The organism is Roseococcus pinisoli, assembly GCF_018413645.1.
GTDB classification, from domain to species: Bacteria; Pseudomonadota; Alphaproteobacteria; order Acetobacterales; family Acetobacteraceae; genus Roseococcus; species Roseococcus pinisoli.
In genome coordinates this window covers 566,852-623,231 of record NZ_JAHCDA010000003.1, presented here as the reverse complement: position 1 = coordinate 623,231, position 56,380 = coordinate 566,852, and the positions used below count along the sequence as shown (strand labels likewise).

Here is a 56,380-nt window from a genome sequence, read left to right as displayed (position 1 = left end):
TGTTCAGCAAGTTGATGAGCGCCTGGTTGATCAGGCGCCGATCGCAGGCGCCGAAGACAGGGCGATCGGGCAGATCCGTGATCCAGGCGATCTCCGGGCGGGAGTTCTGCTGGAGGATCAGGGCGTCGCGCACGATCTTGGCGATCTCCTCCGTGCGGATCACCGGCTGGGGCATGCGGGCGAAGGCGCTGAACTCGTCCACCATCCGGCCGATATCGCCCACCTGCCGCACGATGGTGTCGGTGCAGGCGGTGAAGGTCTCGGGGTCGTCGTGGATCTGCTTCAGGTAGCGGCGCTTGAGGCGCTCGGCGCTGAGCTGGATCGGCGTCAGCGGATTCTTGATCTCATGGGCGATTCGCCGCGCGACATCGGCCCAGGCCGCCTGCCGCTGCGCGGTCAGCAGCGCCGAGATGTCGTCGAAGGTCAGCACATGGCCCTGCTGCTCCATCTCCGGCGAAAGGCGCGCCAGGAGGGTGCGGCGGGCATTATGGGGCCCGATGCGGATCTCGGCCGTGCGCGTGCTGCCGGGATTGGCGAGCAGCGTCGCGAATTCGGGCGCGATCTCGGCCATGGGGCGCCCGATCTCGCGCTCCAGGTCGATTCCGAGCAGCTGGCTGGCGCTGCGATTCGGCAGGTTCACCCGCAGCTCGGCATCCAGGCCCACGATGCCGGCCGAGACGCCGCCCAGCACGGCCTCGGTGAAGCCCTGGCGTTCGGCGATCTGGCGATAGGCCTCCATCAGCTCGCTGCGCTGCGCGGCAAGCTGGTTGGTCATGCGGTTGAAGGCGCGGCTGAGGCTGCCGACCTCGTCATCCGCGTCGCCCTCCTCTACCCGGACGGAGAGGTCGCCGCCGCGCACCCGCTCGGCCGCCGTGATCAGGCGCGAGATGGGGCCGGCCAGCTGGTTCGCGAGCACGAGACCGATGAGGACCGCCGCCAGCAGCACCAGCAGCGAGCCGATGGCGAAGATCATCACGAAGGTGATCTGCAGCCCCTCGCGATTTCGATCGATCGCCTGATAGGCGGTCACCGCCGCCTCGGTGCGCTGCATGTGCTCGAGCACGGAGGAATCGACGGGCCGACCGATCATCAGCTGCAGGCCCGAGGTCGGGGTCAGCGCGATCACCGCGCGGACGCGATTCTCCTCCTCCACGGCGATGACCGCCACCTCGCCATTCGTCGCCTGCTCCATGGCCCAGTCGGGCGGCGGCGAGAGCTGGAAGGCCGAGCTGACGCCGGCATGCGCCACGATCCGGCCCAGCAGCGGCTCGAAGACCACGGCCTCGGTCAGGCCGCGCGAGCTGGCCTGGCTCGCGAGCACGCGGGCGAAGGCCAAGCTCTGCTCAGGCAGCAGGACGACGGCGCGGTTGAGGTCGTTGGCCATGGCCAGCGCATCGGCGCGGATATTGTTCTGGTGCTCCTCGAAATAGGCACGGCTCGCAGCCAGGGAGGCCTCCAGCGCGGTCCGCACCCGGTCGCTGAACCAGGCCTGGATGCCGAGGTTGAAGAAGCCGACCGAAAAGCTGGCGACCGTGATCGCGGGCACCATCGCCACGACGGAGAAAAGCAGCACCAGCCGCGTGTGCAGCCGCGAGCCCGCGGAGCCGCGCCGGCGCTCCGCCCAGACACGCACCAGCTGCCCGAGCAGCGAGGCGATCAGCAGCAGGATGATCGCCGTGTTCACGAGGAAGATGACGACGACCTGCCCCGGGCGCGTCGGCCCGAAGGGGCTGCCGTCAGACAGCAGGACGAAGGTGGCGATGCCCATCAGCAGCGCGCCGATGCCAAGGCCCAGGGTCACACCCCGGCCCAGCAGCATGTCGGCCATCCGCCGCAGCAGGGGCACCCGGACGCGCGGTGCGGCCGTGCGCTCGCTCATCACGTCATGAAAGCCCGCGCACGACCGGGAGCTCCAGGTCGCGCAACTTCTTGCGGAGCGTGTTGCGGTTGAGGCCCAGCAGCGCCGCCGCCTTGATCTGGTTACCCCGCGTGGCGCTGAGGGCCAGTCGCAGCAGCGGCCGCTCGACCTCGGAGATCACACGGTCGTGCAGGTCGCGGATGGGCATGCCGTCCTGATGGGCGGCCATGAACAGCTTCAGGTGGCGCTCGACCGCCTGCTCCAGCGTCTCGCTGCTGCGCGGCGCGCCCTCGCCCGGGACTTCCGCCTCGGCCAGCTCGGCGGCGACGGCCTCCTCTCCGATGATCTCCTGCGGATAGAGCGCCGCGAGGCGACGCATCAGGTTCTCGAGCTCGCGCGCGTTTCCGGGCCAGGCATGGAGCTTGAGCCGCGACAGCGCCTCCGGGCTCAGCGACTTGTGCGGCAGGCCGGCTGCGCGGGCGCGGTCCAGGAAGTGCCGGGCCAGGAGGGGGATGTCCTCCGTCCGCTCGCGCAGCGGCGGCAGGCGGATGGGCACCACATTGAGCCTGTAGAAGAGGTCCTCACGGAAGAGCCCGGCGCGGATGGAGGCGCGGAGGTCGCGATGGGTCGCGGCCACGATGCGGACATTGGCCTTCACGGGCGCCCGCCCGCCGACGGTGGTGAACTCGCCCTCCTGAAGCACGCGCAGCAGGCGGGTCTGCGCCTCGGCCGGCATGTCGCCGATCTCGTCGAGGAAGAGCGTGCCGCCGGCCGCCTGCTCGAAGCGGCCGACGCCGCGGGTCAGCGCGCCGGTGAAGGCGCCGCGCTCATGGCCGAAGAGCTCGCTCTCGATCAGCTCGCGCGGGATGGCCGCCATGTTGATGGCGACGAAGGGGCCAGTGCGGCGCTTGCCGTAGTCGTGCAGCGCGCGGGCGATCAGCTCCTTGCCCGTGCCGCTCTCGCCCGTGACCATGACGGTGAGGTCGGCCGTCGTGAGGCGCGCGACAGTGCGGTAGATCTCCTGCATGGCGGCACTGCGGCCGATCAGCGGCAGGCGCTCTCCCTCGCTCTCCTCCTCGGCCACCAGCCCGTTGGCCGGCTGCGCGAGGGCGCGCTCCACGACGCTCAGCAGTTCCTTGAGGTCGAAGGGCTTGGGCAGATACTCGAAGGCGCCCCGCTGAGCGGCCTTCACCGCCGTGGTGAAGGTGGACTGCGCGCTCATCACCACGACCTGGAGGTCCGGCCGCACCCGCCGCATGCGCGGCAGCAGGTCCAGCCCGTTCTCGTCGGGCATGACGACGTCCGTCACCACCAGATCGCCCTCCCCGTCCTCGACCCAGCGCCAAAGCGTGGAGGCCGAGGAGGTGGCGCGCACATGGTAGCCCGCGCGGCTCAGCGCCTGGGAAAGGACCGTGCGGATCGCCCGGTCGTCATCGGCGATCAGGATGGTGCGGGCTTCTGTCATTCATCGCTCTCTAGGCCCGGCTCGCCAGGAGGCGGGGCCGGCAGGGACAGGCGGAAGGTGGTGCGGCCCGGGCGGCTGTCGCATTCGATCAGCCCGCCATGGTTGGCGACGAGCTTGGCGACCAGCGCAAGGCCCAGCCCCTGGCCGCCCCGCTTGGTGGTCACGAAGGGCTCGAAGAGGGTGCTGCGCAACGGCTCGGGAATGCCGGGGCCGTTGTCGCGCACCATCACCTGCAGCGGCAGATGGACGCGCTCGTTGCTGCCGGGTACCGCGATGCGCACGCCGTGGTGATAGGCCGTGACGAGCTGGATCTCTCCCGGGCTGCCATTGGTCGCGCCCTGGGCCAGGGCCTCGGCCGCGTTCTTCACGAGGTTCAGCAGGATCTGCACGAGCTGGTCGCGCTCGCCCCAGACAGCGGGGAGCGAGGGGTCGTATTCCTGGACGATCCGCAGGTGGGAGGCGAAGCCGCTCTGCGCCACCCGGCGGACATGGTCGAGGACGGAATGGATATTGACCGCCCGCGGCTCGATCGGCCGGTCGGAGAACATCTCCATCCGGTCCACCAGCTTGCGGATCCGGTCGCTCTCCTCCTGGATCAGCGTGCAGAGCTCGCGGTCGCCCTCGGAAGCGCCCTGCTCCAGCAGCTGCGCCGCGCCCCGGATGCCGGAGAGCGGGTTCTTCACCTCATGCGCCAGCATCGCGGCCATGGCGGTCGCGCCCCGCGCCGCGCCCAGGAAGTGCAGCTGGCGGTCGAGCATGGCGGCGGTCGAGCCATCCTGCAGCGTCAGGACGACATGGCCCGGCAGGTCGGGCATGGGCGCGCCATAGACCGAGACCCCATGGCGGTGCAGGCGCGGGCTTTCCAGCGTGAGATCGTGATCGGCCACCGGGCTGTCCTGCATGCGCACCTGGTGCAGCAGCCCGAAGAGCCGGTTGTCGGGCGGCAGCAGCTCGCCCAGCGGCATGTCGAGCAGCGTCTGGGTGGAATGCTGGAAGAAGAGCTCCGCGGCCGGATTGGCAAAGCGGAAGCGCTCCTCGGCGTCGAGCACGACGGCCGGCATGGGCAGGGCCGAGAGGATGGCCGCCGCCTCCGGCAGCGCCGCACCACCCGGCCGCGGCGCAGGCGCCGCCTTGGTTGTCACGTCCCTGGTCATCCCTTCGTCCCCGGTATCAACGGGACGCGCCGCGTCCGCAGAGTGGAGACGCCGGAGCTTCATGCGGCTTCCCGGAAGGCGTCCTGCGTGGCCTCCACGCCGCGCTCGATCAGCGGCTCGTAGAAGCCGCGCATCAGCGCCTCCGCCTCCTCGGGCGTCTCCACGCGATTGACCTGCGAGCGGAACTCGGCGCTGCCGGGCAGGCCGCGCGAGTACCAGGCGATGTGCTTGCGGGCCATGCGCACGGCGTTCTTCGTCCCGTGATGGCTCAGCATCATATGGTAGTGGCGCAGGAGGATAGCGAGCTGCTCCTCCAGCGTCGGGTCCGGCAGGCGGACGCCCTCGTTCAGGAAGGCCGCGACCTGGCGCGGAAACCAGGGGCGGCCGTAGCAGCCGCGGCCGATCATCACCCCGTCGGCGCCCGAGCGCGTGAGGGCGGCGGCCGCGTCGTCCACGGTCAGGATGTCGCCATTGGCGATGACGGGGAGGTCCACCGCCGCCTTCACCGAGGCGATGAAGTCCCAATCGGCCACGCCCGTGTAGAGCTGCTGGCGCGTACGCCCGTGGATGGTGACCAGCCTGATCCCGCATTCCTGCGCGATGCGGGCCAGCTTCGGCGCGTTCAGGCTGTTATGGTCCCAGCCCATGCGCATCTTGAGCGTGACCGGCACGTTCACGGCCTTCACCGTGGCCTCGAGGATCGCGGCCGCCCGGACCTCGTCGCGCATCAGGGCGGAGCCCGCGCTCTGGCCGAGGGCCACCTTCTTCACCGGGCAGCCGAAGTTGATGTCCACGATGGCGGCGCCGCGATCCACCACCAGCTTGGCGGCCTCAGCCATGACCGAGGGCTCGCAGCCGGCCAGCTGCACCGAGGAGGGCGCACCGAAGCCGTCCGTCTCCGCCATCTTCAGGCTCTGCCAGTTCTCGCGGATCATGGCGGCCGAGGCGATCATCTCGCTGACCACGAGGCCGGTGCCCTCCGCGCGGGCGAGCCGCCGGAAAGGAAGGTCGGTGACGCCGGACATGGGGGCGAGGATCACCGGCGTTTCGATCGTCACGTCGCGCGACAGTTCGATCGGACGAAGACGGGTGCTCATCATTTGTGCAGCCATACGCAAAATGTCGTCCTGCGTCCACGCTGGGCATGCGTATGGCGTGTATTTCACCGCCTGGCTTCCGCAACCGGGGCGATCTGGCCTATGCGGGGCCTGACATGATCGCCGCTCTCCTCATGGCGGCCGGGCGCGGCGAGCGCTTCGGTGCGCCCGAACCCAAGCAATATGCCTCCCTCCTCGGCCGCCCGGTGCTGCGCGTGGCCGCCGAAGCGCTGCTCGCGGGGGGCCAGGTCCGCCTGCTCCAGCCCGTCTGCGCCGCCGGCGAGGAGGCGCGCGTCGCCGGCATGCTGGAGGGCCTGCCCCACCTGCCGCCCGTGACCGGCGGGGCCACCCGCCAGGAAAGCGTGAAGGCCGGCCTCGCGGCCCTGGCCGCGCACGCGCCGGAGGTGGTCCTGGTCCATGACGCCGCCCGCCCCATCGTCCCCGCCGGCACCATCGAGGCGCTGCTGGCCGCGCTGGAGACCAGCCCCGGCGCCATTCCGGCCCAGCCGGTCTCGGACACGCTGAAGCGTGGCGACGCGGCCCGGATCGGCGAGACCGTCGCCCGCGCCGGCCTCTACCGGGCCCAGACGCCCCAGGCCTTCCGCTTCGCCCCGCTGCGCGCCGCCCATGAGGCCGCGACCGCCGAGGCGACCGACGACGCCCAGCTCCTCGAATGGCAGGGAGCGGCCGTGGCGCTGGTCCCGGGCCATGAGAGCAACGTGAAAATCACCTTCCCAGAGGATCTCGCCCGCGTGGAAGCCACCCTCCTCCCCCGACTGCTGCCGCGCGTCGGCACCGGCTACGACGTCCATCGCCTGGTGCCGGGCCGCCCGCTGATCCTCTGCGGCATCACGGTTCCGCACGAGTTAGGCCTCGACGGGCATTCGGACGCCGATGTCGGCATCCATGCGCTGTGCGACGCCATCTATGGCGCGCTGGCGGAGGGCGATATCGGCCGGCACTTCCCGCCCTCCCAGATGAAGTGGAAGGACGCCGACAGCGCCCAGTTCCTCGTCCATGCCGCCGGCCGGATCGCCGCGCGAGGGGGCATGCTGGTCAATGCCGACGTCACGCTCATCTGCGAGCAGCCCAAGATCGGACCCCATGCGCCGGCGATGATCACGCGCCTCGCCCAGCTCATGGGCGTCGAGGAGAAGCGCGTCGGCGTGAAGGCCACCACCTCCGAGCGCCTGGGCTTTACCGGCCGCGGCGAGGGCATCGCGGCCCAGGTCGCGGTCAGCCTGCTGGTCCCGGACTGATCTCTCCGCCCGGGACCCGATGGGCTCAGGGCCGGGCGTTGAGCGCCACGGTCCCGAGCTCCGTGGAACCGGAGACGCTGGCCGACTGCGCCGCGGGCGGCCATTGCATCGGCACCCGGACGAGCTCGCGGCCGCCGGCCTCGCGCGTGACCTCGACCACGACGCTGTAGGTACCCGGCTGCAGGCCCGCCAGGCTTGGATTTGCAGGATCGACGAGCAGCTGGTGATGCCCCGGCGCGCGGGTCGCGCCGCTGACGCCATCGGCCGGCAGGGCCAGGTCGCGACCGCCGCGCCGCCACCACTGCCGCAGATCCCTCAGCCAGCGCTGGCCATGCTCGTTGCGCAGCTTGGTGTCGTACCAGACGGCGAGGTTGGCGACGGCCTCCTGCCGGTCATTCTCGATCCAGGCCGCCAGATAGGGCCGGTGGTACTCCGCGACGTTCAGCTGCGGGAGCTCGATGCTGACGCGGAGCTCCGCGCCATGGGCCGGCGCGGCGGCCAGCCCGACGGCCGCCACCGCGGTGAGAAGAGAACGCATGGGGTGATCCTCGTCAGGAAAGGGGGGCGCGATCGCGGGGGCCGGACGGCCCGGGCCTGATGGCCCCTCCCCGCGATGGCGGGTCCGTGGCCCTTCCGGATCACGGACCCTGGGGCTGCCGGCCTCGGCCGGCAGCCTGTCTGGTCAGGGGTGCGTGTTGGGCGGCTGGATCGCCCAGTCGGCCTCGGTGACCACGCCGTCGCGATTGGCGTCCGCCCGGTTGAAGGTGCGGCTGGCGACGGCGTCGTACTCGGCGCGGCTGATGGAGAGATCGCGGTCGCGGTCGATCGATTCGAAGCGCCGGCTCGCCTGCGTGATCTGGCGGCGGAAGGTCTCGTCGATCTCGCGCGTGCCGTACTCGGCTCGCAGCCGGCCCTCGTACTCGCCCACATACTCGGCTTCCGAGAGGCTGCCGTCGCCATTCGTGTCGGTCCGGCGGAACACGGCGTCACGCACGGCGTCGTATTCGGCGCGCGTCACCGTCCCGTCGCGGTTGGTGTCGTACTGCGCGAGGAAGGTCTCGCGGAAGCGCTGGCGGGCGGCAGCCTGCTGCTCGGGCGTCAGCTGCGGACGCTCGGCATCGGCCGGGCGGGCGGCAGGCGCGGGCGTGGCTGCGGGCGCCTGAGCGTCGGCGGCGCCGGGGAAACCGAGGCCCATGGCGCCGGAGACAGCGATCGCCGCGGCCAGCATGAGTCGTTTTGTCATCAAAATTACCTCTCCGAGAAAGTTCGCGGACCATAGCCCGTGCATGCCGGAGGTGCAATTGCGACTCAGTCGCATTGCAATTAAGAATCATTCTTATTAAAGACCGTCCCGCGGTCAGGCCGTCGGATGGCCTCGTCGCAGGAAAGCAAAGGATTATCGGCCGTGCGGCGAAGCCATATCAGAGCCCTGAGGTACATTTTTGCGACGACGGCGCTCTATTCCATCGGAAGCCTCGCCGCCATGGCGCAACCCGCGCCGGCCGTCGATCCCAGCAACCTACAGTTGCCGACCGTCCATGTTCAGACGACCCCGGATGACGCGGCCTTCGAGACCCCGGCGGGCGTCAGCACCGTCACTCCCGATTCCCTCCGCATGGGCGGCGACACGAATCGCCTCCTCGACACCGTCCCCGGCGTGGCCCTGGGCGGCTATGCCTCCCAGCCCGGCGTCGCGGTGAACATGCGCGGCATGGAGGGCTTCGGCCGCGTCAACATGATGGTCGAGGGTGTCCGTCAGAACTTCCGCCCCGCGGGCCATGAAGGCGGCTCCTTCGCCTATGTCGATCCCAACTTCATCTCCGGCATCGATGTCGAGCGCGGAGCGGTCACAGGCCGCGGCGGCATGGGTGCGCTCGTCGGCGCCGTGAACTTCCGCCTCCTCGACGTCGAGGACATCCTGCGCCCCGGCCAGAACATCGGCGGCCGCCTGCAGGGCATGACCGGCTCCAACGGCTATCAGTGGAACACCAGCGTCGTCACCGCCGCGCGCCTGGGCAACGGCATCAGCGTGCTGGGCGGCTTCAGCGGCCGCGAGAACTCCCAGTTCAAGAACGGCGACGGCCAGATCGTCCCGAACACCGAGCAGTCGCAGCGCTCCGGCCTGTTCCGCATGAACTGGCAGCCGAACGAGGAGCATCGCATCTCGCTGACCGGCAATGTCTACGAGAACCGCTTCACCTCGAACTTCTACGACCAGAACATCCAGTCAAACCTGGTGCAGCTGAGCTACCGCTACCGGCCGGTCGCCAATCCGCTGGTGGACCTCGACACCGCGGTGTCCTGGAACCAGATCCGGATGAACAACTACCTGACGGAGGCGGGCAAGTTCTCGGCCACCGCCACCGGGCGGCGCATCGTCAACAACGCCATCCAGGGCCACATCTCCAACACCTCGCGCTTCGCGCTGGGTGGCAGCGTGAACGTGAACTGGGAATATGGCCTCCAATACGCCACGGACGACACGAAGACCCGTCGGGGCGGCGTGAACGGCGATGGCACGCTGAACCTGTTCGGCGCCTATTCGCGAGCGACCTTCACGCGCGGCATCCTCAGCTTCACCCAGGGCCTGCGCTACGACCACTACTCGCTCGATGGCCAGGGCTTCGCCAACCCGGCGCTGGGCCCCGTTCCCGTCACGGGCGCCTACAACGCCAATAACAGCCAGGGCCGCGTGAGCCCGCGCTTCACCCTGGCCGTGCAGGCGCTCGACTGGCTGCAGCCCTATGTCAGCTACGGCTGGGCCTTCCGCCCGCCCACCATCGCGGAAACGATGTATTCCGGCCCGCACTCGGCCGGCGGTGCCTCCACCTTCTACCCGAACCCCTATCTGCGCCCCGAAACGTCGCAGGGCTGGGAAATCGGCGCGAACGTGCTGCGCCGCAACGTCATCCAGGAAGGCGACCGGGTCCGCCTCAAGCTCGCCTACTTCGACAACGACGTGAACGACCTCATCAACATGGTGTCGATCCGCGGCACGGCGAACAATCGCGCCTATTCCTACTCGTTCTACAACAACGTGCCCGGCAAGAGCCGGCTGCGCGGCGTGGAGCTTGAGGGCGGCTACGACATGGGCGTCGCCTACATCAACCTGACCTACACCAACACCAGCATCCGCTACGCCGACGGGGCCGATCACAGCTTCCTGCCGCGCAACAATCTGATGGTGGATGCCGGCGTCCGACTGCTCGACCGCCGTCTGACGCTGGGTGGCCGGGTCCGGGCCATCGGCAATACCCAGAGCCTGACCTCGACGGGCGTCACCTCGGCCATCCCGAGCTACACGACCGTGGACCTCTACGCCTCCTACCGGCCGATCGACCGGCTCACGCTCTTCGTCAACGCCACCAACATCGGCAACACGGTCTATACCGTGCCGGCGGCGGAGACGATCGGCGGTGGCCGTGGCGCCACGGTCATCGGCGGCGCGACGCTCACCTTCTGAGCGGAAGAACCGAGGTGCGCCAACCACCCCATGCCCCGCTCTTCGGGGTGATCGAGCGGCTCCAGGGCGACATGCCCTGGGGTTCGTTCCTCGACGCGGGAACCGGGGTGAAATCGGCCCTCTGGGCCAGCGACCTCGCCACGGCGCGATGGACCGGCGTCAGCGCCGACCCGAGCCATCTCGCCGAGACCCGCGCCAGCCTCTGCGGCGCCCTGCGCCCGCAGGACCGGCTGGTCGCGGGAAACTGGACCGACCCGGCGCTGCTCGCCGGCGAGGTCCATGACGTGGTGCTGGCCGAATACCTGGTCGGCGCCGTGGAGGGCTTCTCGCCCTATTTCCAGGAAAGCCTCTTCCGGCGGCTGCGGGCGCTGGTCGGGCGCCGGCTCTACGTCGTCGGCCTCGATCCCTATGTCGTCGGCGGGGTGGAAGGCGAGGCCGGCCGGCTGGTCCAGGCGATCGGGCGCTTCCGGGATGCCTGCACCCTGCTCGCGGGCGAGACGCCCTACCGGGAATTCCCGGCCGAATGGGTCCTGGCGCGGCTGGAACAGGCCGGCTTCCGGGTCCTCTTCGCGCAGCGCTTCCCCAACCGCTATCCCATGGCCTGGGTGGAGATGCAGCTGGCGACCGGCCAGGCCCTCCTCGAGCGGATCCCCGACCGGCGCCTCACGCGCGAGCTCGCTGCGCAGGCGGGACGCCTGCGGAAGAGCGCCGCCGCCCTGATCGCCAGCCTGGGGGCCCTCCCGCATGGCTTCGACTATGTCGTGGCCGCAGAGCCCGACGACGGCATGGGCGCCCGGCGGGGCTGACCCGCCCCATCAGCACGATGGTTACGACCCCGGTTCTCGCGTAACCTCCGCCCCCAGCAGAGGGAGCGCGAGGCAAATGTCCGCACAGCATGACGCCGCCATCATCGGCTGGGCCCATAGCCGCTTCGGCAAGCTGGACGACGTTCCCGACGCCGAGGCGCTGATCGGCCTCGTCGCGCGCCAAGCCATCGTCGATGCCGGGCTGGAGCCGCATGAGGTGGACGCCGTCTTCCTCGGCACCTTCAATGCCGGCTTCCAGCGGCAGGACTTCCCCTCCTCCCTCGTCTTCCAGGCCGTGCCGGAGCTGCGCTTCAAGCCGGCCACCCGCTTCGAGAATGCCTGCGCTACCGGCAGCGCCGCCATCCACGGCGCCCTCGATTTCCTCGGCGCGAAGCGCGGCAAGGTCACGCTGGTGGTGGGCGTGGAGAAGATGACCTCCACACCGGGGCCGCGCGTGGGCGAGATCCTGCTCTCCGCCTCCCACCTCAAGACCGAGGCCGGGATCGAGGCGGGCTTCGCCGGCGTCTTCGGCCGCATCGCCGAGGCCTATTTCCAGCGCCATGGCGATGCCTCCGACGCGCTGGCCGCCATCGCGGCCAAGAACCACCGCAACGGCGTCGACAATCCTTACGCCCAGATGCGCAAGGACCTGGGCTACGAGTTCTGCCGCCAGGAGAGCGAGAAGAACCCCTATGTGGCCCGCCCCCTGAAGCGCACCGATTGCAGCCTGGTCTCGGACGGCGCGGCCGCGCTGGTCATCGCCGAGGGCGACGTGGCCGCGAATGCCCGCCGCGCCGTGCGCTTCCGCGCGACCGCCCAGGTGAACGACTTCCTCCCCATCGCCGGGCGCGACATCGTCCGCTTCGAGGGCGCGCGGGAGGCCTGGGCGCGGGCGCTGGACACGGCGGGGCTCAGCCTCTCTGACCTCTCCTTCGCCGAGGTGCATGACTGCTTCACCATCGCCGAGCTCATCGAATACGAGGCGATGGGCCTCACCCCCGAGGGCCAGGGCAGCCGCGCCGTGCTCGAGGGATGGACGACCCGCGACGGACGCCTGCCGGTCAACCGTTCCGGCGGTTTGAAGTCCAAGGGGCATCCAATCGGGGCAACCGGCGTTTCCATGCACGCTCTCGCCGCCATGCAGCTCACCGGCGAGGCGGGCGACATGCAGCTTCCCAAGGCCGACCGGGCCGGCGTGTTCAACATGGGGGGAGCGGCCGTCGCCAATTATGTGAGCATTCTCGAACGCGCGTAACGCGCGGAGGACCTGCACCGTGCGGATGGACAATGAGCGCGAAAGCGCGAACGTCGAGGATCGTCGCGGAGGCGGCGGCCTTGGTGGCGGCCGGGGCGGCGGCATCTCCATCGGCGGGGCCGGCGGGATCGGCGGCCTCGGCCTGGTGGCCGTCATCGTCATCTCCCTGCTCATGGGCGTCGATCCCGGCGTGATCCTGGGCCAGCTGGAAGGCGGCGGCATGCCGGGCTCCAGCTACCAGGAAGAACCGCAGCAGCAGGCGCGCGCGCCGGGCGACCCGGCCACCGATCCCTCGGTCCGCTTCGTCAGCCGCGTGCTCGCCAGCACCGAGGACGTCTGGACCGCCGAATTCCGGCGCGCCGGGCGGCAATATGTCGCCCCCCGGCTCGTCCTCTTCTCGGGCGGTGTGCAGTCGGGCTGCGGCGTGGCGCAATCGGCGATGGGGCCCTTCTACTGCCCGAACGACCAGCGCGTTTACCTCGATCTCAGCTTCTTCCGGGAAATGTCGCAGCGGCTGGGCGCGCCGGGCGACTTCGCGCAGGCCTATGTCGTGGCCCATGAGATCGGGCACCACGTGCAGAACCAGCTCGGCATCCTGTCGCGGAACCAGCAGGCGCAGCGGCAGTCGAGCCAGCGGGACGCCAATGTCATCTCGGTCCGGACGGAGCTGATGGCCGATTGCCTGGCGGGCTTCTGGGCCCGGCGCGCGAACGAGATGCGCAATATCCTGGAAGACGGCGACATCGAAGAGGGAATGGCCGCGGCGGCGGCGGTGGGCGACGACCGGCTCCAATCCCGCGGCGGTCGCGGCCAGGTGGTGCCCGAGAGCTTCACCCATGGCAGCAGCGCCCAGCGCGTGCAGGCCTTCAAGACCGGGATGGCCGCGCAGGACGCGGGCGCCTGCATCAACCGGCGGTAAGCTGACGCCGCAAAAGCAACGGGGCCGTGGCGAACCCATCGCCACGGCCCCGTTTTCGTCTCTGGCATCGGGCCTCGCCGGAAAGCGAAGCCCCAAACCTCTTTACTCCGCGGTGGCGCCCGTGACGCGGACGAGCTCTTCCATCAGCGCGTAGTCGACCCGCTGACGCTCAGCGAGGGCCTCCGCCGTGCCGCCGACGGGGATGTAGCCCAGCTGCTCCAGCCGCGCCTGGGTCTGGGGCTTGCGCACCGCCTCGGCGATCGCCGCGGAAACGCGCTGCACGATCGGCTGCGGCAGGCCAGCCGGGCCGAAGATGCCGATCCAGCCGCTGAAGTCGTAGCCGGGAACGGTCTCCGCGATCGCGGGTAGGTTCGGCACCGCCGGCATGCGCTCGGGCCGCGTGACGCCCAGCGGACGCACCTGGCCGGACTGCACGAAGGGCAGCACCTCCGGCAGCGGCGCGAAGATCACGTCGAGCCGGCCCGCGATGAGGTCGGACATCGCCGGGGCGCCGCCGCGATAGGGGACATGCGTGAACTGGACGCCCGCCTTCTGCTCGAAGAGCGCGCCGGCGAAGTGCTGCGTGCTGCCCGGGCCGCTGGTGCCCATGTTCAGCTTGCCCGGATTGGCCTTCGCGTAGGCGATGAACTCCGCGAGGTTCTGCGCGGGCACCGAGGGGTGGATCGCCATCAGCGCGCCGCTGATCACCACGAGCGAGACCGGCGTGAAGTCCCGGATGACATGGAAGCCCATGTTGCGGAACAGGAACTGGTTCGTCGCATGCGTGCCGACCGAGGCCACGATGAAGGTCTGGCCGTCCGGCGCGCTGCGGGCGACGAATTCAGAGCCGATGTTACCCGAGGCGCCGACCCGGTTCTCCACCACGACGGGCTGACCCAGCGCGCCGGAGATCGCTTCCGCGACCACGCGGCCCGAGGTGTCGGTGCTGCCGCCGGCGGCGAAGCCGACGACAAAGCGGACGGGGCGGTCTGGGTTCCAGGTGGTCTGGGCGGTCGCCATGGTGGACAGGAGGGGCGCGGCAACGAGGCCACGCGCCAGATCGCGGCGTTTCATCAAGTTCTTCCCTTCATGGGGAGCAACGGCTCCCTTGAGCGGCGAGGGATAAACCGCCGTATAATGTTATGTCGACCCGCCGCGGGCTTTTAGGCGGGACGCTGCCACTTTCCGATGGGCTGTCAGTCCCGCTCTTCCTCGACGGCATGGCATGCCACCATCCCGTCCAGGGCCGCTTTCATCACGGGCACCTCCACGCGGCAGCGGTCGTTGGCGAGCGGGCAGCGCGGATGGAAGGTGCATCCGGGCGGGGGCGAGATCGGGCTCGGAACCTCGCCGCCCACGGGGATGCGCTGACGGCCCGTCATCTCCAGATCGGGAATCGCCTCCATCAGGGCCCGCGTATACGGATGGCGCGGCCGTTCGAAGAGCGATTCCGCCGGCGCGAGCTCCACCAGCTTGCCCAGGTACATGACCCCGATGCGGTCGCTGACCTGCCGCACAACGGCGAGGTTATGGCTGATGAAGAGGTAGGTGAGGCCCAGCCGCTGCTGCAGCTCTTTCATCAGGTTCAGGATCTGCGCCTGCACCGAGACATCGAGCGCGGAGGTTGGCTCGTCGCAGACCAGGAATTCCGGGTTGGAGCTCAGCGCGCGGGCGATGGAGATGCGCTGGCGCTGGCCGCCCGAGAATTCGTGCGGATATTTCTGACCGTCCAGCGGCGAGAGGCCCACCTGGGTGAGCAATTCGCCGACGCGGGCGAGAATGGCCTTCTTGCCCTTCAGCAGCCGGAAGGCGCGGATCGGCTCGGCCACGATGTCGACCACCCGCCAGCGCGGGTTCAGCGAGGCATAGGGATCCTGGAAGATCATCTGCATGCGGCTGCGCTGCGCGGAATCCGCCCGCGCCTTTGCGAGGTCCTGCCCGTCGAAGAGCACCTTGCCGAAGCTTGGGCCGTAGAGGCCGACGACGAGGCGGGCGACGGTGGATTTTCCGCAGCCGGATTCTCCCACAAGGCTCAGCGTCGTGCCGGTCGGGATATCGAAGGAAATGCCGTCCACCGCGCGCAGGGTGCGGCGGCCCTCCCGGGCGATCAGCCGCTGGAGCACCGGCTTCGAGACATCGAAATGCCGCGCGACGTTCTGCACCTCGAGCATCGGTCCGGCGCTCATGCCGGCGCGCCCTCGGCGTAGAGCCAGCAGGAGGCGCGGGTGGTTCCGGCATCCATGAGCTCCGGCCGCTCGACGAGGCAGCGGTCGAAGACTCGGGGGCAGCGCGGGTTGAAGGCGCAGCCCCTTGGGATGGCGGAAAGCCGCGGCATGGCGCCGTCGATCTGCTGGAGCCTCTCCACGCGCCGGTCGAGTGGCGGGATGGAGCCCATCAACCCCTGCGAATAGGGATGCCGCGCATGGCGCACCAGCTGGCGCACGGGCCCGATCTCGCTGATGCGGCCGGCATACATCACGGCCACGCGGTCGGCCGTCTCGGCGATGACGCCCATGTCGTGCGTCACCAGCATCATGGCCGTCCCCTTCTCCCGCGCGAGGGTCTTCAGCATGGCGATGACCTGCGCCTGGATGGAGACGTCCAGCGCCGTGGTGGGCTCGTCGGCCACGATGAGCTTGGGCTCGGCGCAAAGGGCCAACGCGATGACGACGCGCTGGCGCATGCCGCCCGAGAATTCGTGGGGATAGCTGTCGATGCGCTCGCGCGCGGCGGGGATGCCGACCAGCTCCAGCCAGCCGATCGCTTTTTCCCGCGCCTCGCCCGGGCCCACCGGCAGGTGCGTGGTGATGGTCTCCACCAGCTGCCTGCCGATGGTGTAGAGCGGGTTCAGCGTGGTCAACGGGTCCTGGAAGATGGTGCCGATCTCGCGCCCGCGGATGCGGCGCATCTTCTCGTAGGGCAGGTTGTCGATGCGGCGCCCCTCGAGAAGAATTTCGCCTGAGGCGATGCGGCCCGGCGGCTCCAGCAGCCCGATGATGGCCGCGCCCGTCATCGACTTCCCGGCACCGCTCTCGCCGACAACGCCCAGCACCTCGCCCGGCGCGATCTCGAAGGAGACGTCGTCCAGCGCCACCAATGTCCCGCGCCGCGTGGGGAATTCGACGCGCAGATTCTTCACTTGCAGCAGCGACATGTCAGCGGAGCTTCGGGTTGAGGGCGTCGCGCAGCCAATCGCCCAGCAGGTTGACGGAGAGCACCATCACGATCAGCGCGATGCCCGGGAAGATCGCGATCCACCACTCGCCGCTGAACAGGAAGTCGTTGCCGATGCGGATAAGCGTGCCGAGTGAGGGCTGCGTCGGCGGCACGCCGACGCCGAGGAAGGAGAGCGTGGCCTCGGCCAGGATCGCGAAGCTCAGGTTCAGCGTCGCGATCACCAGCACCGGCGACATGACGTTGGGCAGCACGTGGCTGCGCATGATCCGCAGCGGCGAAAGCCCGATCACCCGGGCCGCCTGCACATATTCCTTGTTGCGTTCCACCAGCGTGGAGCCGCGCACCGTCCGGGCGAATTGCGGCCAGTTGGAGATGCCGATCGCGAAGATCACGACGAAGAGCGCGATCTGGTCGTGCACCTCGCGCGGCACGGCGGCGCGGACCACGCCGTCCACCAGCAGCGCCACGAGGATCGAGGGAAAGGTCAGCTGGATATCGGCGATGCGCATCAGCAGCGCGTCCACCTTGCCTCCCATATAGCCCGCGACCAGCCCCACCGTGACGCCGACCACGGTCGAGAAGATCACCGCGCAGAAGCCCACCATCAGCGAGACGCGCGCGCCGAACATGATGGCGGAGAGCATGTCCCGCCCCTGGTCGTCGGTGCCGAGCAGGTAGAGGGGATCGCCCTCGGCCTCCCAGGAGGGCGGCTTGAAGGCGTCCATCAGCTGGAGGGAGGCGAGATCGAAGGGATTATGCGGCGCGATCAGCGGCGAGAAGACAGCGCCGATGATGCAGACGAGCGCGACGATCGCCGAGAGCACCACGACGGGCGATCGGGTGAAGCTCCACCAGATGTCGGAATCGAAGAAGGCCTTCACCGGGCGCCTCCCCTGCGGAAGCGCACCGCCATGTCCTGGGATGCCATCAGTGCCCGGCCCCCCGGCCCGTGCGCAGCCGCGGGTCCACCGCGTAGTAAAGCAGGTCCACGATCAGGTTGATGGTCACGAAGACGACCGCGATCAGCATGAGATAGGCCGCCATGACGGGAATATCGGCCGCGCCCACGCTCTGGATGAAGAGCAGCCCCATGCCCGGCCACTGGAACACCGTCTCGGTGACGATGGCGAAGGCGATGATGGAGCCGAGCTGCAGGCCCGCGATGGTGATCACCGGCACCAGCGTGTTCTTCAGCGCATGGCCGAAATAGATCGCCCGATTGGGCAGGCCGCGGGCGCGGGCGAATTTGATGTAGTCCGTCCGCAGCACTTCCATCATCTCGCTGCGCACCAGGCGCATGATCAGGGTCAACTGCAGCAGACCGAGCGTGATGGCCGGCAGGATCATCGCCTTGAGGCCCGAAACAGTGAAGAAGCCTGAGCTCCACCAGCCGATCCGCACCACGTCACCACGGCCGAAGCTGGGCAGCCAGCCCAGCCAGACACTGAAGACCAGGATGAGCAGGATGCCGATGAGGAAGGTCGGCAGGGAGACGCCGACCAGGCTGAAGGTCAGCAGGAAGCGGCTGAGCCAGGAATGGCGGAAGAGGCCGGTGTAGATGCCCATCGGCACGCCCACGGCCAGCGAGATGAGGGCGGCGCTGAAGGCCAGTTCCAGCGTGGCGGGCGCGCGCTCGGCGATCAGCTCGGCGACCGGCCGCGAGAGCCGATAGGAAAGCCCGAACTCGCCCTGCATCGCATTGCCGACGAATTTCGCGAACTGCACGAAGAAGGGCTCGTCCAACCCGAGGTCACGCACCAGCGCGACCCGCTGCGCCTCCGTGAAGTCCTGCCCCAGCATGATCGCCACCGGGTCGCCCACATAGGCGAACATGGCGAAGGAGATCAGGGAGACCACGAACATCACCGGCAAGGCCTGGAGGATACGCGAGACGATGAAGGAGAACATCAGGCGGCGGCCTCGCGGTGACGGAGCATCAGTTCATCACCGCCCATCGGAAATAGGGCTGGTTGTTGGCCATGTGCGGGATCTGCAGGTTCGACCGCAGCGCCCAGGGGATCATCTGATGGTGCAGCGGGATGCTCGGCACGTCCTCGCGATACAGGTGCAGTGCCTCGCGGATGGTGGCCATCCGGGTGTCGCCGGTCTCCACCTTCATGCGCTGGATCAGCTCGTCCATGCGCGGATTGGAGTAGCGGCCATAATTCCAGATGCCGTCGCCCTGCGCCCCGTTCCGCGTGGCGATGAGCGACTGGAAGGAATAGAGGGCGTCCAGCGTCGGCACGCCCCAGCCCAGCAAATAGAGGCTGGTGTCGTCGCGCTGGATCTTAGCGAAGAAGGGCCCGAGCGGCAGCGAGTTCACCCGCGTCCGCACGCCGACCCGCGCCCACATGGCCGCGACCGCCTGGCAGATCTGCTCGTCGTTGATGTAGCGATTGTTCGGGCAGTCGAGCGTGACCTCGAAGCCGTTCGGATAGCCGGCCTCGGTAAGCAGGGCCCGCGCCCGCGCCGCGTCGAAGGGCAGGCGCACATCCTCCTCGCGCGCCCAGCCATTCACCTGCTCAGGGAAGAGGGTCCCGGTGGGCACGCTCTGCCCGCGCATGGTCGTCCGATGGATCGCGGCGATGTCGATCGCGTGATAGAGCGCCTGCCGCACGCGCAGGTCCCGGAAGGGGTTGCGGCCCTGGACATTGGAATAAAGGAGCTCGTCGCGCGCCGTGTCCATGGCGAGGAAGACGGTCCGCACCTCCGGGCCTTCGAGCACGCGCAGGGCGTTCTGGCTGCGCAGTCGCTGCAGGTCCTGGAGCGGCGGGTCCAGCACGAAATCGATCTCGTTCGACAGCAGCGCCGCGATCCGCGTGGCATCCGAGGCGATGGGCCGGAAGACGATCTCGTCGATGTTCCCGTTATTGGTAGGCACCTGCCAGCCCCACCAGCCCGTGTTGCGCGCCAGCACCGTCCGCACATCGGGCTCGCGCGACTGGAGGCGATAGGCACCCGTGCCGTTGGTGTTGCGGGTGGTGAACATCTCCTCCCGCTGGCGCGTGTTCTGCGGGCGCGCGGCGTTGTTCCGCTCGCTCCAGCTGCGCGACATCATCATCACGCTGGCCAGCTTGTTGGGCAGGATGGGGTCCGGCGCCTTGGTGATGATGTCGACGGTCAGCGCATCGACCGCCACGGCGCGATCGATGGTGTCGACGAAGATGCCGAAGTTGCTCGTGGGGGCCAGGGCACGGGTGATGCTGAAGACGACGTCGTCGCTGGTGAAGGTCTCGCCCTCATGGAAGCGCACGCCCTCCCGCAGCGTGAAGCGCCAGCGGTTCGGTTCCTCCTGCCGCCAGGCCGCGGCCAACCCCGGCTCGAGGCCGAGCTGCCGGTTGCGCTGGATCATGCTGTCGTAGATCTGCTGCAACACCATGGTGACGGTGCCCACGTTCTGACTGTGGGGATCCATGGTGTTCGGATCGCCGCTGGCAGCCCAGCGCACCGTGCGCGCCATGCCGGCCGAGGCAAGAATACCAGTCAGCGCGGCGGCCAGGGCCGCCATCCGCAACAGTCTCATTCCTTTTCGTCCCCCTGCCCGGGATCGTTGCCCGGCTTCTTCCGCTATACGGGCTGTGGAGGCTCCGTGGAAGGATTCTCGCGATGGCCGATCGCCCAATCCTTGATGAGCGTGTAGCCGAGCGCGAGCAGGACGGGCCCCAGGAACAGTCCCAGGAAACCGAAGGCGAAGACGCCGCCCAGCGCGCCCAGGATGGTCAGCAGCAGTGGAAGATCGGCGCCGCGGGCGATCAGCCAGGGGCGGATGAAGTTATCGACGGACGAGATGCCGGCCGCGCCGTAGACCAGCATGAAGATGCCCCAGCCGATGCTGCCCGAGGCCATCAGCCAGATGGCGGCCGGCAGCCAGACCAGCGGCGCGCCCACCGGCAGGATCGAGATGACGCCGGCGATCACGCCCAGCAGCACCGGCTGCGGCACGCCGGAGATCCAGAGGCCGATGAAGGTCATGAAGCCCTGCACAACCGCGGTACCCAGCAGCCCGTAGACCACGCCCCGCGTCACATTGCCCGTGAGGTCCCAGAGCGGCCGGGCCCGTTCGCCCGCCACCCGCTCCAGCAGGGCATAGGCGTGTTTCGCGATGGCCGCGCCGTCCCGATAGAAGAAGAAGGCGAGCAGGATGGCGATCAGCATCTCCGCGATGCCCGAGAGCACGGTGAGAAGCACGCCCAGCGCCGCCTGCGCGATCGTCCCCGCATAGGGCCGGAAGAGCCCGACGAACCTGGAAGTATCGCCGGCCAGGGCGGTCCACCAGTTGTTCAGGTACTCGCCCACGAAGGGGATGGCGTGGAAGACGCCCGACAGGTCCGGCAGCCCGTCGGTGAAGAGGCGCTCGATCCAGTTGCGGATACCGTCGATATCCTCGCGGCTCGTCGGCGTCGCGAAGACGAGGGGCAGGCCGATCACAAGGAATTCGGCGACCACCATGACCACGGCGGCCGTGTTGGGGCCGAGCTTCAGGCGGTCGGTCAGCAGGCGGTAGGCCGGCCAGGTGCAGAAGACCAGGATGATCGCCCAGAGGAGGGACGACAGGAAAGGCTTCAGCACGAAGAAGCAGCCGGCCGCGAGGGCCGCCGCAGCAACGAGGGCGACCAGCCGCGCCAGCTGTTCTTTGGATTCCATCACAGACTCTTTGCCCGGAACGAGCTTGCGCTACAATGCGCATGTGAACGTCCTCGCCCCACCCCGGCCGCGACTGCCCATCGAGGTCGTCTTCGACCTCGTCTGCCCCTGGTGCTACCTCGGCATCCGGCGGCTGATGCGCGTCCTGGCGGGGCGGCACGACATCCAGCCCGAACTGCAGTGGCGCCCCTTCCTGCTGAACCCGGAGATCGCCCCCGGCGGGATTCCCCGGCAGGACTGGCTGACCCGGAAGTTCGGCGGCGAGGATCGGGCGCGCCGCCTGCACGGCACCATCACCGATCTCGGCCGGGCAGAGGGGATCAACTTCCGCTTCGACCTGGTCCGCCGCATCCCGGCGAGCCTCGACGGCCACCGGCTGCTGCGCTGGGCTTCCCGCCAGGACAATGTCGACCTGCTCGTGGAGCGGATCTTCTCCGCCTATTTCTGCGACGGGCTGGATATCGGCCACCACCCCACCCTCGCCATGCTGGCCGGCGAGCAGGGCTTCGACGCCGATGCCGCGCTGCGCTTCCTGGCCGGGCCGGGCGAGATGGAGTGGGTGCACCTGGAGAACCTCCGCGCCCATCGGCTCGGGATCAACGGGGTGCCGTGCTTCCTGGTCAATGGCGAGCATGCCATCGCCGGGGCGCAGGAGCCCGAGGTGCTGGAGCGGCTCATCGAGGTCGCCCTCGCCTTCTGAAAGGCCCGCCTCACAAATAGTTACGGCGGCGCGGACGCGAAACATTGCAGGATAAGTCCCTGGCATCAAATGCATGCCTATCAACCTCCTCAATGCCTCGATTTGTCCGGGAGTTCAGCGTGGGTTTTCCCCTTCCTGCCTTCCCTCCCGCCGCCTGGCGCTGGGCCTCCCGTCTTTCCCTCGTCACCTTCCTGGCCCTGAGTCCGGCGATGGCCCGGTCGCAGGAGGTCCTGCCGCGAATGCATGCGGGCCTGACAGTGGAGACCTGGCTCAGCGAGCTGCGCGGAGGGCTGACCTGGCATGATCCGTCCTTCCTCAACGGCCGTGAATCCGGGCTCGACATCAACGGCGAGCTGCTTTTCGTGACCCCCGTGCCGCGCAGCTGGGGCGAGGGCCTCTCGCCCGGCTGGCGCTGGCTGGCCACGCCGCGCCCGCATCTGGGCTTCACGGCCAATACCTCGGGCAATACCAGCTCCGGCTATTTCGGCCTGACCTGGAGCGTGCCCATCGCCCGCGACGTCTTCCGTCGCGGCGACGCCATCCGCTTCGACTTCTTCGGCGGCGGCGCGGTGCATGACGGGCTGCGCTACAGCCATGTGGCCGACCGGAAATCCCTCGGCAGCAGCCTGCTGTTCCGCGTGGGCGGGGAGATCGGCTACCAGTTCACGCCGCGCTACTCGGTGTCGCTGTTCCTCGACCACATGTCGAATGCCGGCCTGGCCCGCGAGAACCAGGGGCTGAATACCCTCGGCCTGCGCTTCGGCGTCGGGTTCTGATCGATCGGGAGGGCTGGCCGCCCTCCCCCCTCAGGTTTCCCCTTCAGGCCGCCTGCGCCTGCAGCGCCACTTCCAGCAGCTTCGCCACGAGCCCTCGCGCCGCCTTCACGCGCGCCTCGAAGGGCAGTTCCCGCAGCAGGGCCAGCTTGTGGTCGGGGCGCAGGCTGACGAGGCCCTTCTGGCTCGACACCCAGGCCACCAGACCGGCCGGATTGGCGAAGCGGTTCTTGTGGAAGGCCACCACCACGCCCTTCGGCCCCGCATCCACCTTCTCGACCCCCGCCGCGCGGCATTGCAGCTTCAGCGCCACGACCTGGAGCAGATTCTCGACCTCCACCGGGATGGGGCCGAAGCGGTCCGCCAGTTCGGCGGCGATCGCCTCGACCTCGGCATCGGTCACCAGCGCGCCGATGCGCCGGTACAGGCCGAGCCGCACGGGTAGCTCCTGCACATAGGCCTCGGGGATCAGCACCGGCAGGCCGAGGTTGATCTGCGGGGTGAAGTTGCCCTCGCTCTCGCGATGCTTGCGGGAGCCGGCGCGCAGGTCGGCGACGGCCTCCTCCAGCATCTCCTGGTAGAGCTCGATGCCGACTTCGCGGATCTGGCCCGACTGCTCCTCGCCCAGCAGGTTGCCCGCGCCGCGGATGTCGAGGTCGTGGCTCGCCAGCGTGAAGCCGGCGCCGAGATTGTCCAGCGTCTGCATCACCTCCAGCCGCTTCTGCGCCGTGGGCGAGAGGCGATGGTGCGGCGGCCAGGTCAGATAGGCATAGCCGCGCTGCTTGCCGCGGCCCACGCGGCCGCGCAGCTGGTAGAGCTGGCCGAGGCCGAACATGTCGGCGCGGTGGATGAACAGCGTGTTCACCGCCGGCATGTCCAGCCCGCTCTCGACGATGTTGGTCGCCAGCAGGATGTCGTACTTGCCGTCGCCGAATTCGGTCATGACCTGCTCGAGCTCGGTCGGCGCCAGGCGGCCATGGGCCTGGACGACACGGGCCTCGGGCGCGATCTCCGCGAGGCGCTCGGACATGCGCTGCATGTCCTCGATGCGGGGCACGACGCAGAAGATCTGGCCGCCGCGGAAGCGCTCGCGCTGCACGGCCTCGCGCAGGACGAGGCTGTCCCAGGGCATGATGAAGGTGCGCACGGCCAGGCGGTCCACCGGCGGGGTCGCGATCACGCTCATCTCCCGCACGCCGGAGAGCGCCAGCTGCAGGGTGCGCGGAATGGGGGTTGCGGTCAGCGTCAGCACATGGACGCCGGCCTGGAGCTCCTTCAGGCGCTCCTTGTGCTTCACGCCGAAGTGCTGCTCCTCGTCGACGATGACGAGGCCGAGATCGGCGAACTGGATCGTCTTGCCCAACAGCGCATGGGTGCCGACCACGATGTCGATGGACCCGTCGGCGATGCCCGCCTTCACGGCGGCCGCCTCCTTGCCCGTCACCATGCGGCTGAGCTGCGCGACGCGCACCGGCATGCCGGCGAAGCGCGCGGTGAAGGTGCGGTGGTGCTGGCGGGCAAGCAACGTCGTGGGAACCACCACGGCCACCTGGACCCCGGCCATGGCCACGGTGAAGGCGGCGCGGAGCGCCACCTCCGTCTTGCCGAAGCCCACATCGCCGCAGATGAGGCGGTCCATCGGCTTGCCGGCCGCAAGGTCCTCCAGCACGTCGGCGATGGCGCGCGCCTGGTCCTCGGTCTCGGCATAGGGGAAGCGGGCGCAGAACTCGTCCCAGGTGCCTTCCTGCGGCGCCATGATGGGCGCCTCGCGGGTGTGCCGCTCGGCCGCGATGCGGATCAGCGCCGCCGCCATGTCGGCGATGCGTTGCTTGGCCTTGGACTTGCGCGCCTGCCAGGAGGCGCCGCCCAGCTTGTCGAGCGCGACCCCCGCCGTCTCGCTGCCAAACCGGGAAAGTATCTCGATATTCTCGACGGGGACGAAGAGCTTGTCGCCGCCGTCATAGATCATCCGCAGGCAGTCATGCGGCGCGCCGCTGACCTCGATGGTGGCGAGGCCGTCATAGCGCCCGATGCCGTGGTCCTGATGGACCAGCAGGTCGCCCACCTCGATCTGGGTGGCGTCGGCAATGAACTGGTCCGCGCGCTTCTTGCGGCGGGGCGGCCGGGCGATGCGCTCGCCCAGCAGGTCCTGTTCGGCGGTGATGGAGAGGTGCTCGGCGGAGAAGCCGCGCTCCAGCCCCAGGATGCCGACGCCGACCGTGCCGGGCTTCAGCTTCTGGAAGGCGTAGAAATCCTCGACGGGCTCGGCCGCGACGCGGTTCTCCCGCAGCAGCGTCACCAGCCGCTCGCGCGAGCCGCGCGTCCAGGCGGCCAGCATGGGCTGCCGGCCACGGCCGCGCTCGGTCTCGGCATGGGCACCATAGGCGGAGAAGAGGTTTTCGCCCGCCTGTCGGATCTCGGTGAAGAGCCGGCCGGCGCGGCCGCCGGCATCATAGCCGGGCGCGCCGTCGGGCTTGTGGAAGGGCGAGAAATTGAGCCGCTTGCCGCCGGCGAGCATGCGGTCCCAGCCGGCCTGATCCAGGTAGAGCACCTTCGGCGGCGCCGGCCGGTAGGGCACCTCGCCCTCGCTGATCCGCGCGGGGATGCGCCTGGCCTCGTAATGGTCCTCGATCATCTCGAGGCGGGCGGAAAGCGCGTCCTGCGCCTGGGCGTCGAGGCTGACCGAGGCGCCGGGCAGGTAGTCGAGCAGCGTCTCCATGTGATCATGGAAGAGACCGGCCCAGTGCTCCATGCCCGGATGCCGCCGCCCCGCGCTGATGGAGACGTAGAGCGGGTCCTCGGCGGCGGCATTGCCGAAGAGCTCGCGGTACTGCGCCCGGAAGCGCTCGATGGAGGGCGGATCGAGAAAAACCTCCCCCACCGGGCGCAGGGTCAGCCGGTCGAGCGCGGCGCCGCTGCGCTGGGTTCCCGTGTCGAGCCGGCGGATGCTCTCGATCTCGTCACCGAAGAGGTCCAGGCGCACCGGTTCGCTCTCGCCGGAGGGAAAGAGGTCCAGGATGCCGCCGCGCACGGCGTATTCGCCGGGCTCCATCACGGTGCCGGTGCGGTTGTAGCCGTTGGAATCCAGGAAGCGCGTAACCTCCTCGATCTCGGCCCGCCCGCCCTTGCGCAGCAGCAGCGCCGATCCCTGGAAGGCCTCGCGCGGCGGCACCTTCTGGACCAGCGCGTTCACCGTGGTCAGCACGATGCGCGGCTTGGTGGCTTTGGTGGTCAGCTCGGCGAGGGTCGCGACACGCTCGGCCACCAGCTCGGGATTGGGGGAAACGCGGTCATAGGGCAGGCAGTCCCAGGCCGGCAGGCGCAGGATCTCGGCCTCGGGCATGAAGAAGCCGAGCGCGTCGGCGAGCCGGGCCATGCGCGCATCGTCCCGGCAGACATGGATAACCGGCTCCTGGCTCTCGACCCGGCGCTGGCGCAGGAGGAGCGCGTCGTAGCCCTCGGGGGCGCCATAGACGTCGAGGCCGGCGGGAGCCCCTCCCCCACTCATCGCAGATGGTCCGGCAGGCCCGATCCGGGGCGGGCCACCGCGGCCATGAGGCGATCCATCAGCGGCCCCCTCGCCTCCTGCGGCAACGGCTGGCGGCCCGAGAGCCAGTCCGTGAGGTCCACGTCGGGCATCTCCAGGATCAGCTCCAGCTCTGCCAGTTCCGACTCGGACATTCCGGCAATGTGCTGGCTTACGAAGCCGCCCAGCATCAGATCGCACTCCTTGGTGCCGCGATGCAGGGCCCGGAACAGCATCCGGCGCTGGCGGGGCGGAAGCCCAGGGGACTCAAGGGGGGTTTCGTCAGGACTCGTCACGAGTGGCATATAGGCCCGCGTGAGCCAGACTGTCAGCCTCTCGGGCCTCCTCGGAGGGCTCTTCGAACCCCTGCATTCCCTTCCCGGCGTCGGCCCCAAGCGGGCGCTGCTGCTGGAAAAGGCCTGCGGCGGCCCGCGCGTGCTCGACCTTCTTTTCCACCTGCCCGACCGCGTGGCCGAGCGCCGGCGCATCGCCCACCCCTCCGAGGCGGCGGCGGATGTCGATTCGGTTCTGCAGGTGACGCCCCTTTCCTTCCGCTCGGCCATGAGCCGCGCCTCCCGCCGCTACATCGAGGTGCGGACGGGGGAAGAGGTCACGCTGCGCTTCATGCAGTCCAACCTCGGCTGGATCGAGCGGCTGCTGCCCCGGGGCGAAAGCCGCTTCATCTCCGGCCGCATCCGGCCCGAGGGCGAGGCCTGGTCCTGCATCAGCCCCGACGTGGCGGCGACCGAAGAGGCCCTGCCCTTGCTGGAGGCCGTCTGGACGCTGACCGAGGGCCTTCATCGCGGCCATATGGCACCGGCCATGAAGGCTGCCCTGGAGCGACTTCCCGACCTTCCGGAATGGCACGACGCGCCGCTGATGCGGCGGGAGCAATGGCCCCCCTTCGCCGAAGCCCTGCGCGCGCTGCACGCCCCCGTCACCCGGACGACGGCAAAGCCGTGGGAAAGGCTGGCCTATGACGAGATCCTGGCCGGGCAGATCGCGCTCGGCCTGCTGCGCCGACGCCGACGGGATGCGCCCGGCCGCGCACTGAGCGGCGACGGCAGCCTGCGGCACCAGGCCCTTGCCGCCTTCGGCTTTCCCCCCACCACCGACCAGGCCCGCGCCGTCGCCGAGATCGAGGCCGACCTTTCCGCGCCCCACCGCATGCTGCGGCTGCTCCAGGGTGATGTGGGCTCGGGCAAGACGCTGGTGGCGGTGCTGGCCATGCTCCAGGCCGTCGAGGCCGGCGCCCAGGCCGCGCTGATGGCGCCGACCGAAATCCTCGCCCGCCAGCATGCGCGGACGCTGCAGAAGCTCTGCCCGGTGCCGGTGGCGCTGCTGGCCGGCAGCGTAAAGGGCGCCGAGCGGCGGCGCGTGCTGGCGGCCCTGGCGGACGGCTCGCTGCCCATCGTGGTCGGCACCCATGCCCTGTTCCAGGAGGCGGTGGATTTCGAGGACCTCGGCCTCGCGGTGGTGGACGAGCAGCATCGCTTCGGCGTGGCCCAGCGGCTGGAGCTCGCGCGCAAGGGCGCCGACGTGGACATGCTGGTCATGACCGCGACGCCCATCCCCCGCACGCTCCAGCTGACCCAATGGGGCGAGATGCAGGTCAGCCGCATCTCGCAGAAGCCGGCGGGACGGCAGCCCATCGCCACCCGCCTCGCCAGCGGCGCAAGGCTGGAGGAGATCACAGCCCGCATGGCCGCGGCGCTGGAGCGCGGCGAGCGCGCCTATTGGGTCGTCCGCGCCATCACCGGCGGCGACCACGACGACAGCATCGCCGCCGAGACCCGCTTCGCCGAACTCTCCGAGCGCTTCCCCGGCAAGGTCGGCCTCGCCCATGGGGAGCTGGAGGTGGAAGTGCGCGAGGCCGCGCTCTCCGACTTCGCCACCGGCCGGACGCAGATCCTGGTCGCGACCACCGTCATCGAGGTGGGCGTGGACGTGCCCGAGGCCACCATCATCCTGATCGAGCAGGCCGAGCGCTTCGGGCTTTCCGCCCTGCACCAGCTGCGCGGCCGCGTCGGGCGCGGGGAAAAGCCCTCCTCCTGCCTGCTGGTCCATTCCGAGCATCTGTCCGAGCGGGAGAAGGAGCGCCTCCTGATCCTGCGCGACACCGAGGACGGCTTCGTCATCGCCGAGGAGGACCTCCGCCTCCGCGGCGGCGGCGAGGCGCTGGGCACCCGCCAGGCGGGTCAGGCCCTCTTCAAGCTCGGCCTGCGCGGCGAGGAGGACTCGGCCGCCGAGCGCCGCCAGCGGGAGCTCATCGAGATGGGCGCGAAGGATGCGGAGCTGCTTCTCCAGCGCGACCCGGACCTCACGACACCAAGGGGCATGGCCGCACGCGTGCTGCTGCGCCTCTTCGACAAGCTCGACGCCGTGGCGATCCTGGCGGCCGGATGAACGGGCCGCGACTTGAAAACCCCGCCCCCCGGGGTAAACCGATGACCCGATTGGGAGATCTGGATTGACCGCACTCATCGAGATCGAGGGGCTGACCAGGAAATTCGGCAGCTTCACCGCCGTGGACGACGTGACTTTCTCCGTCGCCAGGGGCGAGGTGGTCGGCTTCCTGGGGCCGAACGGCGCCGGCAAGTCCACGACCATGCGCATGCTGGCGGGCTTCATGCTGCCCAGCGCGGGCACCGCGCGCATCTGCGGCCAGGACATCGTCGAGAAACCGATCGCCGCCAAACGCGAACTGGGCTTCCTGCCCGAGGGCGCGCCGACCTATCCCGAGATGTCGGTGATCGACTTCCTGTCCTTCTGCGCCCGGATCCGCGGCTTCCGTGGCTCCGAGATGGACGACCGGGTGGCCATCGCCATGTCGCGCACCCAGCTGGACGGGGTCCGCCTGCAGCCGATCGAGACGCTGTCCAAGGGCTTCAAGCGCCGCGTCGGCCTGGCCCAGGCGCTGCTGCACTCGCCGCCCGTCCTGGTGCTCGACGAGCCGACCGACGGCCTGGACCCCAACCAGAAGCACGAGGTGCGCGAGCTGATCCGCGAGATGGCGCCGGAGAAGGCCATCATCATCTCGACCCATATCCTCGAGGAGGTGGCCGCCGTCTGCACGCGGGCCATCATCATCGCCCGCGGCCGCGTCCTGGCCGATGCCACGCCTGCCGAGCTGGTGCGCGACGGCCGCTCCATGGACGACGTCTTCCGCGCCCTCACCCTCGGAGAAGCGGCATGATGCCGGCCCTTACCGTCGCCCGGCGCGAATTCGCCGCCTATTTCGCGACGCCCGTCGCCACCGTCTTCATCGTGATCTTCCTGGTCCTGGCGGGGTCGCTGACCTTCACCCTCGGCGGCTTCTTCACCCGAGGACAGGCGGACCTGATCCCCTTCTTCAGCTTCGTCCCCTGGCTCTTCCTCTTCCTGGTCCCGGCGCTGACCATGCGCCTCTGGGCCGAGGAGCGGCGCCTCGGCACCATCGAGCTGCTGCTGACGCTGCCCATCACCTCCGGCCAGGCGGTCGTCGGCAAGTTTCTGGCGGCCTGGGCCTTCTGCGCCGTGGCCCTGGCGCTGACCTTTCCGCTCTGGCTCACGGTCAATTTCCTCGGCCAGCCGGATAACGGCGTGATCCTGAGCGGCTATCTAGGCTGCCTGCTGGTGGCCGGCGCCTATCTCGCGATCGGCGCGGCCATCTCGGCGCTGACGCGCAACCAGGTGATCGCCTTCGTGCTGGCCGTGGCCGGCTGCTTCCTCTTCGCCGCCGCGGGCTCGCCCGTCGTGACCGAGTTCCTCTCGGCCAACCTGCCGATCCTGGCGGATGTGGCGCGGGGCGTCTCCATCAACGAGCGCTTCGCCGGCTTCACCCGCGGCGTCATCTCGGCGCGGGACTTCCTCTACTTTGCCAGCTTCATCGGGTTCTGGCTGTTCCTCAATGCCGTGATCCTCGAGCACAAGAAGGCGGATTGATCCATGAGGAACCGTCGTCTCGCCTACTCCACCCTCGGCGTCCTGCTCGCTCTCGCGCTCGCCGTCGGCGTGAACCTGCTGGCTGATCGCGCGCTCGTCGGCGCCCGCGTCGACCTGACCGAGAACCGCCTCTACACGCTCTCGCCCGGAACCCGGCAGGTGCTGTCGGGCCTGCAGGACCCCATCACCCTGCGCCTCTTCTATTCGCGCAAGCTCGGCTCCGAGGTCCCGCAATACGGCACCTATGCCGAGCGCGTGCGCGAGATGCTGCGCGAATACGTCGCGGCCTCCGGCGGCAAGATCCGGCTGGAGTTCTTCGACCCCGAGCCCTTCTCCGACGTGGAGGACCGCGCGGTCGCCCTCGGGCTGCAGGGCGTGCCCGTCGATCAGGGCGGCGAGCAGGTCTATTTCGGCCTCTCCGCCTCCAACCTGACGGATGAGGAGCGCAACATCCCCTTCTTCCAGACGGATCGCGAGCGCTTCCTGGAGGCCGACCTCACCCGCCTGATCTTCGAGCTCTCCAACCCGACGCGCCCGGTGCTCGGCGTCATGTCGCCGCTGCCGCTGAACGGCGACCCGCGCGCCATGATGATGCGCCAGCCGCAGCTCGCGCAGCCCCAGGTCGTGATCCGCCAGCTGCGGGAGACCTTCACCGTCCGCGACGTGCCGATGGACACGCAGGTGATCCCGGCCGACGTGCAGATCCTGCTGCTGGCCCATCCGCAGGGCCTCTCCGACGCGGCGCAATATGCCGTCGACCAGTTCGTGATGCGCGGCGGCAAGCTCTTCCTGATGACCGACCCGCATAGCGAGATGCAGGCGACGCGCCCCGGCCCCTCCGGCCGGCCGCCGACCGAGACCGGCTCCTCGCTGCTGCGCCTGCTCAATGCCTGGGGCATCGACGCGCCGCCGGATCAGGTCGTGCTCGACCTGCGCGGCGCCTGGCGCGTGCGCGCCGGGCCGCAGGACCGCGTCCAGGCGGTGGACTACATCGCCTGGTTCAACCTGCAGGGCGACAGCGTGAACCGCAGCGAAGTGGCGACCGCCCTGGTCGAGCAGGTCACGGTGGGCTCGGCCGGCTTCCTGGCCCCGCGCGAGGGCGCGGGCATCGAGTTCATTCCGCTGCTGACGAGCTCGGCGCAGTCCATGGTGGTCGATGCCGCCAAGGTCCGCACCGATCCCTCGCCCACCCGCCTCCTCGCCGATTTCCGCGCGGACGGACAGCGGCGCGTCATCGCCGCCCGCATCCGCGGCAACCTCCAAAGTGCCTTCCCCGACGGACCGCCCCCGCCGCCCGAGGGCCAGGAGCGCCCGGCCGACTTCCCCGCCCATCGCGCGGCGACGGAGGGTGCGGCGAATATCGTCGTCGCCAACGACGCCGACATCCTGGAGGACCGCTTCTGGGTCCGCGTGCAGGACTTCTTCGGGCAGCAGGTGGCCTCGCCCTTCTCCGGCAATGGGAGCTTCGTGGTAAACGTGGCCGACACGCTGGCGGGCTCCGACGCCATGATCAGCCTGCGCTCGCGCGGCGAGGGCCAGCGGCCCTTCGAGGTGGTGGACAATATCCGCCGCCAGGCCGATGCGCAGTTCCGCCAATCCGAGCAGCAGCTGACCGAGCGCCTGACCGCCACCGAGCGCCGCCTGCGCGAGCTGCGGCAGGGAACGCCCCCCGGCGGCGAGGCCGGTGCCCGCAACACCAACCAGACCGTGATCACTCCCGAGCAGCGCGCCGAGATCGACCGTGCCCGCGAGGAGATCGCGGCCACGCGCCGCCAGCTGCGCGGCGTGCAGCTGGAGCTGCGGCGCGATATCGAGACGCTGGAATTCTGGCTCCGCGTCTTCAACATCGCCTTCGTGCCCGTCCTGCTGACGGTCTTCGCGGTCGGCCTCGCCGTGATGAGGAGCCGCCGTCGCGCGGCGGCCCGCGCATGATCGGGCGCCGTGGATTGCTGCTGCTGGGCGGCGCGGCGGTCGCCACCCTGGGCGGCGCCTATCTGCTCAAGCCGCAGAACGAGGCCGAGGGCGTCTTCGTCCCCGGCACCCTCGCCTTCCCCGGCCTCGCCGCGCGCCTGTCCGAGGCCCGCCGGATCGAGCTGGTCCGCCACGGCCAGGCCACGACCCTTCTCCGCGACGGCGACACCTGGCGCATCGAGCAGGCCAGCGGCTACGCCGCCCGTGGCGAGCGCGTGCATGAGCTGCTGGCCGGCCTGACCGAGCTGCGCCTGGTCGAGGAACGCACCTCGGATGCCGGCCGCCAGGCCGCGATCGGCGTGGACGACCCGCGCAACGAGGGCAGCACCGCCACCCTGCTGCGCGTGCTCGATGGCCAGGGCACCGCGATCGCCGAGCTCGTGCTCGGCCGCCGCCGCGTCCGCACCCAGGGCAACGTCCCGGAAGCCATCTATGTCCGCCGCCCGTCGGAGCAGAAGTCCTGGCTGGCGGAAGGCCGGATGGTCGCCGATGCCGACCCGCAGCTCTGGATCAACCGCGACATCGCCTCCCTCGCGCCCGACCGCCTGCGCCGGGTCGAGATCGCGCGCCGGGGCGAAAGCCCGCTGGTCCTGGCCCGCGCCGGCGAGGTGGACGCGCCGCTGGAGATCGTGACGCCCGAGGATCACCCCGTCGCCGACCGCACCTCGCTGGATGAGGTCGGCCGTGCCTTCGACCTGCTGACCCTCGTCGAGGTCCGCCGGGCGGCCGAGGCGCCGGGCGAGGCGCTGGGCGAGACGAGGTTCGCCTATACCGACGGCCTCACCATCATCGCCTCGCCGCAGCGCGAGGAGCAGGTGCTCTGGGTGAAGCTACGCGCCGAGGGCGACAGCGACGAGGCGAAGGAATTCCAGGCCCGATGGGACGGCTGGGCCTATCAGCTGGGCATCTGGAAGGAGAAGGCGCTGATCCCGCGGCTCGAGGATCTGCTGCCGCAGGCGCCCGCCAATTCCGATCCCGACGTCGATCCGAGCGCGGCGCCGCCCGCCGCCGAAGCCCCGGCGAACGAAGCCCCCGCCGCCGCGCCCGCCCCCAGCCCGTGACGGCCGACGATCGCGAATACCCCGAGCGCCCCTGGGTCGGCATCGGGGTGGTGCTCTTCCGCGGCGAGGAGGTGCTGCTGGTCCAGCGCGGCAAGCCGCCGCGCGTGGGCTCCTGGTCGCTGCCCGGCGGGGCGCAGCACCTGGGCGAGACCACCCAGACCGCGGCCCGCCGCGAGCTGCTGGAGGAGACGGGGCTGGAAGCCGGCCCCCTGCTCCTGGCCGACGTCGTCGACGCCATCTCCCTCGATGCCCGCGGCCAGCCGCACTACCACTACACGATCATCGACTATTGCGGGCACTGGCACGGGGGCGAGGCGACCGCCGGCGACGACGTCGCGGCCGTCGCCTGGGCGGCGCCGCAGCAGCTGCCTGCCTACAAGCTGACCAAAGCCGCGTTGGACATCATCGAACTCTCGCGCGCCAAGCTTGCCGAGACCCTTCGCTGAGGCCCAACATGTTGTCCGTACCTCCTCTAAGGATTACGGCCATGCTGCTTCGACGACGTCTGCTCCTCGGCTCCGCCGCCCTGCCCCTCGCCGCGCCGGCGGTCCGGGCGCAGACGCGACCCATCCGCCTGGTCGTCAACTTCCCGCCCGGTGGCGCCGTCGACCTGCTGGGCCGGGTCATGGCCGAGAAGCTCGGACCTGAGCTCGGCGCCCCCATCATCGTCGAGAACCGGGGCGGCGCCGGTGGGCTGATCGGCTCCGACTACCTCGCCAAGGGCGACCGCGACGGCACGCTGGTGGGGCTGAGCAGCGCGACCATCCTCTGCGCCTTCCCCTTCCTCATGAGCCGGATGCCGTTCAATCCGCGCACCGACCTCGCCCCCATCTCGCAGGTGACCGACGGCGCGCTGATGTGCGTGGTCAATGCCGGGGCCGCGCGGCGGAACGGCTGGACCGATTTCCGCTCGCTGATCGCCTGGAGCCGCGCCCACCCCGACCAGGTGAAGATGGGCAGCAGCGGCGCCGGCACCGCGAGCCACATCAACATCGAAGCCATCAACGCCATCACGCGCGCGCGCATCCTGCACGTGCCCTATCGCGGCGGCGGGCCTGCCATCACCGATCTGGTGGGCGGCACCATCGACATGATGTTCGACGTCATGCCCGCGCTGATGCCCCATGTGCAGAGCGGCGCGACCCTCGCCTTCGCCGTGAGCTCCAAGGAACGGTTGCCCATCCTTCCCGACGTGCCGGCCATGGGCGACTTCGCCGATCTCGGGCTCGCGGACCATAACGTCGCGACCTGGAATTCGCTGATGGCCCCGGGCGGCACGCCGGTCGAGCACCTGAACCGGATCAACGCCGCGCTGCGCCGGATCGCGGCCATGCCGGACTATGCCGAGAAGCTGCGGCCGCTGGGCTACACGGCGGTGGTCAGCGCCACGCCAGCCGACATGGCGGCGCTGATCGACCGCGACACGCCGGTCTGGCAGCGCCTCGTGCAGATCTCCGGCGCGACGCTGGATTAGGACCGACGCCAAAAGGGAGGCGGCGAGGATGCCGCCTCCCGCGTCACCTCGGGCAGTCAGTTACCCGACGGGGAGGTTATCGATCAGCCGGACCTGTCCGAGCCAGGCGGCGCCGAGCAGCCGCCCGGGCCCGTCCAGCCGTTCCGTCTCCGCGAAATCCGCCGCGCGCCGCAGCGCCACGTAGTCCACCTGCCGGAAGCCGGCGGCACGCAGCTGCGCCTCGGCCTCGCCGCAGGCTTCCGCCGCCGTCGCGCCGGCCTTCAGCCGTTCCGCCGCATGCAGCAGCGCCGCATGCATCGCGACCGCCTTCGCGCGCGCCTCCGGATCGAGGTAGGCGTTGCGCGAGGAAAGCGCGAGGCCGTCCGCCGCGCGGACCGTCGGCACCGTCTCGATCGCGATCGGCAGCGCCAGGTCCTCCACCGCGCGGCGGACCACCATCACCTGCTGCCAGTCCTTCTCGCCGAAGACGGCGACGTCGGCGCGCGTCAGCCCGAAGAGGCGCGAGCAGACCAGCGCAACTCCGGAAAACATCTGCGGCCGGTGCGTTCCTTCCAGCCCTTCGGCCGGCCCGCCCATGGCGATGCGCGTCGCGAAGCCGGGCGGGTACATCACCTCGACCGACGGCGCGAAGAGCAGGTCGCACCCTGCCGCCTCCAGCTTCGCTATGTCGCCTGCCTCGTCGCGCGGGTAACGGCCGAGATCCTCATGCGGCGCGAACTGCGTCGGGTTGACGAAGATCGTCGCGATCACCCGCGGCGCGAGCTCGCGCGCCCGCGCGACGAGGGCCAGATGCCCCTCGTGCAGGTAGCCCATGGTCGGCACGACGGCGACGCGCTCGCCCGTGGCGCGCCAAGAGGAAACGGCGGCCGCCAGCGCGGCCGCGTCACGGACAACCTGCATCGATCCAGCCGCTCAGACGGTGAGCGACATGCCGATGGGCGGCGTGGCGTCGGCCGGCAGCGGGCTGACATAGGGCCCGCCGGCCTTGGCTGCGTGATCCGCCTTGGCGGCCTCGATGATCGCGGGGTTCCGCAGCGCATCCACGGCCGTGCCGGCCATCACCTTGGCCACATGGACCAGGCCCTTATGGGCGTGGGGCAGCTTGCCCTGCGCGGTTGCCTGCCAGGAATGCAGCGGCGTGCCGATGGCATGCGTGGCGCCGCGCGCCTGCACGGTCGGCACCACCCAGGAGACGTCGCCCACATCGGTGCTGCCCACCATCGGCGCGCGCCTGGAATCGAGCGGCACGATCGCGTCGGTCAGCGCGGCGTCGATATGCGGCATGCCCATCTTGCGGAAGGCCGAGGCGATGTCCTCCTTCGAGAGCGTGTCCTGGAACTTCTTCGCCGTCGCGAGGTCCTCCGCGTCGAAGGGCGGCGGGCCGAGGCGGTCGAGATTGTCCTGCATCAGCTTCTCGAGCGGGTCGTTGCCCAGCAGGTTGGAGACGGCAGAGACCACCTGCGTCTCCACGCGCGTCTCGGTCATCAGCGCGGCGCCGTCGGCGATCTTGCGCACGCGCTCGACGAGCAGGCGCAGCGCCGCCACGTCCGAGGCGCGGATCAGGTAGCGGACCTTCGCCTTGGCCTGCACCACGTTCGGCGCCACGCCGCCGGCATCGAGATAGGCGTAGTGGATGCGGCTCTCGGAAGGGATGTGCTCGCGCAGGTAGTTCACGCCGACGGACATGAGCTCCACCGCGTCCAGCGCGCTGCGGCCCAGATGCGGCGAGGCCGCTGCATGGCTCGCGCGGCCGTGGAAGGTGAAGTCGATGCGGGTGTTGGCGAGGCTGACGGGCTCGTTCACGCCGGCGAAGCTGGCCGGGTGCCAGGAGATGGCGATGTCCACGTCGTCGAAGAGGCCGGCGCGGGCCATGAAGCCCTTGGCGGCGCCGCCTTCCTCGGCCGGGCAGCCGTAGTAGCGCACGCGGCCCTTGAGGCCGTTGGCCGCCAGATAGTCCTTCACGGCGGTGGCGGCGAGCAGCGAGGCCGCGCCCAGCAGGTTGTGGCCGCAGGCATGGCCGTGGCCATCGCCCGGGACGGGCTTGTGCTCGGCGATGCCGGACTCGTTGGAAAGGCCGGGGAGCGCGTCGAACTCGCCGAGGATGGCAATGACCGGGCCTTCCTCGCCCGCCTCGCCCATCATGGCGGTGGGAATGCCGGCAAGGTTCTCGGTGACCCGGAAGCCCTCGGCATTCAGGTAGGCGGTGTGCTCGGCGGCGGAGCGGGTCTCGGTATAGGCCAGCTCGGGCATGCCCCAGACGCGGTCCGAGAGCTCGATGGCCGCGTCCTGCTTGGCATCGACGTGGCGCCAGACGGGTTCGCTGTTCTGCATGATCAGATTCCTGAAAGGGGCGGAAAGGTCGCCGTGAAAGCCGGCCTGGCCGTGGCGGCGTCGTACCAGGCGGCCAGTTTGCCCCTGCCTTCGCGCCAAAGGAAGACCGTGTGCCGCCGTTCGCAGTAGCCGAGGGCACAGGCCAGGGCGACGCCCTCGGGGCTGAAGGCGTCTTAATCGGCGGGATTCATGGCGTCGAGCGTGCGGCAGGTCCGCGCCCGTTCCAGTGCCTGCATCTTCTCCGAGCGCTCCTCCGGCGGCCGGCGCAGGTCCCGATTCCAGACGGCGATGCCCTCGATCAGCGAGAGCGCCTGGCCAAGTCGGGCCCGCGCCGGAGCATCGGCCGGCAGCCAGCCGAGATGGGCCAGGATGAGCGGCACCTCGACCAATGCGTGGTCGCCGTCGCGCAGGGTGGGCACGCGGCCGGGAGGGCTGAATTCGAGCAGGGGAGAGGCCGGATCGCGCAGCGGGACCTCGATCTCATCGAGGGCCAGGCCGCGGTCGCGCGCCAGGACGCGGATGATGCGGGCGAAGGGGCTGCCCGCCGAGATGTACAGAATCATGCTTCCTCCGGCCGCGATGCTGCGGCGGCCCGGCGGCTCAGTCCAGCCGCAGCGCCGCCCGGCGCTCAGCGAGGCCAGCGGGGTCCGTCAGCCCCGCGAGGCGGGTGGCGGCGAGGGTCGCGAAGCGGTGGATCAGCGCCTTGCGCCGCGCGGGGGCCATGGGATGCGCCGGTGCCTCCCGGACCGAAGCGGCCTCCCAGCCATCGCTGACCAGCAGGCCGACATCCTCGGGCAGCAGCGCCTGGGGGAAGTCGATGTCGACGGCGAAATGCAGCTCGTCGGAGAAGCCGCGATAGTCCTGCCACTTGGCGTCGCAGAGATAGTCCCGCGCGCAGGACTTCACCTCGATGATGACGAAGCCGCCGTCGGGCCGGAGGGCCAGGATATCGGCGCGGCGGCCATCAGGCAGCGGCACCTCGCAAAGCGGCGACCAGGCGCGCGCCAGGCAGTAGCGCATGGCGGCGCGGGTGGTGGCGATCGTGCGGGCGGCGGCGTCCATGGCATGGTTTTCGCGCAGGAGCCCACCAAGAACAAGAGGGGAACTTCGCGATGCCGGGGGCGTCAGACGAGCCGGTCGATATCGGCGGCCAGCCGCAGATCCCGCGCCGAGAGCCCGCCCGCGTCGTGGGTGGAAAGGACGATCTCCACCCGGTTATAGACATTGGACCATTCCGGGTGATGGTCCTGCGCCTCGGCCAGCAGGGCGACGCGGGTCATGAAGCCCCAGGCCTCGGAGAAGCTGGCGAAGCGGAAGTCCCGGCGGATCGCGTCCCGTCCTTCCACCAGCCGCCAGCCCGAAAGCTCCGCCAGCTTTGCCCGCCCCGCCGCATCGAGCTTCTCGACCATATCGTCCTCCCATGCCATGGAGGCGCATGCGCCCCACCACGCCCCCGAGCCTCGAGGACATCCTGGAAATGGCGGAGGATGCGCTCGCCGCAATCCCCGCCGAGATGCGGGAGATGGTGCGCGGCGCCGCCATCCTGGTCGAGGAGGTCGCCGATGACGAGCTGGCGGCCGAGATGGGCCTGGACAGCGCCTGGGAGCTCACCGGCCTCTACCGCGGCACGCCCCTGACGCAGAAGTCGGTGCTGGACGCCCCCGGCGCGCCCGACACCATCCTGCTCTTCCGGGAGCCCATCCTCCTGGAATGGATCGAGACGGGCGAGGACCTGTTCCGCCTGATCCGCAACGTGGTGATCCACGAGATCGGGCATCATTTCGGCCTGTCCGACGCGGATATCGACCGGCTGGAAGGCGAGGACTGAGGCGGCAGCGCCCTCAGGCGCGCATCGCCCCCATCACGATCACGCCGGCGCCCAGCAGGCAGAGCGCGGCCCCGCCGAGGTCCCAGGCACTGGGCCGGAAGCCCTCCACCGCCATGAGCCAGACCAGCGAGGCGGCCACATAGACGCCGCCATAGGCCGCGAAGGCCCGCCCCGCCGCATCGCCGGGCGCCAGGGTGAGCAGCCAGGCGAAGAGCACTAGGCAGACGACGCCTGGCGCCAGCCACGCAAGGGACGCCCCCTGCCGCAACACCGCCCAGAACGCGAAGCAGCCGGCGATCTCGGCGACCGCCGCCAGCGGGAAGACCAGTACCGGCGTCAAAGCTGGCGAAGGGCCAGGCACACCCGAGCGACCTGCTCGTCCGTCATCTCCGGGAACATGGGCAGGGAGAAGACTTCCTGCGCTGCCCGGGCCGTCTCGGCGCAATTGGCCGGGCCCAGCGGCACGCGCCCCTCATAGGCCGGCTGGGTGTGCACCGGCATCGGGTAGTGGATGCCCGTGCCGATCCCCAGCGACTTCAGCTTGGACATGTAGGCGTCGCGTCCCGCATGGCGCAGCACGTAGAGATGGAAGACGTGGTAGCCCTCGGCGCGCCGCGTGGGCGGCGTCAGCGAGGTGCCGGACAGGGCGGCGTCATAGGCGTCGGCGATCTCGCGCCGGCGGGCATTCTGCCGGTCGAGGTGCTGGAGCTTCACGCGCAGGATGGCGGCCTGCACCTCGTCCAGGCGCGAGTTCACGCCCTGCAGGTCGCTGATATAGCGCCGCTTCCAGCCGTACTGGCGGATGGCGGCGATGCGGGCCGCGAGCTCGGCATCCGGCGTGGCCAGGATGCCGCCGTCGCCCAGCGCGCCGAGGTTCTTGGTCGGGTAGAGGCTGAAGGCCGCCGCATGGCCGATGGTGCCGAGCTTCCAGCCATGCAGCTCCGCGCCATGGCACTGGGCGCAATCCTCGATCAGCAGCACGCCCGCCGCGTCGCAGGCTTCCTTGATGGGGCCGAGGTCGACCGGCTGGCCGTAGATATGCACCGGGATCACGGCGCGGATCGGCGGCAGGCCCGGCGGCGGGTCGGCCAGCACCGAGGCGAGCTCGTCCGCGTCCATGGTGTAGGTGTCGGGGTCGATGTCGAGCAGCAGCGGCGTCGCGCCCACCATCTCGATGGCGGCCACGGTCGCGACGGCGGTGTGGCTGACCGTCACCACCGTGCTGCCTTCGCCGATGCCCATGCCGCGCAGGATGAGCATGATGGCGTCCGTGCCATTGGCGCAGCCGACGGCGTGCATCTGCGGGGCGTCCGGCTTGTTGCCCAGCCAGGCGGCGAACTCGGCCTCGAAGGCCTCGCCCTCGCGGCCCAGGATGTACCAGCCCGAGGCCAGCGCACGGGCGACGGCGGCGTCGATCTCCGGCTGCAGCGCGCGGTACCCCGCGCCGGGGTCGGCGAAGGGCAGCAGAGGGAGGGGTGCGTTCATCTCGGGATCCTTCCCTGCGTCAGGCCTGCGCGGCCCGATCGAGGTCAACGTAGTCGCTCATGCGTTCGCGATACCAGTCGAGGCTCGCCTTCAGGCCCTCGTCGAGCGACGTTCGCGGCGCCCAGCCGGTCGCGGCGCGGAAGGCGCCGTCATCGGCGTGGTAGCTGCCGATATCGATCGGCGCGCGGTCGGCCGGGAATTCGCGGGTGGCGAAGCTCCCCTGCCCGCCATTGGCCGCGATCACGGCCGCGGCCAGGTCGCGAAGCGAAATGGGCGGCGAGCCGCCGAGATTGAAGACCTGGCCCGCCACCTCTGGCCGACCGGCCTGCTCGGCGGCCATGAGGAAGGCGCGCGTCACGTCGTCCACGTAGGCGAGGTCGCGCAGCTGGTCGCCGCCCCAGACCTCGAAGGGCTCGTTCTCGATCAGGCGCCGGATCCAGATGCCGAGGAAAGTCTGCCGCGCATCGGCGATGCGCAGGCGCGGCCCGTAGCAGTTGGTGAGGCGCAGCGAGACGACGGGGCGGTGCAGCACCCGGTTCTCCAGCATCCAATACTGCTCGCCCGCCCATTTGGAGACGCCGTTGGCGTCGGGCGGGTTCACAGGGTGCAATTCGTTCACCGGCAGGCTGATGGGGCGGCCGTAGAACTGGCGCGTCGAGGCATGGACGACGGTGGCCTGGGGCGCGGCCTGGCGCATCACCTGGACCAGGCGGACCTGGGCCACGGCATTGATGGCGATATCGGCCACCGGGTCCTTCTGGCCGCCCATATGGCTGGTCTGCGCCGCCATGTTGAACACCACGTCCACCCGGTCGCAGAGGCTGTGTAGCTCGGTGTCGCGCAGGTCCCCGCGCACAAGCATCACGCCCGCGCCCTCGAGGTTGGCGGGGTTGGCGCCGCCATCGGGCAGCATGGCGTCGAGCGCGGTGACCCGCGCGCCGAGGCCGGCCAATGCATGGCACAGGTTGCTGCCGAGGAAGCCCGCGCCCCCCGTCACCAGCACCCGTCTGCGCCGCCAGTATCCAGGGTCACCCAACATCGCCGTCACCGGACATCCCGCCTTTTCGACCTGATCTTGTCTCACTCACCAATACGGCGGAATCACGCCAAGGCCATGGCGTGATTCCAGGCGATCCTGCCCTCAGGAGAGCGCGGCGATGCCCGTGATCTCGACCCGCCAGGCCGGGTTCACCAGCGGCGCCTGGATGGTCATGCGCGCGGGCTTGCTGGCCGGGTCCAGCCACTTGTCCCAGGCGCGGTTCATCGCCGGCGCGTCGCGGATATCGGCCAGGATGATCTGGACGCTCAGCAGATTCTCCTTGCTGGTGCCCGCCACGGCCAGGAGGGCGTCGATCTGCGCTAGCACATCCGCCGTCTGGCCCTCGGTATCCAGGGTCGCATCATCCGCCACCTGCCCGGCTAGGTAGACGAGATTGCCATGCACCACGGCCCCGGAGAGCCGCTCCTCTTCCGCCAGTCTCAAGATCATCGCCTGTTGCCTTATCCATGCCGAAGCCGCGCCGCAGCTTCCAGGCGCGGACCCTAGCCGAGGCCGAGGCCGAGGTCAGCCGGTCAAACCGGGGGGATGGATGAGAAGCACCCCGCCTGCGCCGTCCCGATACGAGATTCCGAAATATCTTGCCTCGGACCGGCACACCCCAAATCATCCCCCCAAGGTGCTGGAGACCGGAAGATGGCAAAGTCCGTTACCGTTCATTTCGCCACCAATCGCGAGGAAAAGGGCACGAAGAACGAGGTCACGGGCTTCGGGCCCGGCCTCAATCGTCTCTCGCCGATCCTGCTTCGCTATGGCGCCGCGGAAATGGTGCCGGAACCGGGCAAGGGAGTAGCCTATCGCGTCGGGGAACTTCGCATCGCGGCCGAAAGCCTGCCCGGCGTCACCGCGCCGGAGAGCGCGGACCGGGTCCTGGGAAGCACCTCCGTTTTCGACGGCCTGCGTGAAAGGCTGATCGCCAACAAGGCCGACCTGCTGCTCCTCCTCCACGGCTTCGCCTGCACCTTCGAGGAAGCCCTCTCCAATGCAGCAGAGTTGAAAACCAAATGGTCGACGAAGGAGAAACCCCTCGAAGTGGCGGTTTTCTGCTGGCCGGCGAATGGCACGCTAAAGCCGTTGCTGGACTATGTCTCCGATCGCGACGATGGCCGCCTCTCGGCCAAGGCCGTCTCGCGCTCGCTACGGCGGTTCATCGACTATATGCGGGAGGTGGCGCCCGACCAGCGCTGCGACGCCGGTGTCCATCTGGTCGCCCACTCCATGGGCAATTACGTGCTGCGGAACGCTCTGCAGGCTCTGCTCTCGGATCTCGGTGGCCGCACGCTGCCGCGCATCTTCAACAACATCTTCCTGATGGCGGCCGACGAGGACAGCGACTGCTTCGAGGACACGGAGAAGCTGGCCCGCCTGTCCGAGCTCGCAGAGGCCATCCAGGTCTATTTCGCCCGCAATGACCGGGCCCTCGTCATCAGCGACCTTACCAAGGCCAATCCCGACCGCCTGGGGGCGACCGGCCCACGGACGCTGACCAACCTGCCGCAGAAGGTCACGCTGGTCGATTGCACCGATATCTCGGCGACCTCGCCCGTCTCGGATCTCAACCACCAGTATTACCGCAAGGGTGCCGAGGCGATCCAGGACATCAAATACGTGCTGGCGGGGCGGAGGCCCGAGGATATCAGCGGAAGGAGCTGGGTTCCGGCGCGCTACTGTTTCCGGATCCAGAAATCCGGGGCTTGACCAGCCCGCCCCTTCTCACACTTCCTCGACGCTCGCCACGCCCGGGAGCAGCTTCATCGCCTGCATGACGCGCGGCGAGACGTTCCAGCGTTCCTTCAGCGTGATCTCCACCTCCTGCCCGGCGCCGAGGCGCGGCACGAGGCTGACACGCCCCTTCCCTGGCCCGTCCCGCTCGAGGAGCTTGCGGATGTCGGGGGCCGCGGTCGCGGCGTCGAGGAAGATGCGCATCCCCTGCCCCACGCCGGCCGCCGCCTTCTCCAGGCTCTCGATGTCCTGCGCCGTGAGCCGGAGGGCCTCGCCGTCCAGACGCGCATCGGCGGTGACGAGCACGGCGGTGCCCTCCTCCATCAGCTCGCGGGAGCGGTTCAGCACCTCGCTGAAGAAGGTCACCTCGAAGCTGCCGGTCTGGTCGGAGAGGCTGAGCCAGGCCATGCGGCTGCCGGTGCGGGTATTGCGCTCCTTGCGCGACGTCACCGTGCCCGCGAGCTTGAGGCGCGTGGCGCCGTCGCGGGCCCGATCGGCGATAAGGGCCGAGGGCGTCGCGCCCAGCCGCCGCAGCGCGCCCTTGTACTCGTCGAGCGGATGGGCGGAGAGGTGGAAGCCCACCGCCTCCGCCTCGAAGGCCAGCTTGTCCAGCTGCGGCCAGTCCAGCGCCTCGGGCAGGCGCAGCATGGGCGGCCCCTGCTCCACCTCGCCGAAGAGGCCGATCTGATTGCTGTTGCGATCCTCGGCACTGGCCTGGGCGCGGCGCAGCACGGTCTCGGCCCCGGCGACGAGCCGGGCGCGGTTGCTCTCCAGCCCGTCAAAGGCCCCCGCCTTGGCGAGGTTCTCCAGCTGCATCTTGTTGAGCAGGCGCGGATCCACGCGGGCGGCGAAATCGGCCAGGCTCGTGAAAACGCCGGTCTCACGCCGCGCGGCGACGAGTTCGCGCATGGCCTGCATGCCCACGCGCTTCACGGCCGCGAGCGCGAAGCGGATGGCCTGGCTGTTCCACCCGGTCTCGGCCGGGGCGGGTTCGCCCGAAGGTAAAGGGGGCTTCGGCGGGGGCGACCACTGCTCGATGCTGAACTCGGCGTCGCTGCGATTGATGTCGGGCGGCAGCACCTTGATCTTCAGCCGGCCCGCCTCCTGCATGTGCGAGGCGAGCTTGTCGGTCTTGTCGAGGTCGAGCGTCATGGAGGCCGCGAGGAAGGCCACCGGATGGTTCGCCTTCAGCCAGGCCGTGTGATAGGCGACGAGCGCATAGGCGGCCGCGTGCGACTTGTTGAAGCCGTAATTCGCGAACTTCTCCATGAGGTCGAAGACCTCGCCGGCCTTGTCCTCCGGCACGCCGTTCTTCGCGGCGCCTTCCGCGAAGATGGCGCGCTGCTGCGCCATCTCGGCCATGTTCTTCTTGCCCATGGCGCGGCGCAGGAGGTCGGCGCCGCCGAGCGAATATCCCGCCATGACCTGCGAGATCTGCATCACCTGCTCCTGGTAGACCATGATGCCGTAGGTCTCGGCCAGGATCTCGTGGATGCAGGGATGCGGGGAGTTCCACTTCTCGCCGTGCTTGCGCGCGCAATAGGCCGGGATGTTCTCCATCGGGCCCGGACGGTAGAGCGAGACGGCGGCGATCAGATCCTCGAAGCGGTCGGGGCGCATAGAGCGCAGGCAGTCCCGCATGCCCTGGCCTTCGAACTGGAACACGCCCGCCGCATCGCCGCGCGCCAGCATCTCGTAGGTTCGCGTGTCGTCGAGCGGCACGGCCGCGAGGTCGACCTCGATGCCCTGGGCCTTCAGCAGCTCCACCGCGCGCTGCAGCACCGTCAGCGTCTTGAGGCCGAGGAAGTCGAACTTCACGAGGCTCGCCTGCTCGACGTACTTCATCGAGTACTGGGTGATGAGCGAGGGCGAGCGCGGGTCGCGGTAGATGGAGGTGATGTCGATCAGCGGCCGCCGCCCGATCACCACGCCGGCCGCGTGGGTCGAGGCATTGCGGTAGAGCCCCTCCACCTGCAGCGCCGTCTCCAGCAGCTTGGCGATGTTCTCGTCGGTCTCCTGCATCTCCTGCAGGCGCGGCTCGCCCTTGATGGCGTCGCCCAGCGAGACGGGGTTGGCGGGGTTGTTCGGGATCAGGCTCGCGATCTTGTCGACCTGGCCATAGGGCATGCCCAGCACGCGGCCCACGTCGCGCACGGCCGCCTTGGCCTGCAGCTTGCCGAAGGTGATGATCTGCGCGACCCGCTCGGCGCCGTATTCGCGGCGCACGTAGTCGATCACCTCGTCGCGGCGCTCCTGGCAGAAATCGATGTCGAAGTCCGGCATCGAGACGCGCTCGGGGTTCAGGAAGCGCTCGAAGAGCAGGCCGAAGCGCAGCGGGTCGAGGTCGGTGATGGCCAGCGCCCAGGCGGCCACGGAACCCGCGCCCGAGCCACGGCCCGGCCCCACGGGGATGCCCTGCTCCTTCGCCCATTGGATGAAGTCGGCAACGATCAGGAAGTAGCCCGAGAAGCCCATCTTATCGATGACGCCGAGCTCGTATTCCAGGCGCTCGGCATGCACGGGGGGCACGCCATCCGGGAAGCGCTTGGCCAGGCCTTCCCGCGCCATGGCGGCGACGGTCTCGGTCTCGGTGCTGCCCGGATGGACCTTGGGGCAGATGGGCAGCTCGGGCTTCTTGCTCTCCGCCATGACGGCGCACATGCGCGCGATGGCCAGCGTGTTGTCGCAGGCCTCCGGCAGGTCGGCGAAGAGGGCGCGCATCTCGGCCGCCGGCTTGAACCAGTGATGCTCGGTCACGCGGCGGCGATCGGCCTCGGCGACCATGCGGCCCTCGGCGATGCAGAGCAGCGCGTCGTGCGCGAGGTGCATGGAGGACTTGGCGAAATAGACGTCGTTGGTGGCGACGATCGGCAGCGCGGCCTCGTCGGCCAGGCGCAGCAGGCCGGGCTCGATGGCCTGCTGACGCTCGGTCAGGTGGCGCATGAGCTCGACGGCGAGGCGGTCGGGGAAGGCCTCGCGCAGGGTGTGGAGGAAGGCCTTGCCGGCGTCGCGCCGGCCTTCGACGATGAGGCGGGAGAGCGGGCCCTGGTCGCCGCCCGTCATGAGGAAGATGCCGGGGGCGTTGTCCAGGAGCTGCCGCAGGGTCAGCGCGGGCTTGCCGGAGACGTCGTCGTTCAGCCAGCCGAGCGAGGAGAGGCGCTGGAGGTTGATCCAGCCCTCGGCGTCCATGGCCAGGGCCGTCACGGCATCGGCGCCGTTGCGCAGGGCCTCGGGGCGCTCCTCGCCGGTCGCGGCGCGGGAAAGCCAGAGCTGGCAGCCCATGATCGGCTGGATGCCCTTGCCCGAGCAGTATTGCGCGAATTCGAGGGCGCCGAAGAGGTTCGCGGTGTCGGTGAGGGCGACGGCGGGCATGCCGGCTTCGAGGGCCAGGGCCGGGAGCTTGTCGGCCTTGATGGCGCCTTCCGAGAGTGAGTAGCTCGAATGGGTGTGGAGGTGGATGAAGGACTCGGCCATGAGCGATTGTAGCATGGGTGCGGGCTGCCGCCCGACGCGGCCGGCAGGCATTCTCCCACGGAATGCCTGCTGTGCGGGTGTCTAACCCATGCTCACGGGACGGCCGCAATTTTTGAGCGAAACTGTCATTTCCAGATACTAAAGGGCACGGCGCATCAGGTGGGGAATGCTCTTGGGTAAGCGCGCCGTGGCCGTCGACAAAATTTCCCCTCGCGGCGCCATGCCCGCCTTGCTTCGTGCCCTTCTGTGCGTGCTGCTACCGCTCCTCCTGCCCCTCGGGGAAGGCGCGCAGGGGCAGATCGAAGAGCGTGGCCCACGCTCGGACGGTCCCACCACCTCCAACCTGCGCTACACCCTGCCAGGCGGTGGCGACCCCTTCGGCATCGTCCAGAGCCTTTCCAACCGGGGCATCGAGCTCCGCCTCTCCTACATGACCGATGTGCTCGGCAACGTGCAGGGCGGACAGCGGCGCGGCTGGGTGAACCAGGGCCTTCTCGAGCCCTCCCTCCAGGTGGATTTCGAGCGACTGGCGGGCATCACCGGGCTGAAGGGCTACCTGAACGGCTTCTTCATCCACAATACCGGCCGCATCCGGCGCGACTACGTGGGCGGCGTGAACACCATCGGCGCCATCGAGGCGATGCCGCGCATCCGCCTCTCGGAGGTGTGGCTGGAGCAGAGCCTTCTCGATGGTGCGATTCGACTGCGCGCGGGCCAGCTCGCGGCCGATGTGGAGTTCCTCTTCTCCGACCTGTCGACGATGTTCCTCCAGAGCGACTTCCCGACGATATCGGCCCTCAACCTGCCGGGCGGCGGGCCGGCCTTCCCGCTCGCAACGCCCGGCGCGATGGTGGCGGTCCGGCCGAGCGCCGGCTTCGACCTGAGCGCCGCGATCTTCGACGGCAATACGGGCCCGCCGCAACGCGGCGTCGATGACCAGGTGCGAAGCCGGTACAACACCAACTTCCGTGTGCTCGACCCCGCTCTCCTTTTCGCCGAAGCGCGATGGCGCCGGAACCAGGAGCCGAACGCGCCCGGCCTCGCCCGCACACTGAAGCTCGGCGGCTGGGGTCATCTCGGGCGGTTCGAGGATCTGCGCTTCTCTGTGGACGGCTCGCTGCTCGCCAACCCCGCGAGCAGCGGCGTGCCGCTGCGCCGGCGCGGCACCTGGGGGCTCTACGGCATTCTCGACCAGCAGCTGTGGAGGCCCGAGGGCGGCGATGCGCTGTCGGGCATCTCGGTCTTCGGCCGCGTCACGATCGCGCCGCAGGACCGGAGCACCATCGGCTTCTACGCCGATGGCGGCATCGTCTTCGCCAATCTCGTGCCGGGGAGGCCCCACGACCGCTTCGGGGTGGGCTTCGTCTTCGCCCAATACGCGCAGGCCGCGCGCGACTTCGACCGCGACGTCGCACGGCTGTCGGACGGCCCGTCGCCGCGTCGCAATTTCGAGGCGAATCTGGAACTGACCTATCTGGCGGAGATCCACCCCGGCTTCGACCTGCAGCCGGTCGTCACCCATATCTGGAACCCGAGCGAGACGCCGGGCGGGCGCAATGCCCTCGTCGTCGGCTTCCGCACCCGCATCCTCTATTGAGGGGGGCCAGGGCCAAAAGCCCTGGCCGGGAGAGTTTGAGAGGGGCTGAGCCCCTCTCAAGTCACGCTCAGAGCCCGAACTGGCTCACGAACTTCACGTTCAGGTAGGCGTCGATGGCCTCCGAGCCACCCTCGGTGCCGTAGCCGCTGTCGCGCACGCCGCCGAAGGGAACCTCGGGCAGCGCCAGACCGAGGTGGTTGATCGTCATCATGCCGACCTCCACGCCCGCCGCGAGCTGCTGCGCCGTCTTGCCGCTGGTCGTGAAGGCGTAGCTGGCCAGGCCGAAGGGCAGCCGGTTCGCCTCGGTCACCACCTCGTCCAGCGTCTTGAACGAGCGCATCAGCGCCACGGGGCCGAAGGGCTCCTCGTTCATCGCGCGCATGTCGGTGGTGGCGCCCGTGATGACCGTCGGCTCGAAGAAGTAGCCCTTGTTGCCGATGCGGTTGCCACCCGTCGTGATCTCGGCGCCCTTGCTGCGGGCGTCGGCGATCAGCGTCTCCATGACCGGCACGCGGCGCTCATTGGCCATCGGGCCCATGGTCGTGCCCTCGGCCAGGCCGTCACCGACCTTGATCGTCTTGGCATGCGCGGTGAAGCTGGTGACGAACTGGTCGTACACCTTCTCCTGCACCAGGAAGCGCGTGGGGCTCACGCAGACCTGGCCGGCGTTGCGGAACTTCGCCATGGCAAGCGTCTTGGCCGCGAGCTCCACGTCGGCGTCGTCGAAGATCATCGCCGGCGCATGGCCGCCGAGCTCCATGGTGACGCGCTTCATGTGCTGGCCCGCCATCCCCGCCAGCATCTTCCCGATCGGCGTGGAGCCCGTGAAGGTCACCTTGCGGATGGTCGGATGGGCGATGAGGTAGGAGCTGATCTCGCTCGGCACGCCGTAGACGAGGCCGATCACGTCGCCGGGAATCCCGGCGTCGAGGAAGCACTTGATGAGCTCGGCCGGGGAGGCCGGCGTCTCTTCCGGCGCCTTCACGATGATGGAGCAGCCCGCCGCCAGCGCGGCGGAAAGCTTGCGCACCACCTGGTTGATCGGGAAGTTCCAGGGCGTGAACGCCGCCACGGGGCCGATCGGCTCCTTGATGGCGAGCTGGTAGATGCCCTCGCCGCGGGCCGGGATCACCTGGCCGTAGGTGCGGCGGGCTTCCTCGGCGAACCAGTCGATGATGTCGGCGCCCGCGAGCACTTCCATCTTGGCCTGGTCGAGCGGCTTGCCCTGCTCCAGCGTCATCAGGCGGGCGATGGCGTCGGCGCGGCTGCGCAGCAGGTCGCCGGCCTTGCGCATGACCTTCGAACGGTCATAGGGCGCAACCTTGCGCCACTTGGCGAAGCCGCGCTCCGCCGCGTCCAGCGCCGCGTCGAGATCCTTGATCGAGGCATGGGCGACGGTGCCGACCACTTCCTCGTTGGCGGGGTTCAGGACGTCGATGCGCCGGCCGCCATCGGCATCGCGCCATTCGCCGGCGATATGCAGCTGAACGTTGGGGTATTCGGCCATGTGGGGGATTCTCCTATTCTCGCGGGAGGGTGGCTCAGCCTGAGATGAGTTGCAATGCGCCCCCATCAAGCCTCGGCACGACTTTGGCACAAAGCGCATGGCTTTCCGGATCCCCTGGCCTGCCGCCGCGGGAGAGCTTAGTTTTCCGAAAACGAAACGTCCGGGAGAATACGGTGCTTACACGGCGATCGGCGCTGTCCGTCCCCTTCGCGATGCCGGCGCTGCATCGTGCCGCCGCCGCACCCGGCGATGCGGGAGATTTCCCGAGCCGCCCCGTCCGGGTGATCCTGCCCTATGCCGCCGGCGGTCAGGCGGACACGATCGCCCGCGTCATGCAGCCGCGGATGAGCGAGGCGCTCGGCCAGCCGGTGGTGATCGAAAACCGGACCGGCGCGGGCGGTTCGATCGGCGGCGGGATCGTCGCCGCCTCGCCGCCGGATGGCTACACGCTGCTCTTCGACGCTGCCTCCTTCCTCATCGTGCCGCTGGCCGTGCGCGGCCTGCCCTTCGACTACGAGACGGCCTTCGCGCCGGTCGGCCTTGTCGCCGAGCAGCCCTATGTGCTGGCGGTGTCGCCCTCGATGGGCGTGTCGGACCTGGCGGGTTTTCTCGCCGCGGCACGGGCGGGCAGCGAGCCCATCGCCTATGGCACGCCGGGCATCGGCAGCATTGGTCATCTCGCCGGCGCGCTGCTCGCGACGCGGGCGGGAATCCAGCTCGAGCATGTGGCCTATCGCGGCGGCGCAGACGTCTCGCGTGACATGGCGGCGGGCACGCTGCGCATGGGTATTCTCAGCTACAACTCGATCGGGCCCCTGGTGCAGGACGGCCGTGCGCGGGCGCTGGGCGTGACCAGCGGCATCCGGCGTGGCGACCGCCGTATCCCCACCATCGCGGAGAACGGCTTTCCGGGCTTCGAGGTCACGAGCTGGACCGGCGTCTTCGCCCGCGCCGGCACGCCGCCGGCGATCCTGCACAAGCTGGCTGCGGCCTGTAACCACGCCACCGCCGACGCCACGGTACGCGAGCGCCTTATCGCCATCGGCAGCGAGGCGACGGAGGCGCAGCCCGAGGCCTTCGCCGCGCGGCTCGTCACCGAGCGCGAGGTGGTGAAGGGGATCGTGCGCGAAGCCAGGATCGTCTTTCAGTAGGGCCGGCCTGTCCTTCTAACCGGCATGCCCGATCCCTCGCCCCAGGCCCGAAGGCTCGGCCTCCTTCTCCTCGTCGTGACCACGACGGGCTGGGCGCTGAACTGGCCCGGCATGAAGATCCTGCTGCGGGAATGGCCGCCGCTGGCCTCGCGCGGCGTGGCGGGGGTGGCGGCCGCGCTGATCCTGGCCGCGCTGGCCTGGCGCGCCGGCGAGACGCTGCTGGTGCCGCGCGAGGCCTGGCCGCGGCTGCTCTTCGCGAGCTTCACCAATGTCGTGGCCTGGATGGGATTCGGCACGCTCTGCATGGTGTGGCTGCGCGTCTCCGAGGGCGCGCTGCTCATCTACAGTATGACGCTCTGGGCGACGCTCCTCGCCTGGCCGATCCTGGGCATACGCCCGGCGGCGCGACAGATCTGGGCGCTGGTGCTGGGCTTCTCCGGGATCGCGGTGCTGCTGGGCGGTCAGGGTTTCGCACTGGGGCCGGAGCGGCTGCCGGGCGTGGCCTTCGCGCTGGCGGCGGCGGTGCTCTTCGCGCTGGGGACGGTGCTGAACCGCAAGCCGCTGCCGATCTCGCCGCTGGCCTCGGCGGCGTGGCAGGTCGGGCTGGGGTGCCTGCCGATGCTGGTCTTGGGGTTTCTGTTCGAGGCGCCGCGATGGGGGGCGCTGTCCGCGAACGGATGGGCGGTACTGGCCTATATGACGCTGGTGCCGATGGGGCTCTGCTACGTCACGTGGTTCGAGACGCTCAGGCGCCTGCCGCCGGCGGTGGCGTCGATGGGGACGCTGCTGGTGCCGCTGATCGGGGTGATCTCCGCCAGTCTGGTGCTGGGAGAACCGCTGGGGTGGCGGGAGGGAGTGGCGATGGTGCTGGTCCTGGGCGGGGTGACGCTGGCGTTGCGGAAGGCGTGACGCCGGCCTCAGCCGGCGGCGATCTTCCCATCCTTCAGCGTGACCACCCGGTCCATCCGCGCCGCCAGCGCCGGGTTATGCGTCGCGATCAGCGCCGCCAACCCACGGTCCCGCGCCTCGCGCAGCAATTCGGAAAACACCAGCTCCGCCGTCGCGACGTCGAGGTTGCCCGTCGGCTCGTCGGCCAGCAGCACCTTCGGCGCATTGGCCAGAGCGCGCGCGATCGCCACCCGCTGCTGCTCGCCGCCGGAGAGCTTGCCCGGCCGGTGATCCAGCCGCTCGCCGAGCCCGAACTGCTTCAACAGCTCCTCGCCGCGCGCCTTGGCTTCCGGCCGGCCCACCCCGGCCGCCAGTTGCGGCAGAACCACATTCTCCAGCGCGGAGAATTCGGGCAGCAGGTGATGGAACTGGTACACGAAGCCGATCGTGTTCCGGCGGATGGCCGTCCGCGCGTCGTCCGACAGCGTGCCGGCGGCCTTGCCCTCGACGAAGACCTCGCCGCCATCCGGCCGCTCCAGAAGGCCCGCCAGATGCAGCAGCGTCGACTTGCCCGTGCCCGAGGGCGCGACCAGCGCGACGATCTCGCCGGCCTGCAGGGCCAGCTCGGCGCCCTTCAGCACGGCCAGCGTCCCCGCCTCGGTCTTGTAGCGCCGCTCGACGGCCCGAAGCTCCAAAGGCACGCTACTCATTGCGCAGCATCTCCACGGGGTCGGTCTTGGCCGCGCGCCAGCTGGGATAGATCGTCGCGAGCAGCGCCAGCGAGAGCGCCAGCCCCACGACCTGGCCCACCTCGTTCCAGTTCAGCACGGCCGGCAGCTGGGTGAGGAAGTAGATCTCGGCGCTGAACAGTTCCTGCCCGATGATCCATTGGACGAACTGGCGGATGCTCTCAATGTTCTCGCAGAACAGCACGCCCAGCACGAAGCCGGCGAAGGTCCCCAGCACGCCGATCCAGGCGCCGCACATCAGGAAGATGCGCATGATGGAGCCGCTGGTCGCGCCCATCGTGCGCAGCACCGCGATGTCCTTGCCCTTGTCCTTCACCAGCATGATCAGCGTGGAGATGATGTTGAAGGCGGCCACGATGATGATCAGCGTCAGGATCAGGAACATCACGTTCCGCTCCACCTGCACCGCGGCAAAGAAGCTGCTGTTGGAATCCTGCCAGTCGATGATGCGGACCGGCTGCGTCAGCGCCGCGCGGATCTCGCGGTTCACCGCGCGCACCCGCGTCGGATCCTGCACGAAGACCTCGACCTGCGTCGCGGCATTGCCCGTCTGGAAATAGATCTGCGCGGCGGGCAGCGGCATGAAGACGTAGGTGCTGTCGTATTCGTTCATGCCCACTTCGAAGAGCGCCACCACCGTATAGGCGCGCAGCCGCGGGATGGTGCCGATCACCGTCGCGCGGCCCTGGGGGCTGATGAGCGTGATCTTGTCGCCGACGTTCAGGCCGAGCCGGTAGGCCAGCCGCGTGCCGATGGCGACGGCGTCCTCCCCCTGGAACTGGTCCAGCGAGCCAGCGCGGATGTTGTTCGCGATGATCGCCTTGGCCCGCAGGTCCTCGGGCCGGATGCCGCGGGCGAGGCCGCCCGTCGCCGAATTGCCCTCGCCAGAGAGCAGCACCTGCCCCTCCACGATCGGCGTGGCCGCGACCACGCCGGGCACGCCGCGAATGGTGTTCGTGATCGCGTCGAAGTCACGCAGATTGCCGCGGTCGGCCGCGTAGATGCCCATATGGCCGTTGAGGCCGAGGATGCGTCCGAGCAGCTCCTGCCGGAACCCGCCCATCACCGACAGCACAATGATGAGCGTGGCCACGCCCAGCATGATGCCCACCAGCGAGAAAGTTCCGATGATGGAGGTGAAGCGGTCGCTCTTGCGCGACATGAGGTAGCGCATCGCGACGGTGCGCTCGAACGTTCCGAACATCAGGCGATCCGGCCCGTCTGCTTCACGCTTCGGCGCCGGGGCGAAGCAGCTTCGCCAGCGCTTCCTCGATCGGAAGCTCCTCGCGCTCGCCGGTCATGCGCCGCTTGAGCTCCACCTTGCCGGCCGCCGCGCCGCGCGGGCCGACAATGACCTGCCAGGGGAAGCCCATGAGGTCGGCATCGGCGAACTTCACGCCCGCCCGCTCGGAACGGTCGTCGTAGATCGCGTCGTCCGGCAGCGCGGCGTGCAGCTTCTCGCAGATCGCGTCGCAGGCGGCATCGCCGGTCTTGAGGTTCAGGATCGAGACCTTCCAGGGCGCGACGGCGTCGGGCCACTTGATGCCGTTCTCGTCGTGATTAGCCTCGATCAGCGCGGCCACGAGGCGCGAGACGCCGATGCCGTAGCTGCCCATCTGCGGCACCACCGGCTGGCCGTCCGGCCCGGCGACGGAAAGGCCCATCGGCTCGGAATACTTCGTGCCGAAGTGGAAGATGTGCCCCACCTCGATGCCCTTGCCCTCGCGGCGGCTCGCGGGATCGACGGCGGCCCAGGCGACCTCGTCGTGCATCTCCTCGGTGGCGGCGTACATCGAGGTCACCTGCTCGAAGAAACCCTCGAGGGCGGGGACGTCGTCATAGCCGAGGTCGCTGCCGGCCCAGTCCTGCCCGTCGAACTTCGCGTCGTAGAAGACGGCGCTCTCGCCCGTCTCGGCCAGGATGATGAATTCGTGGCTGAGCTTGCCGCCGATGGGGCCGGTGTCGGCGCGCATCGGCACGGCCTTCAGCCCCATCCGCTGGAAGGTGCGGAGATAGGCCAGGAACATCTGGCGATAGGCGTGCTCCGAGCTCTCCTTCGTCAGGTCGAAGGAGTAGGCGTCCTTCATCAGGAACTCGCGCCCGCGCATCACGCCGAAGCGCGGGCGCACCTCGTCCCGGAACTTCCACTGGATGTGGTAGATGTTGCGCGGCAGGTCGCGATAGCTCGTCGCGTAGCCCCGGAAGATGTCAGTGATCATCTCCTCATTGGTCGGGCCGAACAGCATCTCGCGGTCGTGCCGGTCCTTGATGCGCAGCATTTCCTTGCCGTAGTCATCATAACGACCGGACCGCTGCCACAGATCCGCGGGCTGGATCGTCGGCATCAGGATCTCCTGCGCGCCGGCACGATTCTGCTCCTCGCGGATGATCTGCTCGACCTTGCGCAGGACGCGGAGGCCTGCCGGCAGCCAGGCATAGATGCCGGCCGAAGTCTGGCGGATCAGCCCGGCCCGGAGCATCAGCCGATGGGAAACGATCTGCGCCTCAGCGGGCGTTTCCTTCAGGGTGGGCAGGAAGGCACGGGTCAGACGCACGATGATCCTCGTCGATTCAATCGGGCGCGGACCCTAGCGGAGAAACTGACCCGCCGATACCGGCGGCGGCGAGACGCAATAATGCTGCGCCGCACAATAACGAGACCTACAAATATGTCTTGAGTTGTCCGGGCGAATACCCTAGAAAAAAAGAAGGGCCACCCCCGGTAGGGAGCGGCCCAAGTTTAGGGAGGAAACGCCAGTCACACGGCAGAAAGAGGAACATCCTCTTTCTAAAACAAAGATTGCCGCAAAGCCCCTTCAAGGCTCAATGCCAAAGGAAGCTACAGACGGCGAAAAAAAGGGCGTTCAGTCAATGGATGCCCAAAATGCAGGCGACACCCCGAGGAAACTCAGGTTGTCGCCTTTTCTTTGTGCAGATCGTCAGTCCGGAATGGACAGCCAGGGATCGCGGAAGCTGATCCAGTTGCTCTCAATGAGCAGATAGACGCCCAGCCAGATGACCGCCGAGACGAGCGTGGTGATGATCGCCTTCTGCAGGATCCGCGGCTGCGCCGGCGTACCGCGCCAGCCCCCCACCGCGGGATCGCCCTTTGCGTCCGGACGAACCCCCAGAGGCAGGACGGCGAAAAGCGTTGTCCACCAGATAAGGGCGTAGACGACCAGGCCCAGAAACCAACCCATGCTCGTACTCCTGGAGGCTGCCCCTCCAACTCCCGGCAGGAAATCCGGTTCCCACCTTGCCCTGGAATCGACCCGGCCGGCGGGTCAGCCCGCCGGCGGTCGCTTTCCGAAATCCCGCCGGGTCAGACCCGGAGGAGATGCACCTCGACATTGGGGCGCTTCTTCAGCCGCCGCCCCACCGCCTTACGGAGAACGGCCCGCGCCGCTTCGGTCAGGGCGTCGTCCTCCTTGCGGAGGCCCTTTGGCAATTCGCCGACGCCGCGCGCCAGCTCATCCGCGAGCTGGATCGGCTCGGGCCCATCTGCTTCGAACAGGCCCGGCGCCGAGACCCTGGGGCGACCCACGAGCCGCCCGGCCTCATCGACCGCGAGGCTCGCCACGACGACGCCGTTGAACAGCATGCGCTTGCGCGCGCCGAGGACGCCGCCATCCACGGGCAGCAGCCGGTTTCCGTCGACCGCAAGCCGTCCAACGGGCACGCTGTCGACGATCTTGGGCTTGCTGCCGGAGAGGCGAAGGATGTCGCCATCCTCCACCAGGAACGGCTCGGCCCCGCATTCCTGCGCGAGGTCGGCATGCTGCGACAGGTGCCGCCACTCGCCATGCACCGGCACCGAGAATTTCGGCTTCACCAGGGCGTAGAGGCGCTTCAGCTCGTCGCGGGCCGGGTGTCCGGACACATGGACCGCATGGTCGTCCGCCGTCATGACACGGCAGCCGGCGCGGGTCAGTTCATCCTGCACAAGCAGGATGCCGCGCTCGTTGCCCGGGATCATCCGGCTCGAGAAGATGACCGTGTCGCCCTCGCCGAAGGAGATGTTCGGATGGGTATCGGCCGCAATCTTGGCCAGCGCCGAACGTTCCT

General features: G+C 69.4%; 50 protein-coding genes (2 of these 50 cut by a window edge). 19 read left to right on the top strand and 31 right to left on the bottom strand.

Annotation, left to right across the window (positions count from 1 at the left end):
• The 4 genes in view from KHU32_RS17960 to dusB are tightly spaced (at most 59 nt apart) and all read right to left on the bottom strand, a layout consistent with a single transcriptional unit that may run on beyond the window.
• A protein-coding gene (locus KHU32_RS17960; RefSeq protein ID WP_213671521.1) for a sensor histidine kinase NtrY-like crosses the window boundary here: on the bottom strand, nt 1-1,879 show its 5' portion. The gene continues 374 nt to the left of window position 1, outside the view; the window shows 1,879 of its 2,253 coding nt (coding positions 1-1,879); the start codon lies at nt 1,877-1,879; its stop codon lies beyond the left edge, outside the window.
• Between the two features lie 4 nt (nt 1,880-1,883).
• Nucleotides 1,884-3,323: a nitrogen regulation protein NR(I) gene (ntrC, locus tag KHU32_RS17955; protein ID WP_213671520.1), complete on the bottom strand. Its 1,440-nt coding sequence runs from the start codon at nt 3,321-3,323 to the stop codon at nt 1,884-1,886.
• Complete coding sequence (locus KHU32_RS17950) at nt 3,320-4,477, bottom strand: two-component system sensor histidine kinase NtrB (protein ID WP_213671519.1); 1,158 nt, start codon at nt 4,475-4,477, stop codon at nt 3,320-3,322. The genes ntrC and KHU32_RS17950 overlap by 4 nt, the downstream gene beginning before the upstream one ends.
• Nucleotides 4,478-4,536: 59 nt before the next feature.
• Nucleotides 4,537-5,577, bottom strand: coding sequence for a tRNA dihydrouridine synthase DusB (gene dusB / locus KHU32_RS17945; protein ID WP_408887856.1), 1,041 nt, complete (start codon nt 5,575-5,577; stop codon nt 4,537-4,539).
• A gap of 113 nt (nt 5,578-5,690) precedes the next feature.
• Here dusB and KHU32_RS17940 point away from each other — a divergent pair, with 113 nt between their 5' ends.
• On the top strand, nt 5,691-6,833 hold the full coding sequence (locus KHU32_RS17940) for a bifunctional 2-C-methyl-D-erythritol 4-phosphate cytidylyltransferase/2-C-methyl-D-erythritol 2,4-cyclodiphosphate synthase (RefSeq protein WP_213671518.1): 1,143 nt from the start codon (nt 5,691-5,693) through the stop codon (nt 6,831-6,833).
• Between the two features lie 25 nt (nt 6,834-6,858).
• Here the strand turns inward: KHU32_RS17940 and KHU32_RS17935 are convergent, their stop codons facing one another.
• Together KHU32_RS17935 and KHU32_RS17930 are read right to left on the bottom strand one after the other, a co-directional pair.
• Nucleotides 6,859-7,371, bottom strand: a complete 513-nt coding sequence (locus KHU32_RS17935; protein WP_213671517.1) for a DUF2271 domain-containing protein — start codon at nt 7,369-7,371, stop codon at nt 6,859-6,861.
• A 144-nt stretch (nt 7,372-7,515) separates the two neighbouring features.
• Nucleotides 7,516-8,076, bottom strand: a complete 561-nt coding sequence (locus KHU32_RS17930) for an EF-hand domain-containing protein (protein WP_213671516.1) — start codon at nt 8,074-8,076, stop codon at nt 7,516-7,518.
• Between the two features lie 240 nt (nt 8,077-8,316).
• Here KHU32_RS17930 and KHU32_RS17925 point away from each other — a divergent pair, with 240 nt between their 5' ends.
• From KHU32_RS17925 to ypfJ, 4 genes are all read left to right on the top strand, one after another.
• Nucleotides 8,317-10,296: a TonB-dependent receptor domain-containing protein gene (locus KHU32_RS17925; RefSeq protein WP_213671515.1), complete on the top strand. Its 1,980-nt coding sequence runs from the start codon at nt 8,317-8,319 to the stop codon at nt 10,294-10,296.
• Between the two features lie 14 nt (nt 10,297-10,310).
• On the top strand, nt 10,311-11,102 hold the full coding sequence (locus KHU32_RS17920) for a hypothetical protein (RefSeq protein WP_213671514.1): 792 nt from the start codon (nt 10,311-10,313) through the stop codon (nt 11,100-11,102).
• Between the two features lie 76 nt (nt 11,103-11,178).
• On the top strand, nt 11,179-12,357 hold the full coding sequence (locus KHU32_RS17915; RefSeq protein ID WP_213671513.1) for an acetyl-CoA acetyltransferase: 1,179 nt from the start codon (nt 11,179-11,181) through the stop codon (nt 12,355-12,357).
• A gap of 25 nt (nt 12,358-12,382) precedes the next feature.
• Nucleotides 12,383-13,276 carry a KPN_02809 family neutral zinc metallopeptidase gene (gene ypfJ / locus KHU32_RS17910; protein ID WP_249681369.1) on the top strand — a complete coding sequence of 298 codons (894 nt, stop codon included), beginning with the start codon at nt 12,383-12,385 and terminating at the stop codon, nt 13,274-13,276.
• A gap of 102 nt (nt 13,277-13,378) precedes the next feature.
• Here ypfJ and KHU32_RS17905 read toward each other — a convergent pair whose 3' ends face one another.
• The 7 genes from KHU32_RS17905 to KHU32_RS17875 all read right to left on the bottom strand — a co-directional run bounded on the left by KHU32_RS17905 (nt 13,379) and on the right by KHU32_RS17875 (nt 21,097).
• A complete protein-coding gene (locus KHU32_RS17905; protein ID WP_213671511.1) occupies nt 13,379-14,350 on the bottom strand; it encodes a Bug family tripartite tricarboxylate transporter substrate binding protein in 972 nt (323 codons plus the stop codon).
• A 122-nt stretch (nt 14,351-14,472) separates the two neighbouring features.
• Entirely contained in the window at nt 14,473-15,462 is a 990-nt protein-coding gene (locus KHU32_RS17900) for an ABC transporter ATP-binding protein (protein ID WP_213671510.1), read from the bottom strand.
• A complete protein-coding gene (locus KHU32_RS17895; RefSeq protein WP_213671509.1) occupies nt 15,459-16,430 on the bottom strand; it encodes an ABC transporter ATP-binding protein in 972 nt (323 codons plus the stop codon). The genes KHU32_RS17900 and KHU32_RS17895 overlap by 4 nt, the downstream gene beginning before the upstream one ends.
• A 1-nt stretch (nt 16,431) precedes the next feature.
• The gene (locus KHU32_RS23160) at nt 16,432-17,334 is read right to left on the bottom strand and encodes an ABC transporter permease (RefSeq protein WP_314072041.1); all 903 of its coding nucleotides are present in this window, start codon (nt 17,332-17,334) and stop codon (nt 16,432-16,434) included.
• 46 nt (nt 17,335-17,380) lie between these two features.
• Complete coding sequence (locus tag KHU32_RS17885; RefSeq protein WP_213671508.1) at nt 17,381-18,361, bottom strand: ABC transporter permease; 981 nt, start codon at nt 18,359-18,361, stop codon at nt 17,381-17,383.
• A 28-nt stretch (nt 18,362-18,389) separates the two neighbouring features.
• Nucleotides 18,390-19,976 carry an ABC transporter substrate-binding protein gene (locus tag KHU32_RS17880; RefSeq protein ID WP_213671507.1) on the bottom strand — a complete coding sequence of 529 codons (1,587 nt, stop codon included), beginning with the start codon at nt 19,974-19,976 and terminating at the stop codon, nt 18,390-18,392.
• Between the two features lie 44 nt (nt 19,977-20,020).
• Nucleotides 20,021-21,097, bottom strand: coding sequence for an AI-2E family transporter (locus KHU32_RS17875; protein WP_213671506.1), 1,077 nt, complete (start codon nt 21,095-21,097; stop codon nt 20,021-20,023).
• Between the two features lie 25 nt (nt 21,098-21,122).
• Here KHU32_RS17875 and KHU32_RS17870 point away from each other — a divergent pair, with 25 nt between their 5' ends.
• Nucleotides 21,123-21,797 carry a DsbA family oxidoreductase gene (locus KHU32_RS17870; protein ID WP_249681282.1) on the top strand — a complete coding sequence of 225 codons (675 nt, stop codon included), beginning with the start codon at nt 21,123-21,125 and terminating at the stop codon, nt 21,795-21,797.
• 119 nt (nt 21,798-21,916) lie between these two features.
• Nucleotides 21,917-22,573, top strand: coding sequence for an acyloxyacyl hydrolase (locus KHU32_RS17865; RefSeq protein WP_213671504.1), 657 nt, complete (start codon nt 21,917-21,919; stop codon nt 22,571-22,573).
• A 43-nt stretch (nt 22,574-22,616) separates the two neighbouring features.
• Here the strand turns inward: KHU32_RS17865 and mfd are convergent, their stop codons facing one another.
• Nucleotides 22,617-26,078 carry a transcription-repair coupling factor gene (gene mfd, locus KHU32_RS17860; protein ID WP_213671503.1) on the bottom strand — a complete coding sequence of 1,154 codons (3,462 nt, stop codon included), beginning with the start codon at nt 26,076-26,078 and terminating at the stop codon, nt 22,617-22,619.
• The gene (locus KHU32_RS17855) at nt 26,075-26,332 is read right to left on the bottom strand and encodes a succinate dehydrogenase assembly factor 2 (RefSeq protein ID WP_249681280.1); all 258 of its coding nucleotides are present in this window, start codon (nt 26,330-26,332) and stop codon (nt 26,075-26,077) included. Before KHU32_RS17855 ends, mfd begins: the two co-directional genes overlap by 4 nt.
• Before the next feature lie 79 nt (nt 26,333-26,411).
• Between KHU32_RS17855 and recG the strand changes: the two genes are divergently transcribed.
• The 7 genes from recG to KHU32_RS17820 all read left to right on the top strand — a co-directional run bounded on the left by recG (nt 26,412) and on the right by KHU32_RS17820 (nt 34,526).
• Nucleotides 26,412-28,502 (top strand): ATP-dependent DNA helicase RecG, encoded by a 2,091-nt coding sequence (gene recG / locus KHU32_RS17850; protein ID WP_213671501.1) that lies wholly within the window; start codon nt 26,412-26,414, stop codon nt 28,500-28,502.
• 64 nt (nt 28,503-28,566) lie between these two features.
• Nucleotides 28,567-29,292 carry an ABC transporter ATP-binding protein gene (locus KHU32_RS17845; RefSeq protein WP_213671500.1) on the top strand — a complete coding sequence of 242 codons (726 nt, stop codon included), beginning with the start codon at nt 28,567-28,569 and terminating at the stop codon, nt 29,290-29,292.
• Nucleotides 29,289-30,020 carry an ABC transporter permease subunit gene (locus KHU32_RS17840; protein WP_213671499.1) on the top strand — a complete coding sequence of 244 codons (732 nt, stop codon included), beginning with the start codon at nt 29,289-29,291 and terminating at the stop codon, nt 30,018-30,020. Before KHU32_RS17845 ends, KHU32_RS17840 begins: the two co-directional genes overlap by 4 nt.
• Before the next feature lie 3 nt (nt 30,021-30,023).
• Nucleotides 30,024-31,952 (top strand): GldG family protein, encoded by a 1,929-nt coding sequence (locus tag KHU32_RS17835; RefSeq protein ID WP_213671498.1) that lies wholly within the window; start codon nt 30,024-30,026, stop codon nt 31,950-31,952.
• Nucleotides 31,949-33,052: a DUF4340 domain-containing protein gene (locus KHU32_RS17830; RefSeq protein ID WP_249681278.1), complete on the top strand. Its 1,104-nt coding sequence runs from the start codon at nt 31,949-31,951 to the stop codon at nt 33,050-33,052. The genes KHU32_RS17835 and KHU32_RS17830 overlap by 4 nt, the downstream gene beginning before the upstream one ends.
• The gene (locus KHU32_RS17825; protein WP_213671593.1) at nt 33,049-33,498 is read left to right on the top strand and encodes an NUDIX hydrolase; all 450 of its coding nucleotides are present in this window, start codon (nt 33,049-33,051) and stop codon (nt 33,496-33,498) included. The genes KHU32_RS17830 and KHU32_RS17825 overlap by 4 nt, the downstream gene beginning before the upstream one ends.
• A gap of 41 nt (nt 33,499-33,539) precedes the next feature.
• Complete coding sequence (locus KHU32_RS17820) at nt 33,540-34,526, top strand: Bug family tripartite tricarboxylate transporter substrate binding protein (RefSeq protein WP_213671497.1); 987 nt, start codon at nt 33,540-33,542, stop codon at nt 34,524-34,526.
• Between the two features lie 60 nt (nt 34,527-34,586).
• Here the strand turns inward: KHU32_RS17820 and panC are convergent, their stop codons facing one another.
• The 5 genes from panC to KHU32_RS17795 form a co-directional block, all read right to left on the bottom strand.
• Nucleotides 34,587-35,426 carry a pantoate--beta-alanine ligase gene (gene panC, locus KHU32_RS17815; protein ID WP_213671496.1) on the bottom strand — a complete coding sequence of 280 codons (840 nt, stop codon included), beginning with the start codon at nt 35,424-35,426 and terminating at the stop codon, nt 34,587-34,589.
• Between the two features lie 12 nt (nt 35,427-35,438).
• A complete protein-coding gene (locus KHU32_RS17810) occupies nt 35,439-36,857 on the bottom strand; it encodes a M20 family metallopeptidase (protein ID WP_213671495.1) in 1,419 nt (472 codons plus the stop codon).
• Nucleotides 36,858-37,030: 173 nt separating this feature from the next.
• Nucleotides 37,031-37,420: a glutathione S-transferase family protein gene (locus tag KHU32_RS17805; RefSeq protein WP_213671494.1), complete on the bottom strand. Its 390-nt coding sequence runs from the start codon at nt 37,418-37,420 to the stop codon at nt 37,031-37,033.
• A gap of 37 nt (nt 37,421-37,457) precedes the next feature.
• Nucleotides 37,458-37,919 (bottom strand): MmcB family DNA repair protein, encoded by a 462-nt coding sequence (locus KHU32_RS17800; protein WP_213671493.1) that lies wholly within the window; start codon nt 37,917-37,919, stop codon nt 37,458-37,460.
• 62 nt (nt 37,920-37,981) lie between these two features.
• Complete coding sequence (locus KHU32_RS17795) at nt 37,982-38,266, bottom strand: 4a-hydroxytetrahydrobiopterin dehydratase (protein WP_213671492.1); 285 nt, start codon at nt 38,264-38,266, stop codon at nt 37,982-37,984.
• A 26-nt stretch (nt 38,267-38,292) separates the two neighbouring features.
• Here KHU32_RS17795 and KHU32_RS17790 point away from each other — a divergent pair, with 26 nt between their 5' ends.
• Nucleotides 38,293-38,685, top strand: a complete 393-nt coding sequence (locus KHU32_RS17790; RefSeq protein ID WP_213671491.1) for a metallopeptidase family protein — start codon at nt 38,293-38,295, stop codon at nt 38,683-38,685.
• 13 nt (nt 38,686-38,698) lie between these two features.
• Here the strand turns inward: KHU32_RS17790 and KHU32_RS17785 are convergent, their stop codons facing one another.
• The 4 genes from KHU32_RS17785 to KHU32_RS17770 form a co-directional block, all read right to left on the bottom strand.
• Nucleotides 38,699-39,025 (bottom strand): YnfA family protein, encoded by a 327-nt coding sequence (locus KHU32_RS17785; protein WP_213671490.1) that lies wholly within the window; start codon nt 39,023-39,025, stop codon nt 38,699-38,701.
• The gene (locus tag KHU32_RS17780) at nt 39,022-40,170 is read right to left on the bottom strand and encodes a DegT/DnrJ/EryC1/StrS family aminotransferase (protein ID WP_213671489.1); all 1,149 of its coding nucleotides are present in this window, start codon (nt 40,168-40,170) and stop codon (nt 39,022-39,024) included. The genes KHU32_RS17785 and KHU32_RS17780 overlap by 4 nt, the downstream gene beginning before the upstream one ends.
• 19 nt (nt 40,171-40,189) lie before the next feature.
• Nucleotides 40,190-41,209, bottom strand: coding sequence for an NAD-dependent epimerase/dehydratase family protein (locus KHU32_RS17775; protein ID WP_213671488.1), 1,020 nt, complete (start codon nt 41,207-41,209; stop codon nt 40,190-40,192).
• A 102-nt stretch (nt 41,210-41,311) separates the two neighbouring features.
• Nucleotides 41,312-41,659, bottom strand: coding sequence for a RidA family protein (locus tag KHU32_RS17770; RefSeq protein ID WP_213671487.1), 348 nt, complete (start codon nt 41,657-41,659; stop codon nt 41,312-41,314).
• Between the two features lie 204 nt (nt 41,660-41,863).
• Between KHU32_RS17770 and KHU32_RS17765 the strand changes: the two genes are divergently transcribed.
• Nucleotides 41,864-42,925, top strand: a complete 1,062-nt coding sequence (locus KHU32_RS17765; RefSeq protein ID WP_213671486.1) for an alpha/beta hydrolase — start codon at nt 41,864-41,866, stop codon at nt 42,923-42,925.
• Nucleotides 42,926-42,940: 15 nt separating this feature from the next.
• Here KHU32_RS17765 and dnaE read toward each other — a convergent pair whose 3' ends face one another.
• Nucleotides 42,941-46,438, bottom strand: a complete 3,498-nt coding sequence (gene dnaE, locus KHU32_RS17760; RefSeq protein WP_249681276.1) for a DNA polymerase III subunit alpha — start codon at nt 46,436-46,438, stop codon at nt 42,941-42,943.
• 172 nt (nt 46,439-46,610) lie between these two features.
• On the opposite strand from dnaE, the gene KHU32_RS17755 reads away from it, so the two are divergent.
• Complete coding sequence (locus KHU32_RS17755; RefSeq protein ID WP_213671485.1) at nt 46,611-48,020, top strand: carbohydrate porin; 1,410 nt, start codon at nt 46,611-46,613, stop codon at nt 48,018-48,020.
• 67 nt (nt 48,021-48,087) lie between these two features.
• On the opposite strand, the gene KHU32_RS17750 is transcribed toward KHU32_RS17755, so the two are convergent.
• Complete coding sequence (locus KHU32_RS17750) at nt 48,088-49,527, bottom strand: NAD-dependent succinate-semialdehyde dehydrogenase (protein WP_213671484.1); 1,440 nt, start codon at nt 49,525-49,527, stop codon at nt 48,088-48,090.
• A 173-nt stretch (nt 49,528-49,700) separates the two neighbouring features.
• On the opposite strand from KHU32_RS17750, the gene KHU32_RS17745 reads away from it, so the two are divergent.
• Nucleotides 49,701-50,678, top strand: coding sequence for a Bug family tripartite tricarboxylate transporter substrate binding protein (locus KHU32_RS17745; protein WP_213671483.1), 978 nt, complete (start codon nt 49,701-49,703; stop codon nt 50,676-50,678).
• A 24-nt stretch (nt 50,679-50,702) separates the two neighbouring features.
• On the top strand, nt 50,703-51,587 hold the full coding sequence (locus tag KHU32_RS17740; protein WP_213671482.1) for a DMT family transporter: 885 nt from the start codon (nt 50,703-50,705) through the stop codon (nt 51,585-51,587).
• Between the two features lie 8 nt (nt 51,588-51,595).
• Here KHU32_RS17740 and KHU32_RS17735 read toward each other — a convergent pair whose 3' ends face one another.
• The 5 genes from KHU32_RS17735 to KHU32_RS17715 form a co-directional block, all read right to left on the bottom strand.
• Entirely contained in the window at nt 51,596-52,276 is a 681-nt protein-coding gene (locus KHU32_RS17735; protein ID WP_213671481.1) for an ABC transporter ATP-binding protein, read from the bottom strand.
• A complete protein-coding gene (locus KHU32_RS17730) occupies nt 52,269-53,519 on the bottom strand; it encodes a lipoprotein-releasing ABC transporter permease subunit (RefSeq protein ID WP_213671480.1) in 1,251 nt (416 codons plus the stop codon). The genes KHU32_RS17735 and KHU32_RS17730 overlap by 8 nt, the downstream gene beginning before the upstream one ends.
• Nucleotides 53,520-53,541: 22 nt before the next feature.
• Entirely contained in the window at nt 53,542-54,870 is a 1,329-nt protein-coding gene (gene proS, locus KHU32_RS17725) for a proline--tRNA ligase (protein ID WP_213671479.1), read from the bottom strand.
• A 384-nt stretch (nt 54,871-55,254) separates the two neighbouring features.
• On the bottom strand, nt 55,255-55,515 hold the full coding sequence (locus KHU32_RS17720) for a DUF1467 family protein (protein WP_213671478.1): 261 nt from the start codon (nt 55,513-55,515) through the stop codon (nt 55,255-55,257).
• 122 nt (nt 55,516-55,637) lie between these two features.
• On the bottom strand, nt 55,638-56,380 hold the end of the coding sequence (locus KHU32_RS17715; RefSeq protein WP_213671477.1) for a ribonuclease J. Its footprint extends 892 nt past the window's final position; 743 of the gene's 1,635 nt are visible here — the last part of the coding sequence; its start codon lies off the right edge, out of view — the gene reads right to left on this strand; its stop codon occupies nt 55,638-55,640.

Bases quoted from the DNA above. Each gene is read 5' to 3' on its own strand.
- ntrC (WP_213671520.1), bottom strand. From the start codon at position 3,323: ATGACAGAAGCCCGCACCATCCTGATCGCCGATGACGACCGGGCGATC.
- KHU32_RS17950 (WP_213671519.1), bottom strand. From the start codon at position 4,477: ATGACCAGGGACGTGACAACCAAGGCGGCGCCTGCGCCGCGGCCGGGT.
- dusB (WP_408887856.1), bottom strand. From the start codon at position 5,577: ATGATGAGCACCCGTCTTCGTCCGATCGAACTGTCGCGCGACGTGACG.
- KHU32_RS17940 (WP_213671518.1), top strand. From the start codon at position 5,691: ATGATCGCCGCTCTCCTCATGGCGGCCGGGCGCGGCGAGCGCTTCGGT.
- KHU32_RS17935 (WP_213671517.1), bottom strand. From the start codon at position 7,371: ATGCGTTCTCTTCTCACCGCGGTGGCGGCCGTCGGGCTGGCCGCCGCG.
- KHU32_RS17930 (WP_213671516.1), bottom strand. From the start codon at position 8,076: ATGACAAAACGACTCATGCTGGCCGCGGCGATCGCTGTCTCCGGCGCC.
- KHU32_RS17925 (WP_213671515.1), top strand. From the start codon at position 8,317: ATGGCGCAACCCGCGCCGGCCGTCGATCCCAGCAACCTACAGTTGCCG.
- KHU32_RS17915 (WP_213671513.1), top strand. From the start codon at position 11,179: ATGTCCGCACAGCATGACGCCGCCATCATCGGCTGGGCCCATAGCCGC.
- ypfJ (WP_249681369.1), top strand. From the start codon at position 12,383: ATGGACAATGAGCGCGAAAGCGCGAACGTCGAGGATCGTCGCGGAGGC.
- KHU32_RS17905 (WP_213671511.1), bottom strand. From the start codon at position 14,350: ATGAAACGCCGCGATCTGGCGCGTGGCCTCGTTGCCGCGCCCCTCCTG.
- KHU32_RS17900 (WP_213671510.1), bottom strand. From the start codon at position 15,462: ATGAGCGCCGGACCGATGCTCGAGGTGCAGAACGTCGCGCGGCATTTC.
- KHU32_RS17895 (WP_213671509.1), bottom strand. From the start codon at position 16,430: ATGTCGCTGCTGCAAGTGAAGAATCTGCGCGTCGAATTCCCCACGCGG.
- KHU32_RS17885 (WP_213671508.1), bottom strand. From the start codon at position 18,361: ATGTTCTCCTTCATCGTCTCGCGTATCCTCCAGGCCTTGCCGGTGATG.
- KHU32_RS17880 (WP_213671507.1), bottom strand. From the start codon at position 19,976: ATGAGACTGTTGCGGATGGCGGCCCTGGCCGCCGCGCTGACTGGTATT.
- KHU32_RS17875 (WP_213671506.1), bottom strand. From the start codon at position 21,097: ATGGAATCCAAAGAACAGCTGGCGCGGCTGGTCGCCCTCGTTGCTGCG.
- mfd (WP_213671503.1), bottom strand. From the start codon at position 26,078: ATGAGTGGGGGAGGGGCTCCCGCCGGCCTCGACGTCTATGGCGCCCCC.
- KHU32_RS17855 (WP_249681280.1), bottom strand. From the start codon at position 26,332: ATGCTGTTCCGGGCCCTGCATCGCGGCACCAAGGAGTGCGATCTGATG.
- KHU32_RS17840 (WP_213671499.1), top strand. From the start codon at position 29,289: ATGATGCCGGCCCTTACCGTCGCCCGGCGCGAATTCGCCGCCTATTTC.
- KHU32_RS17835 (WP_213671498.1), top strand. From the start codon at position 30,024: ATGAGGAACCGTCGTCTCGCCTACTCCACCCTCGGCGTCCTGCTCGCT.
- KHU32_RS17830 (WP_249681278.1), top strand. From the start codon at position 31,949: ATGATCGGGCGCCGTGGATTGCTGCTGCTGGGCGGCGCGGCGGTCGCC.
- KHU32_RS17820 (WP_213671497.1), top strand. From the start codon at position 33,540: ATGCTGCTTCGACGACGTCTGCTCCTCGGCTCCGCCGCCCTGCCCCTC.
- panC (WP_213671496.1), bottom strand. From the start codon at position 35,426: ATGCAGGTTGTCCGTGACGCGGCCGCGCTGGCGGCCGCCGTTTCCTCT.
- KHU32_RS17810 (WP_213671495.1), bottom strand. From the start codon at position 36,857: ATGCAGAACAGCGAACCCGTCTGGCGCCACGTCGATGCCAAGCAGGAC.
- KHU32_RS17805 (WP_213671494.1), bottom strand. From the start codon at position 37,420: ATGATTCTGTACATCTCGGCGGGCAGCCCCTTCGCCCGCATCATCCGC.
- KHU32_RS17800 (WP_213671493.1), bottom strand. From the start codon at position 37,919: ATGGACGCCGCCGCCCGCACGATCGCCACCACCCGCGCCGCCATGCGC.
- KHU32_RS17795 (WP_213671492.1), bottom strand. From the start codon at position 38,266: ATGGTCGAGAAGCTCGATGCGGCGGGGCGGGCAAAGCTGGCGGAGCTT.
- KHU32_RS17790 (WP_213671491.1), top strand. From the start codon at position 38,293: ATGCGCCCCACCACGCCCCCGAGCCTCGAGGACATCCTGGAAATGGCG.
- KHU32_RS17780 (WP_213671489.1), bottom strand. From the start codon at position 40,170: ATGAACGCACCCCTCCCTCTGCTGCCCTTCGCCGACCCCGGCGCGGGG.
- KHU32_RS17775 (WP_213671488.1), bottom strand. From the start codon at position 41,209: ATGTTGGGTGACCCTGGATACTGGCGGCGCAGACGGGTGCTGGTGACG.
- KHU32_RS17770 (WP_213671487.1), bottom strand. From the start codon at position 41,659: ATGATCTTGAGACTGGCGGAAGAGGAGCGGCTCTCCGGGGCCGTGGTG.
- KHU32_RS17765 (WP_213671486.1), top strand. From the start codon at position 41,864: ATGGCAAAGTCCGTTACCGTTCATTTCGCCACCAATCGCGAGGAAAAG.
- dnaE (WP_249681276.1), bottom strand. From the start codon at position 46,438: ATGCTACAATCGCTCATGGCCGAGTCCTTCATCCACCTCCACACCCAT.
- KHU32_RS17750 (WP_213671484.1), bottom strand. From the start codon at position 49,527: ATGGCCGAATACCCCAACGTTCAGCTGCATATCGCCGGCGAATGGCGC.
- KHU32_RS17740 (WP_213671482.1), top strand. From the start codon at position 50,703: ATGCCCGATCCCTCGCCCCAGGCCCGAAGGCTCGGCCTCCTTCTCCTC.
- KHU32_RS17735 (WP_213671481.1), bottom strand. From the start codon at position 52,276: ATGAGTAGCGTGCCTTTGGAGCTTCGGGCCGTCGAGCGGCGCTACAAG.
- KHU32_RS17730 (WP_213671480.1), bottom strand. From the start codon at position 53,519: ATGTTCGGAACGTTCGAGCGCACCGTCGCGATGCGCTACCTCATGTCG.
- KHU32_RS17720 (WP_213671478.1), bottom strand. From the start codon at position 55,515: ATGGGTTGGTTTCTGGGCCTGGTCGTCTACGCCCTTATCTGGTGGACA.